Origin of the sequence: Nocardiopsis sp. CNR-923, assembly GCF_001942255.1 — a bacterium.
Classification (GTDB): domain Bacteria; phylum Actinomycetota; class Actinomycetes; order Streptosporangiales; family Streptosporangiaceae; genus Nocardiopsis.
The window spans coordinates 57,055-114,269 of record NZ_MKKC01000060.1; the positions used below are offsets into that span (position 1 = coordinate 57,055).

Sequence of the window (57,215 nt, forward strand, 5' to 3'; positions counted from 1 at the left end):
TCTAACCGGTGATGGCACCGGAAAAACCTACTATAAAGGTAGGCAATTGCGCTCACCGCCCCGAGGGGCGCTGGGCGCGCGGGCGGGGCCGCGTCCGCGGCATCCCGGGCGGGAGCCGGGCCGACGGCCCCCGCGACGTGCCCCGCAGAGGTTCCTCACCGGGGGCCAACGCCCGGTCAAGGGCGGATCAGCCCGCGGTGGAGTGTGGGGAAAGTCACCGTCCGACGCTGGGGTGCCAGGTCGGACGGCGGTGTCCGGGGTCAGCCGCTCCGCGGCGGTTGCGCCTTGACCGACGCGGCGAACCGGGGCACCTGCTCCTGGCCGGACAGCTTGGCGATCGCGGCCATGATGGCGTCCGTGGCCGAGCGGCGCGACCTGGCCCGGTGCGCCTGGCCCTTCCACACGGACAGGTCCACCGCCTCCCCGAACCGTACCCCGACGCGGTTGAGCGAGGGAATCCGCCGCCCACCGGGCAGGATGCGCTCCGTCCCGGCCAGCGCCACCGGCACGACGGGGGCGCCCGTGGTCAGCGCCAGCCAGGCCAGTCCGGTCTGGCCCCGGTAGAGGCGGCCGTCGGGGGAACGCGTGCCCTCGGGGAAGATTCCGAAGACCTCGCCGCTCCGTAGCACCTCCAGGCTGTTGTCCATGGCCTCCTGGGCGCTCTGGCCCGGGTGGCGGTCGACCGAGAGCTGCCCGATGGCGCGCAGCGCGCGGGCGAACGCCCGCTTGGGCAGCGTCGCCTCCTCGAAGAGCTCCTGCTTGGCGATGAACCGCACCGGGCGCGGGCAGACCACCCCGATGAAGAGCGGGTCGATCAGGGCGAGATGGTTGGCGGCCAGGATCACCGGTCCCGCGCGGGGACGTGGTGGACGCCCTCCACGAGCTGCGGCCAGGCCAGGCGTGTCGCCGGCACGAGGACGGCCTTCGCGGCTCCGTACAGTGACACGATGAGGTCGCCCCTTCTCCATGGTTGCCGGGTGGTGCGGGGAGGGGTGCCGAAGGCGCCACGGTCCACCGCCGTGTCGCCTCCGAGCCTATCGGGGTCCGGAGGCAAGCGGTGTGTCCCGGGTCGGCGCGGGCTCCGGCCGATTCCTCGTTCGCCCCTCTGCCGTGACGTGCGCCACACGCGCTAGGCTCTTGGTCTAGACCTCTGGCGAGGGCCCGGGGGTCGCGCCGACGCTGAGCGAGGAAGACAGCCATGCGGAAACTGGTCGACGTCAGCCACCAGATCACCCATCGGATGACCACCTGTCGCGGACTGCCTGAGCCGGTCGTGGAGGAGGGGAGCGCGTCCTGGGGCGCCGAGACCGGCCACGAGGCCAGCAGCGGCCGGGTCACCATGATCGGAGCCACCGGGACGTACGTGGAGATGCCCTCCCACCGGTACCGGGACGGGGCCGACCTGGCCGATCTCGACCTGGAACGGGTCGCCGACCTGCCGGGCGTGGTCGTCACCCCCGCCTCCGCGCGCGCGGTCGGCCCGGACGCCTTCTCCGAGGTCGACGTGCGCGGCAGGGCGGTGCTCGTGCGCACCGGCTGGGACCGGCACTGGCGCACCGACGCCTACGCGGGACCCGACCACCCGTACCTGACCGAGGACGCCGCCAAGGTCCTCGTCGACGGCGGCGCGGCCCTGGTCGGAATCGACGGTCTCGGCGTGGACGACACCTCGCCCGCGGCGGAGGGCGCCCGCCCAGCGCTCGCGGTCCTGCTGGCCGCGGGCATCCCGGTCGTGTCCCATCTGTGCCTGCTCGACCAGCTGCCCGAGGAAGGGTTCGCCTTCCACGCCGTGCCCGCCAAGGTGCGTGGAATGGCCGCCTTCCCGGTGCGCGCCTTCGCCGTGATCCACTGACCGCTGCCCGGGCGGCTCGCGGAGCGACCCCCGGACGCCGGTCTCTCCACGGGATCGGGGATCCCTCAGAGGTCGGCGTCCACGTCCCTCTGGGCGCGTCGCCTCTCCCTCAGGGCGCGCCGTTCGGCCTCCTGTTGGGCCGCGCGCTCGTCCTGGGCGACCGCGTTGGTCATCGAGTTGGACAGCGCCCGCAGTTCCATGTTGATCCGGGGGTAGGCGGGCAGCCTCGGCAGCGCGCCCAGGCGTGGTGTGCGTCGCTCCCGCATCGACGCGACCAACTCCCTGAAGGCCAGGTCCACCCGTTGCAGCGTGATGATGCCCACCGGTGTGGGGTGCTCCAGGGCCAGGGCCGACAGCGCCAGGTACCCGGTCCGCTGCGTGGCCACCACCACCGGCCACAGGGGGCGGGTGGCGGCGGCGCGCGGCACGTCGCCGATCGCGCTCTCGTAGACGCCGCGCAGGTTGACCAGGGTGGCGCGCATGTCGCGGCGCAGTTGGTAACGGCGTTCAGGACCGAGCGGCAGGTCCTGGTCGAGCACCGCCACCACGCACTGGCGGGCGGTGTCCAGGACGTCGCCGATCGCCTGCGGCAGCCGGGTCGCCGACGCTCCGCGCCACAGCAGCAGCGCTCCGGCCAGCCCGAACACCGAACCGATCAGGGTGTCGATGATGCGCGACCCCGCCAGATCCGTGATCGGGTGCGGGGAGGCGGTGTAGGACAGCAGCAGGGCCATCGGGGTGAGCGCCACCGACGCGTAGAAGAAGCTGCGCCCCACGACCAGCTGGGTCAGGCCCTGGAAGATCCCGGCGAGAATCACGACCGCGGGGAGCGGCAGGTCGAGGGTGAGCAGGAACGCACCGATGACCACGCCGACCAGGGTGCCCAGCGAGCGCTGGACGGACCGGTTGGTGGTCAGGACGACGTTGCCGCCCTGGAGGACGGAGGCCGCGGTGATCGCCACCCAGTAGTAGTGGTCGAGGCCGACCCACAGCCCGAACACGCCGCCGAGGGTCACCGTGATCCACATGCGCAGCGCGGTCGGGCGGATCAGGGACTCAGCACTCAGGCTGGAGCGCAGCGCGCCCCACAGCGCCGGGTAGCGCTGGTCGTCCAGGACGCGGGCGCGTTCGTCCTCCTCGTCGTGGCCGGGCCGGTGAGCGGACTGGGCCGTGCGGGCCAGCAGCCCGTACAGCCGGGCCTCCAGGGAGCGCGGACGCATGCCGCGCCGCAGGTCGTCCAGGTCGGCGGGGTCGGGAGCCAGTTCCGCGTCGGCGACCGCGGGAACCAGCAGGTCGGCGAACGCGGCGGCTCCCTCGGGCAGCGGCGCGGTCCGGGCCATGGACACCTGGGTGGCGGTGAGGTGGATGTCGGACACCCAGCGCAGGAGCGAACGCAGCCGCGCCGCCTCGGGGGTGGCGCGATAGCCGCGGGTCTGCGCGAGCAGGACGATCCGCCAGGCCTCGGCGACCGCGACCGACGCGCGGTGCTGGGCGTGGTCGAGTTCGGGGGTTCCGACCGCGCGCAGCAGTTCGGCGAGCTGCCGGTAGGCCTCGGCGACCGCGCGGTACTCGGGGTGCCGGGCACGGACTGGCGCGCCCGACATCGACACCGCCCAACCGATCGCCGCGCCCATCGCCGCCACACCGGCGTGCAGCGGAACGTCGGACAGCCCGCCGGGGGCGACCGTGGAGATCGCGCAGACCAGGACGAAGAAGAGCGGTCCGGGCTTGTCCACCCGCCAGGCGGCGCAGACCCAGGTGGCGAGCCCGGCGATGAGTCCGATCACCGCGACCGACGCCCACACCGACAGCGCCGAGGCCAGTGAACCGAGGGTCACGCTGGCGACGAACCCCAGTCCGACCAGGGCCAGTGCGGCCGATCGGTAGACGTAGGGGGTCTTCTTCTCGTAGAGGACCGTCATCGATCCCAGGGCCGCCAGGGTGCCGATCTCCGGGCCCAGCAGCCACGCGGCCAGCCCGAAGGACGTGGCCATCGCGACCGTCGCCTGCACGGCGGTGGTCCAGGCCCATGTGCCCGACTCCAGGCCGAACAACGCCTTGAGGTCGACCCTGGGCCGGGGCCGCTCCGCCACGCGGGCGCGCTCGGGCCCCTGACCGGATGGCCCGCCCAGGTGCATCGGGCCGGTGTCACCGGTCGTTCCCAGATCTCGCACGACATCCATCCTAGAACGGGACAAAGGGGAAAATTGTGGCTACGGGTGGAGGTCGCCGGCGCGTGGGCCCGCACCGGCCGGATTCTCCTCGTCGCGTCCCGGAGCGCGGCCTCGGCGCGCTCGGCGCGCACCTCGGCGCGGGCGCGTGCCTCCTCGGCGACGGCCAGACGGGCGGCCGCGGCCGTGCGGGACTCGCCGAGCGTGATCTCGGCGTTGCGGCGCTGGGTCTCCAGTTCGGCGGCCAGGCGGGCGCGTTCGGTGTCGGCGCGCTCCAGTTCGGCGGTCAGCCGCGCGCGCTCGGCGTCGGCCACGCGGCGGTCGGCCTCGCGCCGCTCGTGGGCGCGCTCCGCCTCGGCGTCGAAGCGGGCGCGTTCGGCGGTCAGCGTCTCGGCGGCCTCCCGGGCCCGCGCCTCGGCGCCTTCGGCACGGGCCGCGGCCCGCTCGGCGGCCACGGCGGCCTCGTCGCGCGACCTGACGTGCCCGACCGCCTCGGCCCTGAGCTGCTCGGCCTCGGCGTGCGCCTGCCGAAGCGACGCGCGGCCTCGGCGCGGTCTCGCTCGAACTCGGCCCGGGTCCGCTGCACGTCCGCACGCGCCCGTTCGGCGGTCTCGGCCATTCGGCGCTCCGCGGCGGCCAGACCGGCGTTGGCCTCGGCGGTGGCGGCCTCGCGTTCGGCCTCCGCCCGCGCGGTCCGGTCCCGGAGGAGGTCACGCTCGTCCTCGGCCGCGTCCCTGCGCTCCAGTGCCTCCTGCGCGATGCGCTCGGCGGCCTGCGTGGCGGCCACCGCCGAGGCGGCCGCGTCCTCGGCCGCGCGCCGGGCCGCCTCCGCCTCGCGGCGCCGGTTCTCGGCCTCCAGCCGGGCGGCGTCGGCCTCGGCCGCGCGCCGGGCGCCGCGAGCCGGGCCGCCTCGACCTGGGCCTCCGCCTCGGCGGGGTCGGTCATGGTGCGAAAAGCCTCGGCCGCCGAGCTCAGGGTCTGGGCCATCTGCTCGCTCTGCACGGAGAAACGGGTGAGGAGGTCGTCCGCCCGCAGCCGCGCGGCGGTGACCGGTTCGGCGACGGCGGGGACGTCGTCCGCGGCGGCGGCCACGGCCTCCTCCTCGCGACGTTGGGCCTCCAGCGCCAGCCGCTGCCGCTCGCGCCAGGCACGCCACCGGGTGTGCTCGGGCAGATCGCAGTACTCGGGCGGGCGGCCGGGGGAGGAGCCGCGGGGCACGGGCCGGTCACAGCCAGGGAAGTTGCACGTGTTGGAGTCGGAGGTGGCCACGGGGGTGAGCGTAGCGCCTCGCGGCCTCGCGCGCCGGGGCGTGTCGGGCCGGGCGAGGGACCGCCCCCGTGCCGGGGGACCGCACGGGGACGGGGCGCGGTCTCGCGTCCGTGCCTCAGTCGTGCGCGCCGAACCCGTCGACGCGGCAGACCATGGTGGTCACGAACGGCCGGAAACCCTCCTGCTCAAGGAAGCGGATGTCCTCGGAGCTGGTCGCCAGCGCGGAGAACTCGATGTCGCGCACGCCCATCGACGAGAGCTGGCGGCGCATCTCCTCCAGGAGCTTGGACCCGACGCCGCTGCCGGCGTACTCCGGGTCGATGGCGAAGGTCTGGACCACCGCGACGCGTTCGCCGCGGTCCCAGCTGCCCTGGGCGTTCTCGCGGATGGTCACCATCGCGTACCCGGCCGGGTCGTCGCCGCTCTCGGCGAGGATCGCCATGGTGTCGGGGTCGGCGAGCCAGGAGACGTACTGGGCGCGGCGGCGGCGCCACGACTCGTCCAGGCTCACCGCGCTGATGATGTCCGCGAGATGGGGGGCGGTCACCGTGTGCTGCTGGTGGAGGGCGCCCCACAGGTCCACGAGCTCGTCCACCTCGTGGGCGCCCAGGTAGCGGAAGCGGAGAACGCCGACGTCAGACGGCCGAGGTTTGGTCATCAGCGAAGTTTGCATATTCTTTCCACCCGTTCCGCCAGCATTGGGTGCTGATCCCCTGGGGGCACGTGTCCCACGGCCCCGTGGTTGAACTGTGCGTCTGACTGTACGTGCCGGTACCGACCGGGGCATCGCCGACACGAGGAAAGACGGTCACGAGATCACCATATGAAAAGAAGTGAGGAATTTCTTTGATCGATCATGAAGTGCTCCGCGTGGTCGCCTCTGGACGGTGTGCAACGAATCACGCGACGATCTCGGCTGAGATGTCGGAAACCTCCGCGAAACATGGCCGCCCTGCCATAAATTGGGGCACATGATCGACGTTCGGCGGTTGCAGCTTCTCCAGGCCCTCGACCGCCACCGCACGGTGGCGGCCACGGCGGAGGCGCTCAACGTCACACCCTCGGCGGTCTCACAGCAGCTCGCCGCCCTGACCCGCGAGGCCGGGGTTCCCCTCATCGAACGCTCGGGCCGCCGGTTCCTCCTCACCGGCGCCGCGCGGGTCCTGCTGGAGCGTGCCCCGGCCATCTTCGCCGAGATGGAGCGCGCCTCCTCCGACCTCGCCGAGTTCGTCGCGGGCGACCGCGGCGTCGTGCGGGTGGGGTCCTTCGCGACCGGTATCAGCGACCTCGTCGCCCCGGCCCTGGCCCGGCTGCGGGTCAGCCACCCCGGCTGGTCCTTCGAGGTGCTCCAGGCCGAGCCCGAGCAGTGCACCGAGATGGTGCGATCGGGCCGCCTCGACCTCGCCGTCACCATGTCCTCGGAGGACCTGCCCTCCGCCGGCGACCCGGAGTTTCGCACCGACCCCGTCATGGTCGAGCTCTTCGACGCGATCCTGCCCTACCAGCACCCGCTGGCCACCCGCACGGGCCTCCACCTGGCCGAGGACCTCGCTGACCAGGACTGGATCATGTCCGCGCCTGGCAGCGCCTGGCACTCGTGCGTGGCGGCGGCCTGCAACCGGGTGGGCTTCCAGCCCCGTGTGGTGCACACCGTCGACGACTTCAGCGCCGTGTTCGGCATGGTGCAGGCCGGACTGGGCGTGACCCTGATGCCGCGCCTGGCCTGGACCGGGCTGAGCACCCCGCACATCGTCGTCCGCGGGGTACGCGAGACCGCCCGGCGCCACGTCATCGCCCTGTCCAGGGCCGGGACCAACCCCGAACCCCTCCTCACCGCCGTCCGCGAGGCCGCCAGCAAGGTGCCAGTGCCCTCGGTGGGACCGTTCGCCGTCGCCGGATAGGTTGTGTTTGCTTTGGTCCTCCGCTTCGCTTCGGACCGTGTTCGGGCGCCCAAGAGGCAGGGGCGCTTCATCCTCGTCCTCGCCTGTCGCTCGTTCCTCGCTACGCGGCTCGACTCGTCTTGCAGCACCCTGCCGGCGCCCGAACGGTGACTCCGTGGGTCCTCCGCTTCGCTTCGGACCGCCCCGACGATCACGCATGCGGGGTCGGCGGAACCTCGTCGAGCACGTCCTGGGCGGCCTCGTGCAGGTACCGCGCCACCACGCGGATGGGCCGCCAGGCCCATCCGCCGGTGCGCCCGGCCAGGAAGATCCGCCGCACGCCCCCCAACTCCCCCAGGGGAGCGTGGGTCACACCGCGCCGGGTCGACACCGACAGCCGTGACATCACCCCCACCGCCACCCCGGAGGCCACCAGCTCCTCGCACAGCTCCAGGTTCTCGATCCGGTGCGTGATCCGCGGTGTGAATCCGGCGTCGGCGCACATCCGCTGCACCAGGGCCTCCTCGTCACCCCGGTAGGGGCTGGCGAACCACGACGCGCCGGCGAACTCGCGCAGCCGCCGCCGCGTCAGCGCCCGGCTGTCGCCCCGGGCCGAGGGCTGGGACAGCAGTAGCCCCTCCGTCCCGATCGGCCGCACCGCCAGTGTCCCCGGGAATTCCCGGGGCAGCAGGCTGTACTGGTAGACGACCCCCAGATCCGCCAGGCCGTCCTGGAGGAGGGCCAGCGCCTGCTCCGACTCGTACTCGGTCAGCCGGACCTCGATGCCCGGATGCTCGTCGCGCAGGCGGCGCAGCGCGGGCAGCACCACGGGCGCGGCGCTGGTGTACATGACCAGGTGAACGCGGCCCGCTGGCGCACCCTCGCCCTCGAACTCCGCCTGGGCGGTCTCCACCCGGGCCAGGATCCCCACGGCGTGCTCCGCCAGTCTCCGGCCGGCCGGGGTCAGCCGCACCCGGCGTCCGTCCGGGACGAGCAGCGCGACGCGGGTCTCCCGTTCCAGGACGGCGAGGTGCTTGGAGACCGCTGAGGTGCTCATGCCCGTGACCTCGGACACAGCCGCCATGGTGCCCAGACGCTCCAGTTCGACCAGGAGGCGCAGCCGGGTGAAGTCCATCTACCAAAACTACATGGTTCGTCAACCACTGGTTCGTGGACAGAAACAGAGGAGGTCGATCCAATGGTCGGGTGATCCCCTCATCCATCTCCTCGCTTCGCCGTGCCGACGTCCGGGTCCCGGCCCCGTTCCTGCTGCTCATCGGCATGTTCACCCTGCACACTGGCAGCGCCCTGGCCGTCACCGCCTTCGACCAGGCCTCTCCCGCGACCGTCACCTGGCTCCGGCTCACCTGGGCGGCACTGCTGCTGCTCGCCCTGGGTGGTCGCTCGCTGTGGCGGGCAGTGCGCGAAGCCACGTGGCGCGAGCGCGGTTCCGTGGTGATCCTGGGCACAGCGAGCGCGGGGATGATGCTGTTCTACTCCGAGGCCACCGCTCGGATCGAACTCGGCACCGCCACCTCCATCGAGTTCCTCGGCGCCCTCGTGGTGGCCGTGGCCGCCATGCGCCGCCGCCGCGAACTCGTGTGGATCGCCGCCGCCGGAGCCGGCGTGGTCTGCCTCACCCGTCCCTGGCAGAGCGACCTGGACGTGGTCGGCCTCGCCCTGGCCCTGGCGGGCGCGGTCTGCGTCGCCCTCTACATCGTGCTCACCCAGCGGGTCGGCGCGGGCTTCGCAGCCGTCCACGGCCTGGCCCTGGCCATGACCGTCGCCGCCCTGGTCAGCGCCCCCCTGGGCGCCCCCGCCGCGATCGCCTCCCCCGACCTCGACCTGATCATGCTCACCCTGGGCATCGCGCTCCTGTTCCCCCTCGTGCCGTTCCTGCTGGAGATGGTGTCCCTCCAGCGGATGAGTCGCACCGCCTACAGCACCTTCGCCAGCCTCGAACCCGCGGTCAGCCTCGTCATGGGACTGCTCATCATCGGTCAGGCCCCCGCGGCGGTGCAGGTCGCGGGTATGGTCCTGGTGGTGGTGGCCGGTGCGGGCGCCTCCCGGGGCGACGGTGGACGACGTCCGGCCCCATCCACGGAACCTGACACACGTCGCTCGTGTCAGGCGGTTCCGCGGCACGAAACGACGCCACGATGAACTAATTTGGTCCGATCATGGCCGCGACATCTGATCTCGAACTCCTGCGTGCCCACGAACCGGTGCTCATGTGCACCAAAGGGGAGCTCTTCTTCCCCACCCGCGTGGACAGCTACGTACGCAACTGCAGCCTCTGGATCGAGGAGCCGGGTGGACGCGAACGCGTCCTGGTCCCGGCCGGGGAGCTGACGCTCGAACGCCTCGGTCGGGCGGAGGAGGAGTGGCCCGGCCGCCACAAGCACCTGCGGTTCGTCCAGGAGGAGTCGATCCGCGAGGAGGCGCGCCGCTTCCGCGGCATCGCCCGCACCGTCATCCCCAAGAGCGGGCGTCTGGCCGCCGTCGGCGTCCTCGGCCGCATTCTCGACATCCTCATGAAGTTCTCCCTGCTCATCCGAGGAGCCGTCCCCGGAGGGGTGACCTTCGCGGCCGTGACCCGTTACCGCGAGCGCGTCGACGACGGCGGCGCCACCTACTACGGGCGCGTCACCCGCGAGGGCGGCTACGTCATCCTCCAGTACTGGTTCTTCTACGCCATGAACGACTGGCGGACCATCTACGGCGGCGTCAACGACCACGAGGCCGACTGGGAGCGCGTCACCGTCTACCTGGCGGAGAACCCCGACGGCACCCATGGCCCGGTCTGGGTGGGCGCGTCCTCGCACGAGTACCAGGGCGACGACCTGCGCCGCAGCTGGAACGACCCCGACCTGCACCGGGTCGGAGACCACCCCGTGATCTACGTCGGCGCCGGATCGCACTCGCACCAGATGCTGCCCGGCGACTACCTCATCCAGGTCGACCCGGCCGTCCTGCGCGGGGCCGTACGCGCCTACCGGAACCTCACCCGCCTCCTCTTCCGCGCCGACAGCGCGATCAACCGGCACGGCATCGGCGTGCCCTTCGTCGACTACGCCCGGGGCGACGGCATGCGCCTGGGCCCCGAAGGCGACCGCGAGTGGAACCCCGTCCTCATCGACGACGACACCCCCTGGGTCCGGGGCTTTCGCGGTCTGTGGGGACGCGACACCGGCGACTTCTTTGACGGCGAACGGGCCCCCAGCGGCCCCCGGTACGAACGCGACGGCACCATCCGTCGCTCCTGGGCCGACACGCTGTCCTGGGTCGGCCTGCACAAGGTCGCCCCCACCGAGGCCGCCGCCCGCGCCGAACTGCGCAGCCACGTGGAAACCCTGGACGAACGCCTGCGCGAACTCGACGCCGACATCGTCGCCCGCCGTGACCGCCTGCGCCGCCTCGACGCCGCGCGCATGGTCCTGCAGCGCCGGGCCGGCTCCCGCCCGCTCGCCCGCGAGCACGCCGAACGCATGGAGACCCTGGAGAAGGAGCTCGCGCAGTGCTACGAGGAGCGCGTCCTGACCGCCGACGAGCGCGACACCCACCTGCGAGCCCTGGCCGACGACACTCCGCTCGTGCCCGAACCCACCGGCCACCTCAAGGCCCCGCACGTGCCCTACTCCTCGGGCAAACAGCGCAGCACCCGCTTCCTCCACCTGTGGGTCGCCCTGAGCACACCCTTGCTGCTGATCTCCCTCGGGCTGACCCTGTTCCTGCTCACCGGGCAGATCACCCTGTACGCCATGCTCGGCGTCGTGGTGGGATTCGCCGCCGTCGACGCCCTGGCCCGCCGCAGGTTCCTCCAATTCCTCACCGGGCTGGCGATCCTCGCGGTCGTGGTGGGGGTCGTCGTGGGCGTGGTGGCGGCCTTCATCGCGGACTGGCGGATCGCCCTCGCCGTCCCCATGGCCGTGGTCGTCGTGGTCCTGCTCGTGGTCAACGTGCGCGACCTGCTCCGGCGCTGAACTCCGGGAGGGGCATCGGGGACAATGGAGCCATGACCGACCCGCTCTTCGGCGCCCCGCCGGTGACCGTCGCCCCCGGGGCCGTGCACCTGTCCGGCTGGCTGTCGCCCGAGGACCAGGCGGACCTCGTCGGGCGCTGCCGCCGCTGGGCGCGCGCCGGGATGGTCCGCCACGCCATGCCGCGCGGCGGGGTCATGAGTGTGCGCATGCTGAGTCTGGGCTGGTTCTGGCAGCCGTACCGCTATTCCCGCACCCTGCCCGACGGGACCCCCGTCCAGCCCTTCCCCCCTTTCCTGGGAGCGCTCGCCGAGCGCGCGGTGGCGGACGCCCTCGGCGCGCCGCTTCCACCCGACACGGACCCCTACGACGTCGCCCTCGTCAACTTCTACGCGCCCGCGCCCACATGGGCATGCACCAGGATCGCGACGAGCGCTCCGACGCACCCGTCGTCTCCGTCAGCCTCGGCGACGCGTGCGTCTTCCGGTTTGGCAACACCGAGACGCGGGCCAGGCCCTACACTGACCTGGAACTGGGCAGCGGCGACCTGTTCGTGTTCGGCGGCCCGTCCCGCATGGCCTACCACGGCGTCCCGCGCACCCGCCCCGGCACCGCGCCGCCCGCGTTGGGCCTGCGGGGGCGGGTCAACATCACTATCCGAGCCTCCGGTCTGGCCCCCTGAGCCCCCGGACACCGTGAGGAGAGGCCGACCGGTGCACGACGACGAGACCGCCTCACGCGAGCTGATCCGGCTCATGACCGGCCCCTGGGTGGCCAGATCCATCGCGGCGGCCGTGCGGCTGGGGGTCATCGACCACCTCGACGGCCGAGCCCGGCGCACTCCGGACCTGGCTTCGCGCTCGGACTGGACCCCGTCCGCCTGGGCCGCCTCCTGCGGCTGCTCGCCGCCGTGGGGGTCGTGCGGCGCTGCCCGGACGGCCATACCCTCGGTGCCACGGGCGAACGGTTGCGCCGCGACCACCCCTCCGGCCTGCGCGACCTCACCCTGCTCTACGACAGCGACCTGTTCGCCCGTGCCTGGGAGCACCTGCCCGATGCCATGCGCACCGGGCGGACCGGGGTCGACCTCGCCCACGGCACCGACGTGTTCTCCCTCCTGGAGGCCGACGCCCACGAGGCGGCGCGGTACGCGGCGGGCATGGCGGCCGGGGCGCGCTTCGTCCGGGACCTGCCCTCGGTCTACGACTTCACCGGCGCGCGTACGGTCGTCGACCTCGGTGGAGGCAGCGGGGAGCTGCTCGCCGCCGTGCTCGACCACGCATCCGGCGCGCGCGGCGTACTCGTCGAGCGGCCCCCCGCCCTGGCGGCCGCCCGCCACCGCCTCGCCGCCCACGTCGACGCGGGCCGCTGCGACCTCGTCGAGGGGGACTTCCTGACGGCGGTGCCCCGGGGCGGCGACGTCTACGTGCTCTGCCGGGTCCTGCACAACTGGTCCGACGCCGAGGCCGGGAGGATCGTGCGGCACTGCCGCCAGGCCATGGCCCCCGACGGGCGCGTCCTGGTGGTCGAGCGCGTGCTCCCCGACTCCCACGACCCGTGGCTCTCCCTGGTCTTCGACGTGCACATGATGGTCATGACCACCGGGGCCGAGCGCACTGAGCGCCAGTACGAGGAGCTGCTGCGAGCGCCGGCCTGACCACCGATCGGATCCTCGACCTGCCCCTGGAGATGCGCGTACTGGTCGCCCGGACCGCCGCACCGTAGCGGGATCGGTCACCTGCCGAGCACGCTCCTCCGGTCGGAGCGGTGCTCAAACGCCCTGGCGTGCGACGCCGCCGAAGGCGCCCACCACCGCGCCGAGCGCGAACATGGACGCCTCGTCCTCGTCCATGTGCACGATTCCGGCGGGGACCCGTACCCGGTAGGGCTTGCCCTCGGCGCGGAGGATCTCCAGACCGTCGATGATTCTCTGGCCCTCCAGCATCAGGAGTGCTTCCTCGACCCTGCCCGTGCGGTCGCCGCGTGACCAAATCGACATGTGCTCACCCTAGCGACCCCCTTGGGGTGGGGACAACGGCGTCGTGGTCGGGGTATCGCCGGTGGTCGGGCCGCTTGCACGGTTGATCGGCTCAGGCGCGCGCGACGTGCGCGGCGGTCGGGGAGGACGCCGTCGCGGAGCGCGTGCGGTTGTCCCGGAGGGCGGCGGCGGTGCATTCTGGCCGGGCTCTCCGGACCGGTGGGGCTGGGTGCGGTACCCGTACGCCACCGCGAGTCGGAACCCGACCCGGCCACGCCAACGAGCCTCGACCGTCTCCTGCGAACCCGAACGGACCGTGGCCGACCGGGCCGCAGGCACACCGGGACACGGTCCCGCGTCTGGCCGTGTCACGCGGCCCGGGTCGTCCCGGACACGGCCCGCGGCGGACGGCATCGCCCCGGGCCTGGTCACTCGTGCCCGAACCCCGGCGGGTGTCAGTCCCGACCGGGCGGGGGAGCGAGGCGGACGCGGGCGCGGGTGCGGCGCTGTCGTTGTTCGTCTCTCCTGAGGACGGCCCGGAGACGTCGGACCGGGTGCCCCGGTGGGATTCGCCCCTCCGGTGTCCCTCTTCGCGCGCGTCAAGGATCTACGTCGTAAAGGTGGCTTTCGTGGTCCCGCAGCCCAATTCCACAAAACCCCACCAGCCTCCAGCCGACCTCCGTACAGTGGTGCCGCGCGACTTCGCGCGAGCGCCGGTGTGGGGTGGGTGGACGGTCGCCCCACACCGGTGGACGCACCCGCGCCGCTGTCAGCGGGTCCTGACGATCGTGGCGAGCAGGCCCGCGATGATCATCATCGACAGGCTCACGATCATGAGCACGACCGCGATGGTTCCGACCATGGTGTGTCCTTACGTTCGTCGTTTCCCAGCACCGGGCGCACGCGCGTCGGCGCCCCACGCGCCTGTGCCGTGAACGGGTGCGGCGCGTACTTCTTCGTCGGGTCACCCTATCCCGGTGCCACGGGGGCGGCGTCTCGGGGCGGTAGGGCTGACCAGGCAACGGGAACGCCAGTGGCCCTGGCGGGCTCGGGACGTGCCCGACCACCCGCGTGCCGGGGCTGGCCGCCGCGGGGCTTTCCGTGGTGCGATGGTGGCATGGGCACACGCGGAGTCCTCATCGACATCGACGGCGTCCTCACCGTGTCGTGGCGGCCGATCCCCGGCGCGGCGCGGGCGCTGGAGCTGTTGCGGGGCGCGGGCCTGCGCACCGCCCTGCTCACCAACACCACCTCGCGCACGCGCGCGGACATCGCCGCGACGTTGCGCGGGGCGGGGTTCGACGTGACCGAGGACGACGTGCTCACCGCCCCGACCGCGCTGTCCGCGTATCTGGCGGGGCACCACCCCGGAGCGCGGTGCCGTCTGATCAACGACGGTGACATCCGGGCCGATCTGGAGGGCGTGGAACTGGTCGAGGAGAACCCGGACCTGGTGGTCACCGGAGGGGGCGGACCCGAGTTCGACTACGCGACGATGGACGCGGCCTTCAACGACCTGCGCTCGGGGGCACGGCTGGTGGCCATGCACCGGAACATGTACTGGCGGACGGAGGAGGGCATGCGGCTCGACGCCGGTGCCTTCGTGGTGGCCCTGGAGCGGGCCGCCGGGGTGTCGGCCGAGGTGGTGGGCAAGCCGGCGGAGGCGTTCTTCACCGCGGCGCTGGAGCGGTTGGGCCTGTCGGCGAGGGAGACTGCCATGGTGGGCGACGACGTCGTCAGTGACGTGCTCGCCGCCCAGCGGCTGGGGATCAGGGGCGTGCTGGTGCGCACGGGCAAGTTCGAGGAGGGGGCGCTGGACAGGGTCGAGGGTGTGCCCGATCACGTGGTGGGGTCGTTCGCGGACGTGCCCGCCCTGCTGGGGGCGGACGAGGCGCCGTCCGACTCCGAGGTCCAGGACCCCTGACGGGCCTCACCGAGCCGCCGGTCGGCTCCAGGTCCCCGGCGCCGGGGCGGGCGTGGTCGGGGCGCCTCACGGGCCTCGTCGGCGGATCCGGCGGAGAACGGGGGCGCGCACGGTAGCGTGACCGTGTGGCCCGGCGCGACGGGATATCGGCGGTGCGGCATGCGGCTTTTGTGCCGATATCGGACACCGAGGGCCCTTGCCGCGTAGGGGATCGGGGCCGTTTACTGGTCGGGCGCCGCCGGCCTGGCGGCGCCGCCGATCGACCGCAGAAAGCAGGACCGTGTCCGCCGAGACCCCCAAGATCGACACCTCCGTCCCCCACACGCCCGCATCTGGAACTACTGGTTGGGCGGCAAGGACAACTACCCGGTGGACCGGGAGATGGGCGAACAGATCCGCGCGTTCTTCCCCGAGATCGTGGACAACGCGGTGGCCGACCGCGCCTTCCTCGTCCGCGCGGTGACCCATCTCGCCGAGCAGGGGGTTCGCCAGTTCCTCGACATCGGCACCGGGTTGCCCACCCACAACAACACGCACGAGGTCGCCCAGTCGGTGGCGCCGGAGTCGCGTGTGGTGTACGTGGACAACGATCCGCTGGTGCTCGCGCACGCCCGCGCCCTGCTGACCGGCAGTGAGAAAGGCGCCACCGACTACGTGGACGCCGACCTGCGCGATCCCGGGGCCATCCTGTCGCAGGCGGCGCGGACCCTGGACCTCTCCCAGCCCGTGGGCCTCATGCTGCTCGGCGTGGTCAACTTCGTCGACGACGACGCCGAGGTGCGCGCCATCCTCGACCGCCTTATGGGAGCTCTGGCTCCGGGCAGCTTCCTGGTGATCTCCCACCCGACCGACGACATCGACCACGAGCGCGCGCACGAGGTGGCGACCGCGTGGAACGAGAAGGGCACGCCCAAGCTGACGATCCGGACGGCGGAGGGGATCCGGGAGCTGTTCCACGGCCTGGAACTGCTGGAGCCGGGGGTGGTCTCGTGCTCTCTGTGGCGGCCGGGGAACACCGAGGTGGGCGAGGTGCGTCCGGTGGCCGAGTACGGGGGCGTGGCCAGGAAGGCCTGACGCGGCTCCGCGCGTGTCCCCGCGCCGGTGGACGGGGTCGGGGGCACGCGCGGCGCGGGGGGGGCGGGGTCCGCCCCGGGCGCGGTCAGCGGGGGCGCTGGTCGATGATGCGGCGGAACTTGCCCACCGACCTTTCGATGCCCTCGGGGCCGACGACGTCGACGGTGACGCTGACGCCGACCCGGTCCTTGATGGCGGCCGTGAGGCTGTGGGCGAGTTCGGCGCGCTGCTGGTCGGTCCGGTCGGCGCGGGCCTCCGCGCGCACGGCCATCCGGTCCAGACGTCCCTCACGGGTGAGCACCAGTTGGAAGTGCGGGGCCAGGCCGTCCAGGCCCAGGACGATCTCCTCGATCTGGGTGGGGAAGACGTTGACGCCGCGCAGGATGATCATGTCGTCACTGCGGCCGGTGACCTTGTCCATGCGGCGCATGGGTCGGGCGGTGCCGGGGCGCAGGGTGGTCAGGTCGCGGGTGCGGTAGCGGATGACGGGCATGGCCTCCTTGGTGAGGGAGGTGAAGGCCAGTTCGCCGTACTCGCCGTCGGGCAGGACCTCGTGGGTGACGGGGTCGAGGATCTCGGGCAGGAAGTGGTCCTCCCACACGTGCAGCCCGTCCTTGGTCTCCACGCACTCGTTGGCCACACCGGGGCCCATGACCTCGGACAGGCCGTAGATGTCGACGGCGTGCAGGTCGAAGCGTTCCTCGATCTCCAGGCGCATCCGTTCGGTCCAGGGTTCGGCGCCAAAGATCCCGACCTTGAGGGAGGTCGTGCGCGGATCGAGGCCCTGGCGTTCGAACTCGTCGAGCAGGGTGAGCATGTAGCTGGGGGTGACCATGATGACGTCGGGCTGGAAGTCCTGGATGAGTTGGACCTGTTTGGCGGTCTGGCCGCCGGAGGCGGGGATGACCGTGCAGCCGAGTCGCTCGGCCCCGTAGTGGGCGCCCAGACCGCCGGTGAAGAGCCCGTACCCGTAGGCGACGTGGACCTTGTGGCCGGGGCGGCCGCCCGCGGCGCGGATGGAGCGGGCCACGACGTCGGCCCAGTGGTCGATGTCCCGGCGGGTGTAGCCGACGACGGTGGGGCGTCCGGTGGTGCCGCTGGAGGCGTGTATGCGGCTGATGCGCTCCTGGGGGACGGCGAACATGCCGAAGGGGTAGCTCTCGCGCAGGTCGGCCTTGGTGGTGTGCGGGAAGTGCCGCAGGTCGGCCAGGTCTTCCAGGTCCTCGGGGCGGACGCCGGCCTCGTCGAACTTCCTCCGGTACAGGGGCACGTTCGTGTAGGCGTGCTCCAGGGTCCGCTTCAGGCGCTCCAGCTGCAGGGCGCGCAGCTCCTCGACACTCATGCGCTCGGCCGGGTCCAGCAGGTCGGGTGCGGGCGCCTGGCCGAGGCGGGTGCTGGGGGCGGGACCGGTCGACCGCCGGATGGTGTCGTCGCTGGCCATGTTGGGACTCTCCGTGTACCGTGCGCGGCGCGCCGCCGGATCGGACGCCTGGACGGGTACGGCGGCGCGGTCGGCGCGCGAGATGGGCGGTGGCCCGCCGCGGGGGGCGAGCCGACTTGCTAACTGACCGAACGTTCAGTTACTAATGCATTAAGGCAGTCCCCGGGCAGCGGTGTCAAGGAGGGGTGCCGATGAGTTCACACGCGGCGGTGGCGCACGTCACCGCCCTCAACATGGGAGGCCCCGCGTGAGCGACGTCTACCTGGTCGACGGGGTGCGCACCCCTCAGGGCCGCTACGGCGGCGCGCTGTCGGCCGTGCGACCGGACGACCTGGCGGCCACGGTCGTGGCCGAGGCCGTACGCAGGTCCGGAGTCCCCGGTGACTCCGTGGACGAGGTGGTCCTCGGCGCCGCCAACCAGGCGGGCGAGGACAACCGCAACGTCGCCCGGATGGCGGCGCTGCTGGCGGGGCTGGACCCGAGCGTCCCCGGGTACACCGTCAACCGCCTGTGCGCCAGCGGCCTGACCGCGGTGGCCGCCGCGGCTCAGGCGATCCGGGCGGGCGAGGCGGACGTGGTCGTGGCGGGCGGCGTGGAGTCGATGACCCGCGCCCCCTGGGTCATGGCCAAGCCCGGCGCCCCCTGGGCCAAGCCCGGCGAGGTCGCCGACACCTCCCTCGGCTGGCGTTTCACCAACCCCGTGTTCGCCGCCCACGACGCACAGGCGCCGGTGGACGCCTCCCCGAACGACCTGCGCTACACCCTGTCCATGGGCGAGACCGCCGAGGAGGTCGCCGTACTGGAGGGGCTGACCCGCCAGGAGTGCGACGCGTTCGCCCTGCGCAGCCACCGGCGGGCGGTGGCCGCGGCCGAGGCCGGGCGCTTCGACCGCGAGATCGTGCCCGTCACGGTCACCGGTCGCGGGGGCGCCGCCCACGAGGTCACCGCGGACGAGGGCCCGCGCCCCGACACCGACGAGGGCTCCCTGGCCAGGCTGCGCCCGGTCTTTCGCACGGGCGGCATCGTCACGGCCGGCAACTCCTCGTCCCTGGCCGACGGCGCCTGCGCCCTCGTGCTGGCCGGCGCCGAGGCGGTTGAGAGGCACGGGCTGACCCCCCGCGCCCGCGTGGTGGCCTCGGCCTCGGCCGGAGTGCCCCCGCAGATCATGGGCCTGGGTCCGGTGCCCGCCACGGAGAAGGTGCTCGCCCGAGCCGGGTGGGCGCTCGACGAGGTCGGATCCGTGGAGCTCAACGAGGCCTTCGCCGCCCAGGCCCTGGGCGTCATGCGGCGGCTCGATCTGGACCCCGAGCGCGTCAACGTCGACGGCGGCGCGATCGCGCTGGGCCACCCCCTGGGCAGCTCCGGCGCCCGCATCCTGGTCACCCTGCTGAACCGCATGGAGCGCGAGGACACCCGGCGCGGCCTGGCCGCTCTGTGTGTGGGTGTGGGACAGGGCGCCGCACTCCTGGTCGAGCGGGTCTGAGGGGGAGCCTGATGACCGAGGATTCCGTCTCCGGCGGCCAGGACGGCGGCTTCGAGACGCTGCGCGTGGACTGGCGCGGGGACCGCGTGGTCGTGGAGCTGTTCCGCCCCCGGGCGCGCAACGCCATCAACGGGACGATGATCGCCGAACTGCACGAGGTGTGCGCCCAGGTGGAGGCGGCCCCCCGGCCGCTGCTGCTCACCGGGCACGGGGACGTGTTCGCGGGCGGCGCCGACATCGCCGAGCTGCGCGAACGCGGCCGGGAGGAGGCACTGGCCGGGGTCAACAGCCGCCTGTTCGAGCGCCTGCACCGACTGCGGGCCCCCACGGTCGCGGCCGTGGACGGCTACGCCCTGGGCGGCGGCGCCGAACTCGCCTACGCGTGCGACATCCGCCTGGCCGCGCCCAGTGCCGTGTTCGCCCAGCCCGAACCGGGCCTGGGCATCATCGCCGGTGCGGGCGCTGCTGGCGGCTTCGGGAGCTGGTCGGCCTCTCCGTGGCCAAGCAGGTCCTGCTGGGCGGGTTCCGGCTGGACGCCGAGGCGGCCCTGCGGCACGGCCTGGTCGCCGAGGTCGTGCCCGCCGAGGAGCTGCGGGACCGGGCACACGCCCTCATCGACCGCATGGCCGCCTCCTCCGCGCTGGCACTGCGCATGACCAAGATGGTTTTGGACGCCGAGGGCGCCCACCCGATCGCCGACGACCTGACCCAGGCGGTGCTGTTCGAGAGCGCCGACAAACACGACCGGATGACCCGATTCCTGGAGAGGAAGAAGCCTTGAGCAGCACCGACACGGGTGTTCCAGCGACCGTCGCCGTCATCGGCGGCGGCACCATGGGCGCGGGGATCGTCCAGCAGTTCCTCACCTCGGGCGCGCACGTGGTGCTCGTGGAGGCCGCCGACGCCGCCGCCGAGGAGGGACGGGGCCGGGTGGCCGCGGGGCTGGAGCGGGCGCGCGTGCGCGGCAGGATCGACACCGGGTCGCAGACGTTGCTGGCGCGGTTGTCCACCGTCACCGACACCGCCGCCATCCCCGCAGACACGGGCCTGGTCGTCGAGGCGGTCCCGGAGCGGCCCGACCTGAAGATCGCCGTGCTGGCCGCCGCCGAGGCGGCCGTCGGGGAGGAGACCGTCCTGGCCTCCAACACCAGTTCGCTGTCGGTCACCGACCTGGCCGCGGCGCTGCGGCGGCCCGGCCGGTTCCTGGGCATCCATTTCTTCAACCCCGTCCCCGCCTCCAAACTGGTGGAGATCGTCACCGCCCCGGACACCGACGCGTCGGTCGTGGCCGTCGTCCGCGGCTGGGTGGCCGCCCTGGGCAAGACCGAGATCGTGGTCCGAGACGCACCCGGTTTCGCCACCAGTCGTCTGGGCGTGGCGCTGGGCCTGGAGGCGATCCGGATGGTGGAGGAGGAGGTGGCCTCGCCCACGGACATCGACACCGCCATGGAGTTGGGCTACCGGCACCCGATGGGGCCGCTTCGCCTGACCGACCTGGTCGGCCTCGACGTGCGGCTGGCCATCGCCGAACACCTGGCCGAGGAACTGGGGGACCGGTTCGCGCCGCCCGATCTGTTGCGCCGTAGGGTCGCCGAGGGAAGGCTCGGGAAGAAGACCGGGCAGGGCTTCCACACCTGGGACGAGGGAGAGTCGGCGTGAGCGAGCACAGGGCGGCGGAGTTCGAGGAGAGCGGCGGGCTGGCCACGGTACGGCTGAACAGTCCCGCGCTGACGGTCGGGGTCAAGGAGGAGTTGCTGGCGGCGCTACGCGAGGCCGCGGACTCAACGACCGCGCGGGCGGTGCTGCTGCTGGGGTCGGACCGGGCGTTCTGCGTGGGCCAGGACCTTGCCGAGCACGCCCGCTTCCTGGGGGAGGCGCCCGAGCGGGCGCTGACCACCGTGCGGGAGCACTACAACCGGATCGTGCTGGCCCTGGAGGACATCAGCGTGCCGGTCGTGGTGGGCGTCGGCGGGGCCTGCGTGGGCGCCGGGATGGGCTTCGCGCTGGCCGGGGACGTGCGGATCAGCGCTCGTCGGGCGAAGTTCGGCACCGCGTTCACCGGGATCGGCCTGGCCTCGGATTCGGGGCTGGCCTACCGGCTGGTGCGCGCGCTTGGCCAGGCGCGGGCGATGGAGCTGATGCTGCTGGGCGAGACGGTCGGCGCCGACCGCGCTCTGGAGCTGGGTCTGGTCACGGAGGTCGTGGACGACGACGCGTGGGACACGCGCGCCCGCGAGGTGGCCGCGCGGTTGGCGTCGGGGCCCACGCTCGCGTTCACGGCTGCCAAGCGCGAGGTGCGCGCGGCGGCCGCCGGCGCGCGTGAGCTGCCCTCCCTGTTGGAGGAGGAGGCCGAGCTGCAGAACCGGTTGGGTATGACCGCCGACCACGTCGGCGCGGTGAACTCCTTCCTCGCGAAGGAGGCGCCGACCTTCACCGGTCGCTGACCTGCCCGATCCGGCCGCCGGGGGTACTTGCCCGGGAGGTCGGATCGGTGGATACTAATTACTGACGAACGTTCGGTTATGAATGGGGAGCGAGCAATGTCCACCGTGACGGCCCAGGCGCCGCCCGAGGGAGCCGACGTCCGCCAGGCGGAGTTCGACGGCAGGATCGCCGCCGACCAGCGCATCGAGCCGCGCGACTGGATGCCCGACGGGTACCGCAGGACGCTGGTGCGCCAGGTGTCCCAGCACGCCCACTCGGAGATCATCGGCATGCAGCCCGAGGGCGACTGGATCGCCTCGGCGCCCAGCCTGCGTCGCAAGGCGATCCTGCTGGCCAAGGTGCAGGACGAGGCCGGGCACGGGCTGTACCTGTACGCGGCCGCCGAGACGCTCGGCGTGGACCGCGCCGACCTGACGCAGCGGCTCATCGAGGGCCGCCAGAAGTACTCCTCGATCTTCAACTACCCGTCGCTGACCTTCGCCGACGTCGCGTGATCGGCTGGCTGGTGGACGGCGCGGCGATCTGCAACCAGGTTCCGCTGTGCCGCAGCTCCTTCGGGCCCTACGCCCGCGCCATGGTCCGCATCTGCAAGGAGGAGTCCTTCCACCAGCGCCAGGGCTACGAGCTGCTCATGCGCATGATGGAGGGCACGAAGGCCCAGCGCGCGATGGTGCAGGACGCGGTCGACCGCTGGTGGTGGCCCTCGCTGATGATGTTCGGTCCGCCCGACGCCGACTCGCCCAACACCGCCCAGTCCATGGCCTGGCGGATCAAGCGCGACACCAACGACGACCTGCGTCAGAAGTTCGTCGACATGACCGTCCCCCAGGCCGAGCGGCTCGGTGTGACCCTGCCCGACCCGGAGTTGGTCTGGAACGAGGAGCGCGGCCACCACGACTTCGGCGAACCCGACTGGGTGGAGTTCGAACAGGTCGTCTCCGGGAGCGGACCCAAGAACGCCGAGCGGATCGAACGGCGCCGCGCCGCGCACGAGAAGGGCGCGTGGGTCCGCGAGGCCGCCGCCGCCTACGCCCGCAAGCACGCCCAGGAGGCCACGTCATGAGCAGCGACACGACCCCCGCGCGCCCGGAGTGGCCGCTCTACGAGGTCTTTGTCCGGGGCAAGCGCGGACTCAACCACGTCCACGTCGGCTCCCTGCACGCACCAGACGACCGCATGGCCCTGCACAACGCGCGCAACCTCTACACGCGCCGCAACGAGGGCGTGAGCATCTGGGTCGTGCGCGCCGAGCACATCACCGCCTCCAGCCCTGACGAGAAGGATCCCTTCTTCGACCCCAGCGGCGACAAGGTGTACCGGCACCCCACCTTCTACCCCATTCCCGACGATGTCCCGCACATCTGAGCGGACCCCCGGGCGGGGGCCCGCCGAGGCCGAGGGTGACGGGACGAGACCGAGGAAAGCATGAGTGGCGACAAGATCTACACGGCCCTGAGCGAGGAGCACGGCGGCGACGCCCGCTGGGCCTTCGGGACCGGGTTCACCGACGCCCTCGCGGGCGTGGACACCACCCTGCCCGAGGGGGTGGACGGCGCCGATCTGGCGCTGTACTGCCAGATGCTCGGCGACGACGCGCTCGTCCAGGCGCAACGGCTCGTCCACTGGGTGACCGACGCCCCCGAACTGGAGGAGGAGGTCGCCCTGGCCAACATCGCGCTCGACCTGCTCGGCCAGGCGCGGCTGCTGCTCGCGCGGGCCGGACAGGCCGACGGCACCGGACGCGACGAGGACGCCTTCGCCTACCGCCGGTCCGTCGGCGAGTTCCGCAACGTGCACCTGGCCGAGGCTCCCCGGGGCGACTTCGCGCGCGCGGTCGTCACCCTCCTGGTGCTCTCCAGCGTCCGGCTGGCCGTGTTCACCCGTCTGGTCGACAGCCGCGACCCAGTCCTGGCCGCGATCGCCGCCAAGGCGGTGCACGAACTCGCCTACCACCGCGAGTACGCGGTCTCCTGGGTTCTGCGCCTGGGCGACGGAACCCCCTACTCCCGCGAACGCGTGGCCCAAGCCGTGGCCGACGTGTGGCCGATGACCGGCGAGCCGTTCGCCGCCCACCCCGCCGAGGCCGGGCTGGCCGACCAGGGAGTGGCCGTGGACCCGGCGACCGTGCGCGCAGAGGTGCACGACGTCCTGACCCATGTCCTGACGTCCGCCACGCTCGACGCGCCGCCCGCCTTCCCCGAGCCCGCCGTGGCCGGGCGCGACGGCGTCCACACCCCCGACCTGGCCCCCCTCCTGGACGAGCTCCAGAAGGTGGCCCGCGAGCACCCGGAGGCGACATGGTGACCGTGACCAGGGAGCAGGCGCGCGCTCGCGCCAGGTCGGCGGCGGCGGCGGTCACCGACCCCGAACTGCCCATGCTCACCCTCGCCGACCTGGGCATCCTGCGGGACGTGGCGGTGGAGGACGACGGCACCGTCGCGGTGTGGATCACGCCCACCTACACGGGCTGTCCGGCCATCGCCGAGATGCGCGCCGACGTCGACCGCGCCGTGCGCGCGGCGGGGTTCGACCGGGTCGAGGTGCGCACCGCCCTCGCCCCGGCCTGGACCACCGACTGGATCACCGACGAGGGCCGGCGCAAGCTCGCCGAGCACGGCATCTCGCCGCCCGGGGGCGCGCCGCGCCGCGCATCCGGTCCGGTTCCGCTGACCCTGTCACCCACCCGGACCGTCCCGCGCTGTCCCCGTTGCGGGACCGCCGACACCGAGGAGCTGTCCCGGTTCGGTGCGACCGCCTGCCGGTCGCTGCACCGCTGCCGTTCCTGCCTCGAACCCTTCGAGCACGTCAAGGAGGTCTGATGACCACGACCGCCACCGAGACCGCGCCGCCGCGCCGGGGCGCCGCGTTCCACCGGCTGCGGGTGGCCGGCGTCGAGCGGCTGTGCGACGACGCCGTCGCCGTCACCTTCGACGTGCCCGACCATCTGGCCGAGGAGTACGCCTTCGCCGCCGGGCAGTCGCTGACCCTGCGCCGCGTCGTGGACGGGGTGGAGGAGCGCCGCAGCTACTCCATCTGCTCGGCCGTGGGCCAGGCCCCCCGGGTGGGTGTGCGCCTGGTGCCCGGGGGACTGTTCTCGTCATGGCTCGTCGACGAGGTGCGGCCGGGCCAGGAGATCGAGGTGGGCGCTCCCACGGGGCGGTTCTGCCCCGACCTGACCGCCTCCGGGCGGCACGTGATGGTCGCCGCCGGGTCGGGCATCACGCCCATGCTGTCGATGGCGGCGTCCCTGCTGCGCGGCACCGACTCCCACGTGGTGCTGTTGTACGGCAACCGCCGCAGCGACACCGTGATGTTCGCCGATGATCTGGCCGACCTCAAGGACGCGTTCGGCCCGCGCTTCGAGCTCGTCCACGTGCTCTCCCGGGAGCCGCGCGAGGCCGAGTTGTTCACCGGGCGGCTGGACGCCGCCAAGCTGGAGGAACTACTCGACACGGTGGTGGCCGCCGACGCCGCCGACCACTGGTGGCTGTGCGGGCCCTACGAGATGGTGACCGACGCCCGGACGGTGCTGCGACAGCGCGGCGTGCCCGATGGGCGCGTCCACCAGGAGCTGTTCTTCGTCGAGGGCGACGAACCCCCGCCGCAGGTGCGCCACGAGGAGCCCGGTGTGGACGGCCCGGCCAGCGAGGTCACGGTCGTCCTGGACGGACGGACCACCACGCTGACCCTGCCGCGGGGTGTGCCGGTCCTGGACGCGGCACAGCGCTACCGCCCGGACCTGCCCTTCGCCTGCAAGGGCGGGGTGTGCGGAACGTGCCGGGTGAGGGTGTGCGACGGAAGCGTGCGCATGCGGCGCAACTACGCCCTGTCCGAGGAGGAGGTCGAGGCCGGATACGCGCTGTCGTGCCAGGCGCTGCCCGAGACCGACGCCGTGACCGTGGACTTCGACTCATGAGCCGGATCGGGGAGGCCCTCGGCGGTAACGAGACCGCGTGGCGGATGTTCGAGGCCGACCAGGCGTCCAGGAACCTGGGGATGCGGCTGGTGGAGGCCGGGCCGGGCACCGCGACGGTGGAGATGTCCGTGGGGCCGCTGATGGTCAACGGGCACGGCATCGCGCACGGAGGGTTCGTGTTCACGCTGGCCGACACCGCGTTCGCGTGCGCCTGCAACCGGGACGGGCGCGGGGTGACGGTGGCGGCGGGGGCCGACATCACCTTCGTGGCCCCGGTCCATGAGGGCGACGTGCTGGTGGCCACGGCCGTGGAGCGGGTCGCCTACGGGCGCAACGGGGTGGTCGACGTGACCGTCCGCCGGGGCGGGGAGGTCGTCGCAGAGTTCCGCGGGCGCAGCCGTACGCGGGGCGGCGGCTGACCGCCTCCGGAACATAGCTGTGGCCCGCGTCCCCCAACGCGGGCCACAGCGTGCGCGGCCAGTGTGCACTGAGTGCGGTCCGGCCGCTGGGAAGGCGGGTGGGCGTCTGAGTACGTGTCGGTAACCCCCATTGCCGACACGGGCACCAGCACCCGCGCGTGGATTGTGTGAGCGCCTCGTGGAGAGTAGGGCGGACGGGGTCTTCCTGGGGTCCTGTGGGGCGCTTCACCTGTGAGAACGCTTCGTACAGGTCCAGTGTTCCCCGTGCCTGGGCCGATTTTCGCCTCCGACGGTAAAAACGGGGTGCGGTGTGGTTCACGACTTCCCAAGATGCTCGTTCGGTCGATGTGAGGCGGGTGCGGTGTGCTCGACGTGCGTCCGGGTGGCGCCAGTGGCCCGCCCGGCGCCCATCACCGCCCTCGAAGGTCGCTCTCGGCGCGGCATCACCTTCTCGCGCCTGCCTGGGGGCCGATCGTCCACCCCGTCCCGAACGAGGACTACGCGGTGCGCATCGCCCGCGAGTGGGACCGGCCCGCGACGCGAGGGCCGCGACCACGTGCAGGCGCGTGACGTGGCCCTCGCCGCCCGGTTTTCGGCGCGTCAGGCCAGCGGCCGGGCGATCCTGGAGCTGTGGGCGCCCGCCGAGCAGCTGCCCGAGGTCAACGCGCGCATCGTGGGGCCGATTGAGCCGGTCCGTTCGTTCCTGCCCGACTGAGCACGTCGAGGACCTCGTCGAGGGCGTCGGCCAACACGACGGGCTCGCGGTCGGCCAGGGTGCGGCCGGTGTCGTCGTGGGTGTTCCGGTGCTGGTGTGGGACGTTCCGTCGAGGGTCGAGGGTGGTGGCCATGGGGGGTGTCGGGCGCCCGTTCGGGCGGTCGGCGCCCTCCTCCTTCTCCTGTGCTCTCCAGCCGCGCTCGGCCGCGATGACTCCCGGTGACCGTCGCGGTATCCGCCACTGTCAGGGATAGCACGTTTCGGTGACGCTCAGTGGATACCGAACGTGCCTGTGGATGAACGCGCGCCCCAGCTCCCCGGCCCCTGGGGAATGCCGTGGCGGTGGCCGTTGTTCGGCATGATTGTTTCTCTAGAAACTACTTCTCCGGAAGTTAAAATGGGAGCGGGCCATGCCGTTCGGAGTCGTCACGGCCGGCGACGTGACCACCGGGAACGGCGCCGCACCGCCTACGGTCAGAACGCCGTTCGGTAGCGTGTTCCCATGGACTCCACGAGCGTCTACACCGACTGCCAGAACAGGCTTCTCGACCTGGCCGCCGAGCTCACGCCCGACCAGGTCGCCGCCCCCGTCCCCGCCCTGCCCGCATGAACGTGCGCCAGACCTACGCCCATCTGGCGGGCGTGGCCGTCGACGTCGGCGCCCGAGGCCTGGTCCCTCCCTCCGAGGACGAGGACACCGTCCGACAGGTGGCCGAGCGCGCCGAAGCGGACCTGCCGGCGATCTGCGAGGAATGGCGAGCCGCCACGCCCGCGCTCCTGGAGGTCTTCGCCACCCAGACCAGGACCCGCTTCACGTTGCCCGCGTTCGACGTGTGGCACCACGAGAACGACCTGCGCGGCGCGCTGGGCCTGGGCGCCCAGACCGAGTGCGCCGACCAGGTCGCCGGGCTCATCCTGGGTTTCCACGCGCGCGGCTGGGACGCGGCCCTGCCCGGTGTGCGGGTGCTGGCCACCGACACCGGTCAGGAGTGGCGACTGGGCGCCGACCCCGACCTGGAGTTGCGCGCCAGCGCCTTCGAACTCGCCCGGGCGGTCTCCGGCCGCCGTACCGTCGCCCAGATCAGCGCGCTCGACTGGACCGGCGACCCGTCGGCCGTCGCGGGCCGCCTGCCCACCCTGCCGATCCCGGCGGCCGGCCTCACGGTCTGAGCGAGCACCACCCCCAGCCCACCCGGCCGCGGCGCTCGTCGGGCTCCGCGGCCCACCGCTCGGCCTCGCGCGACTCGGGGGCGGCCCGCCGGGCGCGGTGAGTGCGCGCGAGGTTCGCACGTGGTAGATCTGCTCTCAGGTCAATTACGGACAGTAGCGACAAGAATCCTCAAAGGAGTCAATCATGCGCAGACCGCTCTCCGCGCCCAGTGTCCTCGCCACCGCCGCCGTGCTCGCCCTGAGCACCGCGTCGCCCGCCGCCGCAGCCAGGGGCGAGATCGTCTTCGTCAAACTGGACGGAGCCTCCGTGCACCGGGCGAACCCCAGCGGCTGTCTGCGCATCCCCGCCGAGACGGCCGGTGTGGTGAACTCGACCAACACCCGCATCAAGGTGATGAAGGGCTCGTGCCACTCGGCGGACGGGCGGGTGGTGGAAGCCAACGACGACGGCGTCGTCTTCCCGTGGGAGAAGTACGTCGTCGTGGCCTGAGATCGGCGGCGCGCCGGGAACGAACCGGTGTGGCCGCACGGGTGCGGGGCATACCCGCGGGATGGACTTGGTCACCGCTGACGACGTGCGCGCCGCCGCCACCCGTGTGGAGGGCCGCGTCGTGCGCACGCCCCTGACGGCCGGACCCGCCGGGGCCCCGCCCTTCCTCGTCAAGCCCGAGAGTCTGCAGCCGACCGGCGCGTTCAAACTGCGCGGCGCCACCAACGCCGTCGCGCTGCTCGACCAGGACCAGCGTGCGGCGGGTGTGGTCACGCACTCGTCGGGCAACCACGGTCTGGCGCTGGCCCACGCGGCGCGTGAGGAGGGGGTGGCGTGCACGGTGGTCGTCCCCGAGGGGGCGCCGCGGGTGAAGGTCGACCGCATGCGCGCGTGCGGAGCGCGCCTGGTGATGGTGTCCCCGCAGCGGCGGTCGGCCGTCGCGCTGGAGTTGGCGGAGGGGGAGGGGTCCACCCTCGTCCCTCCCTTCGACGACCCCCGGGTGATCGCCGGACAGGGCACCGTGGGTCTGGAGATCCTGGAGCAGTCGCCCGAGGTGACCACGATCGTGGTCCCGGTGGGCGGAGGAGGGCTCGCCTCCGGCGTGGCCACCGCCGCGATGACCGTGCGGCCGCGTCCGGTCCGGGTGGTGGGCGTGGAACCCGAACTGGCCGCCGACGCGGCCGAGAGCCTGCGCGTCGGGCACAGGGTGGCCTGGCCGACCGGGCAAACCGGGCGGACCATGGCCGACGGCGTGCGGGTGTGCCTGTCGGACCTGACCTTCGCGCACCTGTCAGCACGGTTGACCGAGGTGGTGACGGTCAGCGAGGAGGAGATCGCCCGTGCCGTGGCCGCCCTGGCGTACGGCGCCCGCCTGGTGGCCGAGCCGAGCGGCGCCCTGGCCGCAGCCGCGGTCATGGCGGGACGGGTGGCCACCGAACGGGGACGGCCCGGGGCGACGGTCGCGGTGGTCTCGGGCGGCAACGTGGATCCGGACCTGTTCGCCCGCTTGGTGTGTCCGGAGCGCGGCCCGGCGGCGCCCGCGGAGTGACGCCCCCCGGGCCCGTGCGCGGTGGCGGACGTCGTCCGGGTGCGTGTGCACGGTGCGTGAGCGCGGGCGCGACGTGGGTCCGGACTCAGCGCGCGGCCGGGTGGCCGTTCCGGGCGGCGGACTCGGCGCTCTCAGCGCGGCGGCGGGTCGCCGCAGCGCGGTCCTCGCGGCGGCGCAGGGCCATGTCGGAGATGATCGCCAGACCGAGGGCCAGGACGAACGCGGCGCTGATCAGCAGGGTCCACAGGGCGGTGGCGAAGGACGAGGGGTCGGTCATGGGGACTCCGGGGTTCGAGTGCTGACACCACCAGCGTAATACCCGTTCACTTTCGCTCCCACTGTTAGCGAAAGTGAACTGGCTCATCCGGGTGACATGGATCTGTGCCCCGAAAGGTACTGGCGTCACCATGGGTCACGGGTGTACTACCAGGGTGGTGGCCCATGACGGACACGGGGTCACCACGTCCGACCCTCAGGAGACTTCATGCGGCAGAAGTGCACCGTCCTGCGCGACACCGGGACCCCCGTCACCACCGGCCCCTTCGATCTCGGCGGTTTCAGGAGCCCCGCAGCACGCGCCGCCACCCTCGAAGCGGCCGGCGAGCCCGTCGTCGAGGTCCTGGACATGGACAAGAACGACCTCGACGACGTCGTGCGCGATCCACGGGTGCGCGCGGTCGCCCCCGTCATGCCCACCCTCCTCATCGAACCAGCGCCGCACGACTCCGACACCGCCACCACCGTCGACGACACCCGTACCTGGGGTGTCGGCGCCGTGGGCGCGGACACCTCCGCGGCCACCGGCGCGGGAGTGACCGTGGCGGTCCTGGACACCGGTATCGACTCCGACCATCCGGCGTTCACCGGAGTCGACCTGGTGCAGCAGGACTTCACCGGCTCCGGGAACGGTGACCGGCAGGGCCACGGCACGCACGTGGCGGGCACCGTCTTCGGCCGCGACGTCGACGGCACCCGGATCGGCGTGGCCCGCGGTGTCGAGCGCGGCCTCGTCGGCAAGGTCCTGGACGACCACGGCCGGGGCGACTCCGACATGCTGCTCAAGGGCATTCAGTGGGCAGCCGACCAGGGCGCGCACGTGGTGTCCATGTCGCTCGGCTACGACTTCCCCGGCCTGGTCTCCAGGCTCATCGACCAGGGGTGGCCCGCCGACCTGGCCACCTCCTCCGCACTGGAGTCCTACCGGGCGAACCTGCGGATCTTCGACTCGCTGCTCGACCTGCTCCGGGCGCGCGCGGCGTTCGGCTCGGGCACCGTGGTCGTGGCGGCGGCGGGCAACGAGAGTCGGCGCGGCGTGCACCCCGACTACGAGATCGCGGTCTCCCTTCCCGCCGCCGCCGAGGGCGTGGTGTCGGTCGGCGCGCTCGCAGAAGGGGAGTCCGGACTGACCATCGCCCCGTTCTCCAACACGTTCCCGCAGATCAGTGCGCCGGGTGTGGGCGTACTCTCGGCCCGCTCGGGCGGCGGTCTGGTCGCGTTCAACGGCACCAGCATGGCGTGCCCGCACGTGGCCGGGGTGGCGGCCCTGTGGTGGGAGCGCGTGCTCGCCGACTCCTCCCCGCACGCGGCCACGACGGTCACCTCGCGCCTGCTCGCCCACGCCGACACCGGCGCGATCGACCCCGCGGTGGCCGCAGCCGACCGCGGGGTGGGCATCGTTCGCGCTCCGTAACCGGCGTCGCGGACGCGCCGGGGTCCGGGGGCCGCCGCTCGTCTCCGGCCCCTGCACCGGGCCCCGGAACGTCCTGCCCGGACGCGCGCCTCGCCCGCGCTAGAGGATGGACCCGGGCGAGTACGCGGCCGCCTCGGGGTGCTCCTGCGCGATCCGCGCGACACGCTCCACCACCGCCGCCACCTGGTCGGCCGCCGCGCCGGTGAACGTGATCCGGTCGGCCAGCAGCGCGTCCAACTCCGCCCGGCCCAGCGGGAAGCGCTCGTCCTGGGCCAGCCGGTCCAGCAGGCGGTTGCCCGAACCCTCCTGGCGCATCGCCAGGGCGGAGGCGACCGCGTGCTCCTTGATCAGCTCGTGCGCGGTCTCGCGCCCCACCCCCGCGCGCACCGCGGCCATCAGCATCTTGGTCGTGGCCAGGAACGGCAGGTAGCGGTCCAGTTCGGCGGAGATCACCGCGGGGAAGGCGCCGAACTCGTCGAGCACGGTCAGCATGGTCTCGACGAGCCCGTCGAAGGCGAAGAACGCGTCCGGCAGCGCCACGCGGCGCACGACCGAGCACGACACGTCGCCTTCGTTCCACTGGTCGCCCGCCAGCTCACCGGCCATGGAGGCGTACCCGCGAAGGATCACGGCCAGTCCGTTGACCCGCTCGCACGAGCGCGTGTTCATCTTGTGCGGCATCGCCGAGGAGCCGACCTGGCCCTCCGCGAACCCCTCGGTGACCAGCTCGTGCCCCGCCATCAGCCGCACCGTCTTGGCCAGCGACGACGGGCCCGCGGCCAGCTGAACCAGCGCGGTCAGCACCTCGAAGTCCAACGAGCGCGGGTAGACCTGGCCGACGCTGGTCAGGCGGTGCTCGAACCCCAGATGGCTGGCGACCTCGTCCTCCAGCGACGCCAGCGACGCGGGGTCCGCGCCGAGCAGGTCCAGCATGTCCTGGGCGGTGCCGACCGGACCCTTGATCCCGCGCAGCGGGTAGCGGGCGATCAGCTCCTCCAGGCGGCCGTGGGCGACCAGCACCTCGTCGGTGATCGACGCGAACCGCTTGCCGAGCGTGGTGGCCTGCGCGGCGACGTTGTGCGACCGGCCCGCCATCACGGTGCCGCCGTACCGGGCGGACAGGTCGGCCAACCGGGCCAGCAGCGCCACCGCGCGGTCGCGCACCAGCAGCAGGCTGTCGCGGATCTGGAGCTGCTCGACGTTCTCGGTCAGGTCGCGTGAAGTCATGCCCTTGTGGACGTGTTCGTGGCCCGCCAGGGCGTTGAACTCCTCGATCCGGGCCTTGACGTCGTGCCGGGTGACCCGCTCGCGTTCGGCGATGGAGGCCAGGTCGACCTGGTCGAGCACCTTCTCGTAGTCGGCCACGACGCCGTCGGGCACGTCGACGCCCAGACGCGCCTGCGCGCGCAGGACCGCCAGCCACAGCCGCCGCTCGGCGACCACCTTGTACTCGGGGGACCACAGTCGGGCCAGCTCCGCGGACGCGTACCGGGCAGCCAGGACATCGGGGATCAGAGGTTTCGCGCTCACGTCGCCCCACCCTACCGTCCTGAGCTGGGACGGCCGCGCCGGGACCACGGGCCCGGGAGGTAGGGGTGGACCCACCACGCGGACGGGGGCGGGACCGATTCCGGCCCCGACGTCCGGCTCCTACCGTTGAGGGCATGACAACGCTCGACACCGCGTCGCGGCGGCGGGGCTCCCTCGCCCAGGCCATGGCCCGCCCGCGCTTCCTCCTCACCGTGTGGCCCTGGCGGGCCCTGCTTCACTCGGTGACCACCGTGGTCGTCGGCATCGCCGTGGCCGTGGTGGCGTTGCCCCTGTACCTGCCCTGGGCCATGGTCCTGGGCACGATGGCAAGCCGTCCCTGGGACACCGTGCGGATCGGTGAGCCCGCCCTCATCGGTTTCCTCGTGGGGCTGGTGATGATCGCGGTCTTCTCCCCGCTGATCGCCCTTCCGCTGGGCGCGTTGGAGCGCCGACGCCTGCGGATCGTCTTCGCCGGGCCGGTCGACAGCGGCCACCGTTCGCCGCCGCCGGGCCTGTGGGGGTGGGTCCGCACGCGGTACACAGAGGGCGCGACCTGGCGCGAGGCCGCCTACATGTGCCTGCTGCTGCCGGCGAGCGGACTCGTCCTGCTGGTCCTGGTCGCCCTGGGTGGCGCGGGCGCGGTGATGGCGCTCGCCCCGTTCCTGCTGTACGCGGAACCCGACACGGCGATCTCCCTGGGCGCCCACGCCATCACCGCGCCGGAGCAGGCGATCCCCCTCGCCCTCGTCAGCCCGGTGCTCCTGGTCCTGCTGCTCTACACCTGCGGCACGCTCGCCCAGGGGCACGCGGTCCTCGCCCGGGCCCTGCTGGTCGGGCCGCCCCGGGAGGAGCTGCGCGCCGAACTCACCGAGGTCACCGAGTCCCGGGCCCGCCTGGTCAGCGCCTTCGAGTACGAACGCCGACGCATCGAACGCGACCTGCACGACGGCGCCCAGCAGCGGCTCGTCGCCCTGTCCGTGGACCTCGGCCTGGCCCGGCTCGACCTGGAGAAGTCCTCCGAGGCCGACCACAGGGTCGCCGCCGCCCAGGCCAAGGCCAACGACCTCATCGACGAGCTGCGCGGACTCGTGCGCGGCATCCACCCCAGATTGCTGACCGACCGGGGACTGCCCGCCGCGCTGGCCGAACTCGCCGACCACGCCCGCGTCCCGACCCGCGTGGACACCGAGATCCCCGGCCGCCTGCCCACGCACGTGGAGGGCACCGCCTACTTCGTCGTCGCCGAGGCGCTCACCAACGTCCACAAGCACGCCGAGGCCACCGCCGCCGCCGTCCGCGCGCACGTGGCGCCCGATGACGGCCCGGTACCGGACACGCTGGTCGTCGAGGTCGCCGACGACGGCGTGGGCGGCGCGGACCCGGCCGGGGGCAGCGGTCTGACCGGGCTGCGGGACCGGGTCGCGGTCATGGGCGGCACAATGGACCTGTCCAGTCCAGTCGGGGGACCGACGCGTATCAGAGTGGAGCTGCCGTGCGGCCCGATCCCGCCGACGCCGGGGCTGTGACCCCCGTGCCGACCGTCCTGGCCGAGGACGGCGTACTGCTCCGGGAGGGGCTGGTGGGGGTCCTTGAGCGGTTCGGGTTCCCGGTCGTCGCCGCGGTGGGCGACGGGGAAGCGCTGGTCGAGGCGGTCGCCGAACACCGTCCCGGGCTCGTGGTCACCGACATCCGCATGCCGCCGGACCTCACCGACGAGGGGTTGCGCGCGGCTGTGCGCCTGCGCCGCGGCGACCCCGGGCTGGCCGTGGTGGCGCTGAGCCAGTACGTCGAGCTGAGCTACGCCACCGACCTGCTGGACTCCGGGAACGGGCGGGGGGTGGGCTACCTCCTCAAGCAGAGGGTCGCGGACGTGCGGGAGTTCGCCTCGGTGCTGCGTCAGGTCGTGGACGGGGGCACCGTCGTGGACCCCGAGGTGGTCCGCCAGCTGCTCCGCCGCGGCGCCGACCCTTTGCGGCGGCTCACACCGCGGGAACGGGAGGTGCTGGGCCTGATGGCCGAGGGCCACTCCAACGGCGCGATCGCCCGCCACCTGACCGTCAGCGACGCGGCGGTCGGCAAGCACGTCGGCAACATCCTCGCCAAGCTCGACCTTCCCCCGGACGAGGGCGCTCACCGCCGCGTCCGGGCGGTCCTGGCCTACCTCAGGGGGCGCGGCGACTGAGGGCCGCCCCCGGAGCCGGGCCCGCTCCGGGGACCGCCAGACGGGCCGGGCACTTCGGGGACCCGCCCCGAAGACGGCCCGGCCCGGTCGTATGTTGGAGGCCAAGTCCGCGGTGCCAGCCCTGTGAGGAGACCGGATGCAGCCGACCGTCGCCGCCCCGGAGAGCGTCACCTGGAAGATCCACCTGGACCGCTCGATGTGGGTGGCGGGCGTGCGCGCGCTCATGCTCCAGGCGCTGCACCCGGTCGCGATGCAGGGGGTGTGGCAGCGCTCGGATTTTCGGTCCGACCCCACCGGACGGCTGCTGCGCACGGCGCACTTCGTGGCGGTCACCACCTACGGGAGCCCCGACGAGGCCGAGCGGCTGGGCGCGCGCGTCCGCAGAGTGCACCGCGCCCTGCGCTTTCGCGACCCCGTCACCGGTAGGGGCCACCGCGTCGACGAGCACGACCTGCTCGTGTGGGTGCACTGCGCCGAGGTCTCCTCCTACCTGGAGACGACCCACCGCGCCGGGCTCGCGCTGACCGCCCGCGAGATGGACCGCTACGTCGACGAACGGGCGCGCGCGGCCGTCTACGTCGGACTGGACCCCGACGACGTGCCCCGCGACGTCGCCCAGATGCGCCGTTACCTCGCCTCGGTCCGGCCCGAGCTGCGCGTCACCCCCGAGGCGCGTCGGGCGGTGCGGTTCCTGCTCTGGCCCGCCGTGCCGGACCGCCTGTCCTGGCTCGCCCCGCTCAAACCGCTGTGGTTCCCCGTGGGCGCACTCGCCTACGCCGCCCTGCCGGGGTGGGCCCGCCGCGCCTACGGTGTCCTGCCCGAGCGCCCGGGTCGGGCGCGGCGGCCACCGCCGCGCTGCGCGCCCTGCGCACGGGCCTGAACCGCGTCCCCGAGCGTTACTACAACCTGATCTTCGACGAGGCGACCGTGCGCAGCGCCGACGCCGCCCGCGAACGGCTCCTGGCCGCCGGGTACCGGGTCGAGAACGGGCTCCGGCCGCTGCGAGCGCGTACGCTCTTGTCGACCCCGCCGGTGCCGGAGCCCCGCACTCCGTCCTGACCGGTGCACGCGCACGCGAGGAGGACGACGGTGAGGCAGGCCCACGGCACGGGCGCCGGATCGGGAGCGGCGGCGACGGACGCCGCACCGGACGGGACGATCCGGATCACGCGGGTCCACCACGACGACCACCGGATGGACGGGTTGCTCGCCGGACTCCTGGAGGAGTACACCGAGCGCTACGGCGCGCGCGATGCCGCCGAGGAGCTGGCGCGCTACCCGGTCACGGAGTTCGCGGCGCCGCGCGGTCGCGTGGTCCTGGCCGAGATGGACGGCCAGGTCGTCGCGGGCGGGGCTCTGCGCCCCTACGAGGACGGGCGTACGGCCGTGCCGGACACCGCCGAGTTCAAGCGGGTCTGGACCTCGCACCGGCACCGTCGCCGCGGTCTGGCGCGCCGGATCATGGCCGCGTTGGAAGGGGCCGCGCGCGACCTGGGCTACACCCGGGTGCGGCTGTTCACCGGACCCTCCCAGCCCGAGGCGATCGCCCTGTACGACCGGCTCGGCTACCGGCGTCTGGAGCGGCACGAGGTGGCGGCGTGGCCCTATGTGGAGGCCATCGGCTTCACCCGGGACCTGGACGGCTGACCGGTCGACCGGTCAGCGTGGGCGTGGCCTCCACGCGCGCCCGCCCAGAACGTACGGTCACACCGGCGATCCAGAGCGTGATGCGAACGTTATGTGCTATGTCTGGGAGAGGTGCGCGAGTGGCCTGGGAACCTCCTGGGGCAGGCGATACGCATGCGCGTGGGTCCGTCCACCGCTCGCGTCCGACGTTATGGGGGCCGCTATGTCCGTGGAGCGGTCAGGCGGGCGGCGCCGCCGTACGATGGGTCGCACGGGCCGCCCACGAGCGGCCGACCGTCACGCGACCCAGGAGTGCCACGACGTGAGCGACCAGCAGTGCCCCGAGCAGGACGGCTTCGTGTTCACCCCACGCAAGAACGGCCAGGCGCAGTCGGTCTCCGACGAACTCGCCGCGTGGATGCGCACGGGGTGGGCCGACACGGAGCGCCGCGATCTGGAGCCCGTCGAACAGGCCGAGCACACCGCCCGCCGTCGCGCCGCGATCAGCGCCGCCTTCCCCGGCGACCGTCTCGTCGTCCCCGCCGGGAAGCTGCTGACCAGGTCCAACGACACCGAGTACCCCTTCCGTGCCGCCACCGGATACGCCTACCTGACCGGCGACACCTCCGACGGCGGCTGCCTGGTGCTGACCCCGCGGGCCGAGGGCGGCCACGACGCGCTGCTCTACCTCAAGCCGCGCTCCAACCGCGACAACGGCGAGTTCTGGCTCGGCCACTACGGTGAGCTGTGGACCGGGCGCCGCAACAGTCTGGACGAGGCAGCCGATCTGCTGGGCGCGCCCACCGCCGACGTGCGCGCGCTGCCCGAAGCCCTGCGCTCGGGTGACGTCACCACGCGCATCGTGCGTGGCCACGACGCCGAACTGGACGCGATCGTGGACGAGGCGCGCGCCGACGCCGACGACGAGGCCCGCGCCGAGTCCGCCGAACTCGACGAGGAGTTGGGCGTCACCCTGGCCGACCACCGCCTGGTCAAGGACGAGTGGGAGATCGGCCAGCTGCAGCTGGCCGTGGACGCCACCGTGCGCGGCTTCAACGACGTGGTCGCCGCCCTGCCGAACGCCAGGGACACCTCCGAGCGCTTCGTGGAGGGCACGTTCTTCCTACGCGCCCGTGTGGAGGGCAACGACGTCGGCTACGGCACGATCGCCGCCTCCGGGGCCAACGCCACCACCCTGCACTGGACCCGCAACGACGGTCCGGTGCGCGACGGCGACCTGCTGCTGCTGGACGCGGGCGTGGAGACCACCACGCTGTACACGGCCGACGTCACCCGCACCATCCCGGTGTCGGGCACCTTCACCGACCTCCAACGCGCGGTGTACGACCTCGTCCACGCCGCCCAGGAGGCCGGTGTCGCCGCCGTCGCCCCGGGGCGACGGTTCACCGACTACCACGAGGCCGCCCAGCGCGTGCTGGCCGAGGGCCTGATCGAGTGGGGCCTGCTGGAGGGGCCGGTCGACCGTGTCCTGGAGCAGGGCCTCCAACGGCGGTACACCCTGCACGGGACCGGCCACATGCTCGGCATGGACGTGCACGACTGCGCGGTCTCCCGCCAGGAGGTCCACCTGTACGGCGAGTTGAAGCCGGGCATGGTGCTCACCGTCGAGCCGGGCCTGTACTTCCAGCCCGACGACCTCACCGTGCCGGAGGAGTACCGGGGCATCGGCGTGCGGATCGAGGACGACGTCCTGGTCACCGAGGACGGGTGCCGCGTCATGTCGGCGGGGTTGCCGCGCACCTCCGCCGACGTCGAGGCCTGGCTGGCCGACCGCGTGCCGCGCTAGTCGCGCACACCCGTGCGTCCGGGCCGTCTCCCCGAGGGGGAGGCGGCCCGGAGCCGTTGGCACGCCCCGATCCGTCGGACGGGACGGCCGTCGGGACCGACCGCCCGTTCCGGGGCGGCTCCTCGACGCGGCGGCGCTCCGGGGACGGTCTTCGCCAGCACCTCGGCAGGTGCGAACGCCCGGTCCAGGCGGCGCACCCGACGCACGCGTCAGGATCCGGGCCCGCCCCACCCTGCGGTGAGCAGGTAGAACACCAGGTAGGGGACGGCGATCAGCGGCGTCCAGGCCAGCCACGGACCTGGACTCCGTCTCCTCCACATCGGGACGGCGACGTCGACGAGCAAGGTCAGGAGGATGAGCAGGCCGCCGAAGACGACGAGCCCTCCCAGCACGACGGGGTAGTGGTCGAGCGTGGTGTAGTCGCAGTTCTCGATGCCGGGGGCACCCATCTCCTCGAAGCTGCGGCAGTCCATCGGCAGCAGGTGGGTCACCAGCCAGGACACGAAGTACAGGGGGATCAGGGCGAACACGCCCAGGAACAGGTTGGCGGCTACGGGCTTCCACACGGGTGCGGGCGGTGGGACGGGCACGGGTGCTCCCTGGGCTGGTGAGACGGGTCGGTGGAGGGACGCCCGGGACGCCGGGGGTTGACTTGCGCGGATGGGGTTGCGGGTTCGCGACAGAACGCACTGGCCGGTGGTTTTTCCGGGCATCCTGTGTTCTGGTGAGGAACATGAGGGACGACCGGATCCGGCATCCGTTCTTCGCCCGCTTCTACACCTGGGCCGCGGGGGCGATGGACGACGCCGGACTGGTCGGACACCGCCGGGCGCTGCTGGTCGGGCTGCACGGCCAGGTCCTGGAGGTCGGGGCGGGCCACGGGCCCAACTTCCCCCACTACCCGCGCACCGTCGACCACCTCACCGTCGTGGAACCCGAACCGCACCTGCGCCGCACCGCCCGGGGACGGGTCGCGACCGCGCCCGTGCCGATCACCGTCGTCGACGGCCGTGCCGAGTGCCTCCCGTTCGAGGCGGGCCGGTTCGACGCCGTCGTGGTGGCGCTGGTGCTGTGCTCGGTCGCCGACCAGGGCGCCGCGCTCGGGGAGATCCACCGCGTTCTGGTCCCCGGCGGCCGGTTGCGCTTCCTCGAACACGTGCGCGCCGACACCGTCCGGATGTGCCGCACACAGCAATGGATCGACGCGACCTTCGGCCCGCGTCTGCTCGGCGGCTGCCACTGCGCCCGGGACACGCTCACCTCGATCGAACGCGCCGGGTTCACCGTGACCGCGCTGGAGAACTTCCTGTTCCCCCGTGCCCGCGCGCCGCACTCCTTCCACGTGCGCGGCGAGGCGACCCGGTCCTGATGCCGCGAGCACTCGATCGTCGAAGTGCGCCATGAGGCGCTTCGTTTCCGGACGGGGGTGAAAGACCCCCGTCGCCCGGCCGTCGCAGCGGCCGGGTAGAAGCTGAGGGCAGCCACCACGCCACAGGAAGCGCGGGTGTGGTGGTGGCAAGCGGCCCTGACACCGTCGGGACGTGCGGGAACCGCCAGACCGTGCGGGCCCGGCCAGCCACTCACGAAGGGATACACAAGGAACCGGTGCTTGACGCCTCGTTAACCAGAACCGACCTCAAACCTGGTGGATAGGGGGCGGGACAGCGGTGCGGGCCGGGCTCTTTCGATAAGCAGGCTCCCGTCCGCTGCGGCCTCCAGCCGCACCGGACAGGTCGTCCCGCGAGTCTGCGGGCGGGACGACGACCGCCGGGGTATAGCCGGATCCCTCCCGTGAGGACCGGAGCGAAGTGAACATGGGAACCGTGCGGGGTCTGCCCGCACCCACCGCCGCACCCAGCGGCGGGGAGGGGCAGGCGCGCTGTCCGCTGTCGGGCCCCGCACGGGGCGGAGCGGCCGTAGTACTCCGAGGACGGTAACGCCGTCCACCTGGGGAAGGGCCGCAGCGAGTCATCGCAGCAAGGAGAGGAAATGTCAGGAGTCACGCCGGTGAACACCGGCGTTCCGCTCGATGCCGCCACGGCGGCATCGCGGGTACTGGGGATTCAGTCCAAGCTGCACGATCGGGCGCGGCCGACCCCGGCCGCCGGTTCGATGATCTGTTCAACCTTGTGGCCGATCCGGCGTTTTTGCTCCAGGCATGGCGCCGGGTACGGGACAACGCGGGGTCACGCACCGCGGGGATCGACGGGTGGACCGGTCCGGGCATCGAGAACTCCGTCGGCGGTGTCGCCGGGTTCTTATCCCAGATCCGGGAAGATCTGAAGGCCCGCACGTTCACCCCGCTGCCCGTGGCTGAGCGGCTGATCCCCAAAGCTGGGGGGAAGCTGCGACGCCTGGGCATCCCCACGGCCCGTGACCGTGTGGTCCAGGCCTCGCTCAAGCTCGTGCTGGAACCGATCTTCGAGACCGGGTTCAGCTCGTCCAGCTATGGGTTCCGGCCCGGACGCAGGGCCCAGGACGCGATCGAGGACATCAGGCACCACGCCCGTGCGGGATACGAATGGGTGTTCGAGACCGACATCGCGAACTGCTTCGACGAGATCTCGCACACCGCCCTGATGGGCAGGGTGCGCAGGCGGATCTCCGACAAGCGGGTCCTGGCGCTGGTCAAGGCGTTCCTGCATGCGGGGATCCTGACCGGTGACGGGCTCCTGCGCGACACACCGGCGGGCACACCACAAGGCGGGATCTTGTCACCATTGCTCGCCAACATCGCCTTGAGCGTGATCGACGAGCACTTCGACGCGAAGTGGAACACGCACGTGAGCGAGTACCACCGGCGCCGTCACCGTAAGCGGGGAGGGGCGACCTACCGGTTGGTGAGGTACGCCGACGACCTGGCCGTGATGGTGTTCGGCGCTCGCGAGCACGCCGAAGCGCTCCGCGTGGAAGTCGCAGACGTGGCCGCGAAGGTCGGGCTGCGTCTGGCGCAGGACAAGACCCGGACCGTCCATATCGACGACGGATTCGACTTCCTCGGGTTCCGCGTCCAGCGGCACATCCAATGGGGGGCCGACCGTCGCCGGGTCTACTCCTACCCCTCGGCCAAGGCCGCCAAGGCGGTCCGGGCCAAGGTCAAGGAGATGACCGGACGACAGACCATGAACATGGACCCCGCGGTGGTCTTCATCCGTCTCGGACAGATCCTGCGGGGCTGGACCAACTACTACCGCCATGGTGCCTCGAAGATCGCGTTCAGCGAACTCGATCATTACCTGTGGCACCGGGTCTGGAAGTGGTTGCGCCGACGTCACCGGCGTCGGCACTGGAGATGGATCGCCCGCACCTACAGTCCGCCCCACGACCGGTGGGGTTTCACCGCTGAGGGTGTGGACCTGTTCCGCCCCGCGAGAGTGCCCATCCAGCGGTACCGCTATCGGGGCAACGCGATCCCGACCCCGTGGTCCACACGGCCGACGAACACCTGACGCCCGAGGGACTCGTGGAGAGCCCGGTGCCGGGAAACCGGCACGCCGGGTTCGGGCGAGCGGCCAGGGGAGACGACCGTGCGGAAACGCCGGAACCGCGCCCCTGGCCGACTCGCACACCATCGGCGCGAACCGGTCGACCCGCCGGATCCGGTCGCCCGCGGCGGCGAACGCACCAGTGGAACGCGCGCTCCGACGTCCACCCCGCCCAGACCCACTCCGAGCGACGACGCGCGGCCTTGCGCAACCCCTACGCCGGCCTGCCCCGAGTCCGGGCTCGCGACGGGACCCTGGCAGGCGGGGGCGGGAGGCGGCGTCGCGCGTCACGGCCTCCGGCGTCCAGGCCCGCCACGCCCACCTGGTCGTGTGGTGGGGCAGGAGACCGGTTCGTGCTGGGTGGCCTCCTCCACCGGCCTGGCCGAGGTCCCTGACGCCGAAACCCTGACCGGCCTCCTGGCCCCGGCTCCGGCACGCCGCTGACGACCCCGCGAACCAGAATGGGGCGGACGAGCGCCGGTCCGCCCCAACCCTCAGCCCTCGGGCAGCGCGTCCACGATGACCTCACCGCACCCGCGGTCCCGTCCCTGACTACGGCGCTGACTCCTTCGGGTCAGAGGCTGTCCGGGTGGCCGCGCGCCGCGTGGTCAGTTCGTAGACCGTCACGGACGAGACCACCAGAACGGTGAGCGGAATGACGAACCACACCATCGCGGCGCCGAAGGGCCGCAGGGCCGCGTGCCCGGTGGCCTCCATGACCAGGTAGGCGATGTAGGCGATGTAGAAGCCGAGGAGGAGACCGCCCTCCCAGCGGGACACCTCCCACCTGGTCAGGGCGATCGGCAGCATTACCAGGCCACCGCCGCCATGATCGGCAGATCGAACCGCAGAGCGGTCGGCGCGACGGCGATCCCCTCGGGAGCCACGACGGCGGTCAGGCCGAGGACCACGCCGAGGTTGAAGACGTTGCTGCCCACGACGTTGCCCACCGCCATGTCGCGCTCGCCCCGCACCACCGCGACGACACAGGTCACCAGTTCGGGCAACGACGTGCCGATCGCGACCACGGTCAGCCCGATGAGCAGGTCGCTCACCCCGAGCGCCGCCGCGATCGCGCTGGCCCCGTGCACCAGCAGCCGCGCCCCCGCCACCAGCAGGGCCGCTCCCAGGACCACGAGCACCACGTCCACCAGGATCGGCTTCGCCCGTGCGTTGGCGCGGCCCGGGGCCTGAGCGGCCAAACCGGCGCTCACGGGCGCGGAACCCGAACCGCCGGTCGCCCGCCGCCGGGAGACGAGCACCGTCACGGTGACGTAGACCAGCAGGAAGGCGAGTAGCACACAGCCCTCGAACCGGCTCAGGTTCCCGTCCAGGGCCATCAGGGGCACAGCCACGGAGAAGGCCGCCATCACCGGTATGTCCGCCCTCACGACCCGCGAGTCCGCCGCCAGGGGAAAGAACAGCGCCGACGCCCCGAGAACCAACAGGATGTTGGCGATGTTGCTGCCCACGACGTTGCCCACGGCCAGGCCCGGGTACCCGGAGAACGCGGCGTCGGTGCTGACCGCCAGTTCGGGCGCCGATGTCGTGAACGACACCACGGTCAGGCCCACGACCAGCGAGGACATCCCCAGAGTCCGTGCCAGAGAGCCGGCGCCCCGTACGAGCGTCTCACCCCCGGCCACCAACAGAACGAAACCCGCCACCAGAGCGAGAACCACCAAGACGTCCACTCGAAACCCTTCGGTCATCCCACTGTGCTGTTCCGCGCTCGGCGCGCCCTTCGCCGCCGGGGCCTGTCCGTGCGTTCCACGCCCTGCTCACCCGTGTTCGAGGAGGAGGGGGAACACCTCGCGCGCACGGGGCCGTGGGACGTGGAATCCCCGCCGCCCATGGACGGCCGTCCGACGTGGTCGCCGAGCGCGTGCGCGGCCACGTCCTCGACGCTCCGGCCCGGGAAGTCCGCGGCCGCGCTCCGGTTCTCGGGGGCAGCCGCCCCGCGAGGCCGGGGCTGGCCGTGTTCCCGCGCGCGGCGATCAGGCGCAGTCTGGCGGCGGTGCCCTCAGAAACGTGTCGAGCGCGGGGATTGCGAGGGGCCGGAATCCACTCAGTCCTCGAACGTCTGGGTGTTGTACCCGCCTGCCCGCTCCTGCCCGGACAGGCTCTGGATCGCGTCCATGATCCGGTCGGTGATCTCTCGGCGGGCCCGGGCGGGGGAGAGGTGGTCGTAACCACGGGAGAAGTCCATGGGCGCGCCGAACCGCACCGTGAACGGGTGCGGCCGGGGGACCGGGGCGCCGATCGGCTGCACGTGCTGCGTCCCGGCCACCGCCACCGGCACCACAGGAGCCTTGGACTCCAGCGCCAGGTGCGCCACGCCCGTCCGGCCCCGGTAGAGCCGCCCGTCGCGGGAACGGGTCCCCTCCGGGTAGACCACGCACGCCTCGCCGTCGCGCAGCCGGTCGAGCATGATCTCCAGTGAGAGCATCGCGTCGCGGGCGCTGCCCCGCCGCACGGGCATCGCGCCCAGCGACCCGAACAGCGCTTTGGTCGCCTGTCCCTTCACCCCGGTGCCCTCGAAGTAGTCGCTCTTGGCCAGGAACCGGACCCGGCGCGTCCGGACCGCGAGCGGGATCACCACGCTGTCGACGAAGGACAGGTGGTTGCTGGCGAGCAGAACCGCTCCCGTCCCGGGGATGTTCTCCCGGCCCTCGATGGTCGGTCGGCACAGGGTCCGGGCGAGGATCGCCGCGGTCTGCCGCAACGCACCGTAGAGCACGTGTTCTCCCTCACGAAGGTGGTCGGATGTGGACCCCAATGTAAGGGCGACCCATGGGTAACAATGGCCTGGGGCATGTGAACGGCCTCACGCAGCGGACCCGGGTGATCGATCACCCGGATGTCCATGGCGTGTGAAGACCTCACACAACGGATATCGCGCACGTTCCCGGGTTCAGTCGGCGCGCCGCCAGTCCGCGTTGGCCCCGCACACCACCAGGCACGGGTTCTCCCCCGGCACCCGGCCCGCCAGCCACGCGGCGAAGGGCACCGCGGCGGCCGGTTCGGTCGCGATCCGGAACTCCTCCCACAGCCGGTCCTGCGCCCGAGCGATCTCCGCGTCGCCGACCAGGGCGGGCGTCACCGGGTGGGCCCGCAGCACCTCGAACGGAACCCGGCCCAGGATCGCCGCACCCAGCGCCGAGGCCGCGATCGAGTCCACGGGGCCCGCCACGGGACGACCGGCGGCCAGCGCGGCGTGCAGGCTCTGGCAGCCCTCTGGCTCCACCGCGACCACGCGCCGCTCTCCCGCGCCCAGCCGCACACCCGCCGCCAAGCCTCCGCCGCCCACCGCGACGGCGACGGTGTCGCACTCGGGGGCGTCGGCGGCGATCTCCAGCCCGATCGTGCCCTGCCCGGCGACGACCAGCGGATCGTCGTAGGCGTGCAGGTAGCGCACCCCCTCGGCCTCGGCTCGGGTCCGGGCGGCGTCGGCGGCCTCGGCATACTGCCGGCCCACCCGCACGATCTCCGCGCCCGTCCTGGCCAGGGCCACCGCCTTGGCCTCGGGAACCGTCTCGGGCACGTACACGGCGGCCCGGATGCCCAGCAGCGAGGCCGCGGTGGCCACGCCCAGGCCGTGGTTGCCCCCGGAGGCGGTGATCACCCGTTCGGTGGGTTCCCCGCCGAGCAGGGCGTTGAGGGCGCCGCGCAGCTTGAACGCTCCGGTGCGCTGGAGGTACTCCAACTTCAGGGTGAGCGGACGCCCGTCGACCTCGGTGCGCATGACCGGGGTGCGGCGGGCGTAGGGGGCGATGCGTTCGGCGGCGGCACGGACGTCGGTGGCCGTGGGTGTGCGAGCGGCACGCGCGGTACTCGGGCTCATGGCCCCATGCTGCCGCTACTGACCATTAACTTAAAGTTGGGTCTGCTAAAGATTGTTAAGCAGAACTTTGTACCTGATTTTGTTGCGTTGAGGGAGGGAGCGCCCGTGCTCGACGCCAACCGACTTCGCGTCCTCGTCGAGATCGCGCACGCCGGATCGATCGCCGCCGCCGCCGAACGGCTCTCGTTCACCCCTCCGGCGCTGTCCCAACAACTCACCAAGCTCGAACGCGAGGTCGGCTGCCCGCTCGTGGACCGGGGACGCACCGGCGCCACCCTCACCGAGGCCGGACGGGTCCTGCTCGACCACGGCGAACGCGTCATGGGCGAACTGCGCGACGCCGAGGCCGCCGTCCGCGCCATCGCGGGCGAACCCCCGCGCCGCCTGTCCCTGGGCGCCTTCGCCAGCGCGGGCAAGGTGCTGCTGCCCGACACACTCGCCGCCTTCGGCCGCGCCCACCCGCACGTGCGCCTGTCGCTGTCGGACATCGAGCCGCCCAGCGGGTACGGGCTGGTCACGTCGGGCGAACTCGACCTGCTCGTCACCCACCGCTACCCGGGTGCGCCCCTGCCCAGGGTCGGCGGCCTGCACCGCGAACGCGTCCTGGTGGATCCGCTCGTGGTCGTCGCCCCGGCGGGACACCCGGTCGTCCAGCACCGGTCCCCGACCCTGGTCGACCTCGCCGACGAGGAATGGATCTGCGGCGCCCCGGGCATCCCCAACCGGGTCAGCCTGGACACCGCCGCCGCGACCGCCGGAGTCCGGCTCGGCGTGGCCTACGAGACGCGCGACTACGAAGTCGCGCTGGCGCTCATCGAGGCGGGCGTGGGGGTGGCGCTGGTCCCGCGCAGCGTCCTCGGGGCAGCCCGGAGGGGGGACTGGGTCAGCCGGCCCCTCCGTGGGACCCGCCTCGCCCGGGACATCTTCACCGTGCACCGCCGTCGGCCCTCCGAACCGGTGTCGGCGATGGTGGCCACTCTGCGTCGCACCGCCGCGGGCGTCCTCGACTGGGGCGGGCCGCCCGCGGAGGACGGCGGCGTCTAGTGCTGTCGCGCCGGCGGTCGGGGCCGTGGGATCCAGTCCAGCACGGCGGTGGCGCGTCGCCCAGGTGTTCCGCGCCGAAGCCGCACGGGCGGAGCGCTCGCGGCGGTCAGGGGAGCGCTCCGGCCCGGCGGCTCGTTCTCGTCCCAGACCCGAGGGCCGGCCCGGCATGCCCGGCTCGGGTGGACCCGCGAGCGGAGACCGGCACGCCGCGACCACCTCGGTCCCGACCCCGCGGTTCTACGAGCGGGACGAGACCGAGACGTCGCCGAACGCCGCCGGGTTCGAGGTCGACGAGGTCCTGCACGTGCCGGACCGGCCGGGCCCTGAGCAGGTCCTCGTGGCCCGTGGGCCCTGGCGCGGAGTCAGGAAATGCCGCGGAAGAAGGTGCGGAGGTCGTCCGCGAGCAGCTCCGTCTCCTCCATGGCCGGGAAGTGACCGCCCTCGGTGAACTCGCTCCAGTGGCCGATCGCCTTCCCCGGGTCGATCACGCGGCGCATGAGCGGGTGGGTGTCGAACACGGCCCATCCGGACGGCACGTCGGAGCCCATGACCAGGTCGAGTCCGGAGTGCTCGTTCTCGTAGTAGAACCGCGCGCTCGACGCGCCGCTGCGGGTGAACCAGTACAGGCTGATGTTCGCGAGGAGCTGGTCGCGGTCGACCGACTCGTCCGGCGTCCGGTCGTCGCCGTCGGCCCGAATCTTGAACTTCTCGGCGATCCACGCGAGCTGACCGACCGGCGAGTCGGTGAGCGCCGCGCCGATCGTGTCGGGACGGTGGTTCTGCATCACCAGATACCCGCGCTCGGCCGCATCCTTGGTGCGCACTGCCTCGATTTGGGCGATCTCGTCAGCGGACAGACCGTCGGGGTAGGGGAACACGTCGCCGACCAACCCGAGTCGCCCGCGGTCAAGGCCGATGTGCATGCCGATGACGCGCTCCGGGTGGAGCGCCGCGAGACGGCCGGTGGTGCCCGAACCGATGTCGGTGCCGTGGGCCCCGAACCTCGCGTAGCCGAGACGCGTCATGATCTCGGTGTAGGCGTCCGTCGTCCGCGCCAGCTCCCAGCCGGTCCCCGACAGCGGGGTGGAGAACCCGAAGCCGGGCAGCGACGGGATGACCACGTGGAACTCGTCGGTCAGCAGCGGGATGAGTCGCTGGTACTCGACGAACGAGCCCGGCCAACCGTGGTTCAGGACCAGCGGGACGGCCTCCGGGTTCGTCGACCGCGCGTGGACGAGGTGGAACGTCTGGCCGTCGACGACCGTCGTGAACTGTTCGAACTCGTTGAGCTTCTCCTCCTGCGCACGCCAGTCGAACCCGTCGCCCCAGTACTCGGCGAGCTCCTTCAGGTACACCAGCGGGATGCCGCGGCTGAAGTCGGTGCGATCGCCTCGGCCCGGCACGGGGATTGGCCAGCGCGTGTGCGCCAGCCGGTGACGCAGGTCGTCGATGTCGGCCTGCGGGATGTCGATGCGGAACGGTGTGAGCGTTTTGTTCTCGTCCATGACACCGACGTTCCCAGACAATGCGGCAGGTGAGGTTCCGCAATTGCTGGAATGATGGGGAACATGTTGGAGACCTCGGCCCGCCTGCTCGAACTGCTGTCCCTGCTCCAGCTCAAGCGCGACTGGACGGGCTCCGAGCTCGCCGACCGGCTCGATGTGAGCACGAGGACCGTGCGCGCCGACATCGGCAGGCTGCGGTCGCTCGGCTATCCCGTGGACGCGCGCCCCGGCGTCGCGGGCGGGTACCGGCTGGCCGCCGGGACGGCGATGCCCCCTCTGCTGCTCGACGACGACGAGGCCGTCGCCGTCGCGGTCGGACTGGGCGCGGTCGCGACCCAGGGGCTCGGCGTCGAGGAGACATCGCTCACCGCGCTCGCGAAGCTGGAGCAGGTGCTGCCCTCGCGCCTGCGTCGGCGCGTCGAGGCGGTACGCGAGGCGACGAGCGTCGTTCCTGGGGCCAAACCGCCGCTCGATCTCTCGGTTCTCGGCGTGATCGCCGCCGCGATCCGCGGCCACGAACGGCTCCGGTTCGGATACACCAAGCGCGGGGGCAGCGAAGGGGCCCGCCACGTCGAACCGCAGCGGCTGGTGAGCTGGGGGCCGCTCTGGTACCTGCTCGCGTGGGATCTCGACCGTGACGACTGGCGGGTCTTCCGCGTCGACCGCATGGTTGCGCACGCACCGACGGGTGCGCGGTTCCAGCCGCGCGTGATCCCGGAGGACCATGTCGTCGAGTACGTCGTCGGACGCGTCAGCAAGGCGGCCTGGAAGTACCGCGCCCGGGTGCTCGTGCATGCTCCCGCAGCCAAGGTCGCCGCGAAGATCCCCATCCCGGTCGCGTCGAGGCGGTCGACGAGTCCACGTGCCGTGTCGAGCTGGGTTCCGACGACCCGGACCGGCTCGCGCTGTGGATGGCGCAGCTCGACGTCGACGTCGAGGTGATCGACGGAGACGAGCTCGCGGTGGCGTTCGATCGCCTCGCGACGCGGTTCCGCCGTGCGGCGGGTGGCGCATCCACGACGTGAATCCCGGCCGTCGGATTCACCGGCCTCTCAGGTCAGTACATCTACGACGGCGCTCCGGGCGGGCGCGGAGCGTTCCACCGGTAGCGCAGCGCCAGCACGCGGACGGTGAAACACGCCGCCGCGCCCGCGCCCGCGACCCACCCCGCGGCGAACCCGGTCATGCTCATGACCACGACGAACCCCGCGCCCAGCACCGCCGGGATGGCGTACAGCCGCGAGTCGGCGCTGAGCACGGTCGGGATCCGGGTCAGCAGGACGTCGCGGAGGGTCCCCCCGCCCACCGCGGTCAGCGCCCCTAGGATCGTCGCCTGGAGGGGGCCGACCCCCAGCTCCAGCGCCTTGGTCGCCCCGATCACCGCGAACAGGCTCAGCCCGGCCGCGTCGAACAGCAGGATCGGCTTGGTCAGGTGGTGCAGCCACCAACTGAGGCAGTACGCCACCGTGGCCCCCAGCAGCGCCGTGACCAGGTAGCGCCAGTCCTGGAAGGTCGCCGGGGTGACCCCCAGCAACACGTCGCGGATGATGCCCCCTCCGATCGCGGTGACCACGCCCAGCGACATCACCCCCACGATGTCCACCCGCGCCCGGCGGATCGCGGTCAGGGCGCCGTCGAGGGCGAAGGCGAACACCCCGAGCAGGTCGAGGACGAGCAGGAAGGTCTGGGTGGACATGCGACCGCGCCGTGACGGCGCCCTTTCCGGGGTGATGTGGTGCGACAACCCGCAAGTACACCATGCCGGGCCGCTTCGGCGGCCGGAGCGTCCCCGGACCGGTGTGCGTGTCGCCCCTTCCGCCACCGGCCGAGAGGCGACACGATCGGGTGGACCGACAGACACCGGGCGGAGTTGAGGCACATGGAGCACGTCGACGTGATCGTCATCGGCATGGGCCCGGGGGGTGAGACGGTCGCCTCACGGCTCCTGGACGCGGGCCGCCGCGTCGCCGTGGCCGAGCGCGCCTCATCGGAGGGGAGTGCGCCTACTACGCCTGCATCCCCTCCAAGGTCCTGCTCCGCCCGCCCGAAGCCCGCCGGGAGGCCGTGGGCGCGGCCGGGCTGGGCACACCCGATCTCGACTGGCCCGCCCTGCGCGAGTACCGCGACACGATGATCCGCCACCTGGACGACACCGCGCAGGCCCAGGGTTACCGCGACCGGGACGCCTGGTGCTCCGGGGCGCCGCCCGGGTGACCGGGCGCGACCCGTGGCGGGTGGCGGTGGGCGAGACCGAGCTGATCGCCGACCACGTCGTCGTGGCCACCGGCTCCGCCGCCGTGCGTCCGCCCGTGGAGGGACTGGACGGGCTCGACCCCGCACGGGTCTGGACCAACCGCGAGGCCACCACGCTCACCGCCATACCCGACAGCGCCCTGGTGATCGGCGGCGGCGCGGTCGGTGTGGAGCTCGGCCAGTTCCTCAACCGGATGGGCGCCGACGTGACCCTCGTCCAGCGCGGCCCTCGCCTGCTGGCCCGTGAGGACCCGCGCCTGTGCGCGCTGCTCGGGCGACGGTTCGCCGCCGACGGTGTCGACGTGCGGGTGGGGACCCAGGTGGTCTCGACGGCCCACGACGGCCCCGGGGTGCTCTCGACCCTCGACGACGGCGCGCGCGTGCGCACCGACGTGGTCCTCCTGGCCTCCGGGCGACGCCCGTGCGCCGACGGCCTCGGACTGCAGGATTGGGGCGTGGCCCTGGAGGGCGCCGCGCTCCCCGTGGACGAGTGGTGCCGGGCCGCGCCGGGCCTGTGGGGCGTCGGGGACGTCACGGGCCGGGCGATGTTCACCCACGTGGCCAAGTACCAGGGACGCGTGGTCGCCGACAACATCCTGGGCCTGGGTCGGATCGCCGACTACACGGCCGTGCCCCGCGTGGTCTTCTCCGACCCCGAGGTCGCCGCCGTCGGCCTCACCGAGCGGCAGGCACGCGACCGGGGCATCGACGTGGTCGCCGCCGAGGTCGACGTGCCCGCGGTCCTGGCCCGCCCGTGGACCTACACCACCGACCCCGAGGGCACGCTCGGCCTGGTCGCCGACCGCGACCTCGGTGTGCTGGTGGGGGCGTGGGCCTTCGGCCCCCTGGTGTCGGAGTGGATCCACACGGCGGCACTGGCGATCCGGACCCGGGTGCCGATCCGGGTGCTGCTCGACTCGATCCCGCAGTTCCCCACGTTCAACGAGGCCTATCTCGTCGCCCTGGAGGAACTGGGGGTCTGACCGGTGGCGCGGCGCGGGGCGCCGGTGGACACCGCCAGGTCCGCCCGCGCGCTCGCCCAGCTCCCGGCGGGGTCGCCCATGCCCGACCGTGACGTCGCGGTCGGCCTCCCGGCCCGGTCGGGCGGGGCCGCCAGCAGGGCGTTCCAGCAGGCGGGAACGGCATGGGCGGCAGGAGCCGGATCCCGTCGCGCGGTCCCGCGGCGTCAGGCGGCGTCGCTGCGACCGCCGCGCCGTCCCAGCCGGGTGAACACCTCGTGCAGCGCGTGGTCGGTGTCGGACACACCCGCGTGCAGGGCCGCCAGCCAGGCTGCCCCTCCCGCGGTGCATCCGGCCATGGCGATCTGCGTCCCCGAGGCCCCCAGCGCCAGCTTGCGGGTGAGCGCGGCGCGCACCGGCTCCGAGTGCGTGAGCACCCCGCCGGACAGCACCACCGGAGTCCGTTCCCCTGGCGTGCGCACCTGGTGCACCGTGTGCGCCAGGTGCCCGGCGGCGGCCTCGACGATCACGTGTGCGGCCGGGTCGCCCGCGGTGTGCGCCTGGCTGACCAGCGGAGCCAGCGTCGCCAGCGCGATCGGCGGGCCCTCGGTCAGCGTGCGGGCGAAGTTGCGGGCGTGCTCCTCGGGCCGGTGTTCGTCCCCGCCCGCCGGACGCTGACCGGGGATGACCCGCTTGGCCACCGTGCGCGCCAGCGGACTGAGCTCCCCGCCCCGGGACAGTTGCCGCGCGGTCTCCTTGGCTGCCTGGTGCCCGATCCAGAACGCCGACCCGTCGTCGCCGATCAGCCACCCCATCCCGTCGGCCGACCGGCTGCGCAGCCGACCCTCGATCCGCGTCGCGATCGCCCCGGTGCCGGCGATGAGCACCGTTCCGTCCGGCAGCGGTGTGCCCGAGGCGAAGGCCACCTCGTCGTCCCCGGTGAACTCCGCCGTGCCGGGCGGCAGACCCGCCTCGGCCAGGGCCTCCTCCATCCGGGCGCGCACGTCCGGGTCACGCAGCGCCGACACGCCGGCCAGTCCGATCACCGTCGCCACGACCTCCTGGCGGGCCCAGCGCTCGGCCCGGTCCAGCGCACCCTCGACCGCCTCGGTCAGCTGCGCGGCTGCGCGGATCACGCCGTGGGCGTTGGGGTTGGCCCCGCCCGCCCACGACTCGCCCAACCGTTCGCCGGACAGGGTGGTCACGAGCGCGCGCGTGGTCGTGCCGCCCGCGTCCACTCCCACCACGAGACGCGCGGGACCTCCGCGCGCGGACCGGTTTCGCTGTCGCTCGGGCGCAGAAGGAGGAGTCACACCGTAGAGGTGCCCCTTCGTCGAGTCGACTACTCCTCCCCGGTCCGCGGCTCCCCGGTGCCGCGACCGGAGGAAAAACGGGTGGCGGGGTCAGGGGCGCTCCTGATAGGCAGACTGCCATGACGCACGAAACCGAACCCGGCCAGAGCCGGACCCCCGCCGCGGAGTGGACGGTCCGCGGCAGCGACCGTGACGAGTTTCCCGAGGTGGTCCGCGTGGTGGGGGAGGCGCTCCTGGCGCCGGACACGGTGGAGGAGCGGCTTGAGTCCGTCAGCCCGCTCATCGACGCCCACGGGTACGACCGCATCCTGGTGGCGACGGACGCCGACGAGGTCGTCGGGTCCGTCAACGCCTTCCCGTTCGAGATGACCATGCCCGGCGGGCCGAGGCCGGTGGCGGGCGTCACCGGGGTGGGCGTGTGGCCCACCCACCGCAGGAAGGGGGTGCTGAGCGCGCTCATGCGCCGTCAGCTCCGCGACCTGCGCGCCCGGGGGGAGAGTCTGGCGGCGCTCTGGGCCTCGGAGGGCGGCATCTACGGCCGGTTCGGGTACGGGGCCGCCTCGACGGAGTCCGCGCTGACCGTCGCCCAGCCCCACTCCGCGCTCATCCCGGACGCTCCCCGCGACCCCGCGCTCACCCTGAGACTGCTCTCCCCGGAGCAGGCGCGTGACCAGGTCGCCGAGGTGTTCCGGAGGGAGGTCCCCGCCAGGATCGGCCGGTTCCAGCGCCAGCGCGTCTGGTGGGACCGCGTGTTCGCGGACACCCCGAACGTGCGCGGCGACCGCAGCTTCCTGAAGGTGGCCCTGGTCAGCGACGTCCGAGGTCCGGTGGGGTACGCCCTGTACCGCACGCGCAGAGTGCTGGACCGCACGGGCTGGCAGAGCGAGCTGCGCGTCCAGGAGCTGGTCGCGGGCACGCCCGCCGCGCGCGTGGCCCTGTACGACCACGTGTTCAACCGGGACCTGGTCGCCAGTGTCGTCGTGGAGAACACCGCGGTCGACGATCCGCTGTGGAACCTGCTGGCCGACCGGCAGCGGATCACCGCGGTGTCGATCACCGCCCTGTGGATGCGGCTGGTGGACGTGCCCGCAGCCCTGGCCGAGCGCTCCTACGCGGCGTCGGTCGAGACCGTGGTCGAGATCGCCGACCGGTACGCGCCGTGGAACGCCGGACGGTGGCGGATCAAGGCCGACGAGGACGGCGCAGGGGTAGAGCTCACCGACGACGCCCCCGACCTGTCCCTGGACGTGTCCCATCTCGGGGCGGCCTTCCTGGGGCAGCACACGCTGGCCGCCCGGGTGGCGGCCGGGGTGGTCACCGAGCACGCGCCCGGTGCGGCGGCCCGGCTGGACGCGGCCCTGCGGGTGGCCCACGCGCCCGTGTGCGGCCTGATCTTCTAGGCGGTTGAGGCGACTGCGGACGCTCCTTGGCTCGCGGGCGGCGGAACCACGTCCGGCGCGCCCGGCTGACGGCCCGGTCGGGGTGGCGGGTGCCGTCCGCGCGGGCCGCGCGTGGTGTGGAGTCGACGCGTCCAGGGTAGGGCTCCACCGTCAGACACAACGCTGAGCCGCCAAACGGACACGCAGGGCGATGTTCGGTGCGGTGGGCTCCGGCCCGGCCCGCTCGGGCCGCGGGCCGGGACCATCGTCCGAGCCGTGGGGAGCGGGGGTCAGCGACGGGCGCAGGGGAGTTCGAAGACATGCACGCGACTGTGGGAGACCGGGTCCGGATCAGGGGCCGGGTCGTCGGGATGCGGGAACACGTCGGCGAGATCCTGGAGGTGCGTGGAGCGCGGGGGGAGCCGCCGTACCGCGTGCGGTTCGACGACGGGCACGAAGCCCTGATCTTCCCGGGCCCCGACTGCGTCATCGAGCAGCGCGGCCCGGTGGACTGATCCCGCGCCTGCGACGGCCCAGGGCGTGCCCGGCCCCCGGGCGCGCCCAGCGGCGCCGGTTCCTACGTCAGCGCCTTGACCAGGCGATCGACATCGTCCTCGTCGTTGTACAGGTGGAAGGACGCCCGCATCCGGCCGGCGCGCGCGGAGGTGGCGATCCCCGCCCGCGCCGCGCGTCGGGCCGCCTCCTCCGACACCTCCAGGGACACGATCGCCGACCCGGCCGGTTCCAGGTCCATCGCAGTCCGCAGCCGGTTCGCCAGCGCGGTGTCGTGCTCGCGGATGGTCTGCACCCCGACCTCCTCGATCAGCTCCAGCGCCGGGAGCAGCCCGTACCAGGCGGGCCACACCGGTGCGAGGTCCAGGCGGCGCGGTGCGTCGGACAGCCGCAGCGGCCCTCCGTACAGCGAGCTCCACGGGTCGGTGCCCGCGAACCAGTTCGGCGCGAGCGGCCGGAGCGCGGCGAGTGCCTCGGACGTGCCGGTCAGGAACGCGGCGCCGCGCGGCCCGAGCGCCCACTTGTAGGTGCTGCACACGGTGAGGTCGACGCGGTCGGCGGGCACGGGGAGCCAGCCGAACGACTGGGTCGTGTCCAGCATCAGCCGCGCGCCGTTGTCGGCGCACGCCGTGATCAGGTCCTGCACCGGGGCGATCGCTCCGGTGGCCGACTGGACCGCGGCCACGGCCACCAACGACGTGTTCGGGCCGACCTCGTCGGGCAGGCGGTCCAAGGGGACCTCGCGCACGCGGAGCCCGTCGGCCTCCCGGGACATGAACGGGAAGACCACGGAGGTGAACTCGTTCCGCGCGACCAGGACCTCCGAGCCGGCGGGCAGGCTCGCGGCGATCGTCCCGGTGAACTGGGACACGTGCGTGCCCACGGCGATCCGCTCGGCGGGGACGCCGACCAGACGGGCGTAGGCGGAGCGGGCGGACGCGACGACGTCGTCCGAGTCCGAGGGCTGGAAGCGGCCCGCGCTCGCGTCGTGGATGTACCGTTCCAGGGCCTGCCGCGCCAGCAGGGGTGGGAGCCCGTGTGTGGCGGTGTTGAGGTAGGTCACCTCGGGGGAGAACTGCTGTCGCGCGGCGTGCAGGCGGGCACGGCTGATGTCGTCCATGCCTCGATGCAAACAGTCGCGGAGGGGCGGCTCAAGGGCCAATCCGGGCCGAAGTGGTGTTCCCGGTCAGCTGCGGAACTTGGCCCGTGCGGTGGTGGAGCCGGCCATGAGCTTGTTGAGCAGGCGGACCAGTTCGCGGCGTTCGTCGGGTTCGAGGGCCTCGGCCCAGGCGCTCTCGCGTCGGTTGTGGGCGCGGAAGCCGCCGAGGATCGCGCCGTAGCCCGCCTCGGTGAGGCTGAGCTGGAGGGCGCGGCGGTCGTGTTCGGCGCGTTCGCGCACGATCAGCCCGTCGCGTTCGAGGGTGTTGAGCAGGGCCGAGAGTGCGGCACGGCTCATGCCGGAGATCTCGGCGGTGGTCTTGGCCTCCATCGGTCCGGCCAGCCAGAGTGCGAAGATCACTCGGAAGCCCGGCCAGGTCAGCCCCCTGGGGCGGTGGACGGAGGACTCCAGATCGTAGACGACCATGCTCGTCGCCCGGTTCAGGGTCAGGACCATGCGCATCGCCTCGGCGTCGACGGAGGGCAGCTCTCGTTCCGCCTTGCGCACCGCGTAGTCGACGAAGGACCAGAAGGTGAGATCGCTGGGGGGAGCGGTGTTATGGGTCACTCGACCAGCCTAGTGCCTGGCTTCGGGCGCGGAGCGGCCGAAGCGTGCCCGTCACGCGCGTGGCGCGTGGGACGCACGGCGGATCGGGAACCGTGGTGGGCGGCCCGCCCGGGGCGAGGTGGGTGCGCTCGTGATGTGATCCGTATCACCGAATGGTGAGTGGTGGCCCCCCTGGCCGTGTGGCGTGGGGCACGTTATGGTCAGAATCATCAAAGGTTTGATCATTTGGGCGGCCGACCGCCGTCCGTGAGCGAGTGAGGGGTCCATCGACCATGGCCAAGCCGTTCGCCTCGTCCGCCGACACCGACGCCAAACAGCAGACACTGGAGGTCCTGGACGACGGCGTCTACGCGCTCACCGCCGAGGGCGACCCCAACGTGGGCGCGATCGAGGGCGAGGACTTCGTCGTCGCGTTCGAGGCCCTGGCCACCCCCGCCGCCGCCCGGGACTGGCTCGCCCTCCTGCGCGAGCACACCGACAAACCGGTCCGCTACCTCGTGCTCTCCCACTACCACGCCGTCCGCGTCCTGGGCGCCAGCGCCTTCGACGCCGACGTCATCCTCACCCACGAGAAGACGCACGAGCTCATCCGCGAGCGCGGTGAGCAGGACTGGGCCAGCGAGTTCGGCCGCATGCCCCGCCTGGCCAAGGACCCCGACTCCGTGCCCGGCCTGACCTGGCCCACCCAGACCTTCGCCGACCGCACCACCATCGACCTGGGCGGCGACCGGGGCGAACTGGTCCTGGAGCACTTCGGGCGCGGCCACACCGAGGGGGACATCGTCGCCTGGCTGCCCAGGCGAGGGATCCTCTTCGCCGGCGACCTCGTCGAGGCCGAGGCCGCCCTGTACACGGGCGACGCCTTCCACCACGACTGGGCCGGCCCCACCCTGGACCGCGTCGCCGCCCTGGAGGCCGAGGTCCTCATCGGCGGACGCGGGGCCGTCACGCGCGGCCGCGCCGCCGTCGACGCCGCCATCGCCCAGACCCGCGGCTTCCTCACCACGATGATCCGCGAGGTCGGCGCCGTCCACGGGCGCGGCGGCACGCTCAAGGAGGCGTTCCAGGCCGCCCACACCGCCCTGGAGGGAGCCTACGGCCACT

At 72.7% G+C, this 57,215-nt stretch carries 46 protein-coding genes and 9 pseudogenes (1 of these 55 running past the window's edge); 36 read left to right on the forward strand and 19 right to left on the reverse strand.

Going from position 1 to position 57,215, the window contains the following annotated elements; translation table 11 throughout:
- Window positions 1–260: 260 nt before the first annotated feature.
- Window positions 261–946 (reverse strand): annotated as a pseudogene (locus BJF83_RS04065) (lysophospholipid acyltransferase family protein).
- Between the two features lie 252 nt (window positions 947–1,198).
- Here BJF83_RS04065 and BJF83_RS04070 point away from each other — a divergent pair.
- Window positions 1,199–1,852 carry a cyclase family protein gene (locus BJF83_RS04070; protein WP_075925223.1) on the forward strand — a complete coding sequence of 218 codons (654 nt, stop codon included), beginning with the start codon at window positions 1,199–1,201 and terminating at the stop codon, window positions 1,850–1,852.
- Between the two features lie 65 nt (window positions 1,853–1,917).
- On the opposite strand, the gene BJF83_RS04075 is transcribed toward BJF83_RS04070, so the two are convergent.
- The 3 genes and pseudogenes from BJF83_RS04075 to BJF83_RS04085 form a co-directional block, all read right to left on the reverse strand.
- Window positions 1,918–3,990, reverse strand: coding sequence for an FUSC family protein (locus tag BJF83_RS04075; protein ID WP_187347078.1), 2,073 nt, complete (start codon window positions 3,988–3,990; stop codon window positions 1,918–1,920).
- Window positions 3,991–4,118: 128 nt separating this feature from the next.
- Window positions 4,119–5,292 (reverse strand): annotated as a pseudogene (locus BJF83_RS25900) (hypothetical protein); the annotation flags it as partial.
- A 115-nt stretch (window positions 5,293–5,407) separates the two neighbouring features.
- Window positions 5,408–5,950, reverse strand: a complete 543-nt coding sequence (locus tag BJF83_RS04085) for a GNAT family N-acetyltransferase (RefSeq protein WP_075925226.1) — start codon at window positions 5,948–5,950, stop codon at window positions 5,408–5,410.
- 313 nt (window positions 5,951–6,263) lie between these two features.
- Between BJF83_RS04085 and BJF83_RS04090 the strand changes: the two genes are divergently transcribed.
- A complete protein-coding gene (locus BJF83_RS04090) occupies window positions 6,264–7,193 on the forward strand; it encodes a LysR family transcriptional regulator (protein ID WP_075925227.1) in 930 nt (309 codons plus the stop codon).
- 190 nt (window positions 7,194–7,383) lie between these two features.
- Here BJF83_RS04090 and BJF83_RS04095 read toward each other — a convergent pair whose 3' ends face one another.
- Window positions 7,384–8,307, reverse strand: coding sequence for a LysR family transcriptional regulator (locus tag BJF83_RS04095; RefSeq protein ID WP_075925228.1), 924 nt, complete (start codon window positions 8,305–8,307; stop codon window positions 7,384–7,386).
- Between the two features lie 71 nt (window positions 8,308–8,378).
- Between BJF83_RS04095 and BJF83_RS04100 the strand changes: the two genes are divergently transcribed.
- The 4 genes and pseudogenes from BJF83_RS04100 to BJF83_RS04115 all read left to right on the forward strand — a co-directional run bounded on the left by BJF83_RS04100 (window position 8,379) and on the right by BJF83_RS04115 (window position 12,809).
- Entirely contained in the window at window positions 8,379–9,335 is a 957-nt protein-coding gene (locus BJF83_RS04100) for a DMT family transporter (RefSeq protein WP_075925229.1), read from the forward strand.
- 17 nt (window positions 9,336–9,352) lie between these two features.
- Window positions 9,353–11,155: a hypothetical protein gene (locus BJF83_RS04105; protein ID WP_075925230.1), complete on the forward strand. Its 1,803-nt coding sequence runs from the start codon at window positions 9,353–9,355 to the stop codon at window positions 11,153–11,155.
- A 32-nt stretch (window positions 11,156–11,187) separates the two neighbouring features.
- A pseudogene (locus BJF83_RS04110) lies at window positions 11,188–11,834 on the forward strand (alpha-ketoglutarate-dependent dioxygenase AlkB family protein).
- A 237-nt stretch (window positions 11,835–12,071) separates the two neighbouring features.
- Window positions 12,072–12,809 (forward strand): methyltransferase, encoded by a 738-nt coding sequence (locus BJF83_RS04115; RefSeq protein WP_262391304.1) that lies wholly within the window; start codon window positions 12,072–12,074, stop codon window positions 12,807–12,809.
- Between the two features lie 114 nt (window positions 12,810–12,923).
- Here the strand turns inward: BJF83_RS04115 and BJF83_RS04120 are convergent, their stop codons facing one another.
- Window positions 12,924–13,151, reverse strand: coding sequence for a hypothetical protein (locus tag BJF83_RS04120; protein ID WP_075925231.1), 228 nt, complete (start codon window positions 13,149–13,151; stop codon window positions 12,924–12,926).
- Between the two features lie 1,096 nt (window positions 13,152–14,247).
- On the opposite strand from BJF83_RS04120, the gene BJF83_RS04125 reads away from it, so the two are divergent.
- Both BJF83_RS04125 and BJF83_RS04130 read left to right on the forward strand, forming a co-directional pair.
- Window positions 14,248–15,054, forward strand: coding sequence for a TIGR01458 family HAD-type hydrolase (locus BJF83_RS04125; RefSeq protein WP_075925232.1), 807 nt, complete (start codon window positions 14,248–14,250; stop codon window positions 15,052–15,054).
- 280 nt (window positions 15,055–15,334) lie between these two features.
- A pseudogene (locus BJF83_RS04130) lies at window positions 15,335–16,128 on the forward strand (SAM-dependent methyltransferase).
- Window positions 16,129–16,213: 85 nt separating this feature from the next.
- On the opposite strand, the gene paaK reads toward BJF83_RS04130, so the two are convergent.
- Entirely contained in the window at window positions 16,214–17,569 is a 1,356-nt protein-coding gene (paaK, locus tag BJF83_RS04135) for a phenylacetate--CoA ligase PaaK (RefSeq protein WP_075925233.1), read from the reverse strand.
- A 247-nt stretch (window positions 17,570–17,816) separates the two neighbouring features.
- On the opposite strand from paaK, the gene BJF83_RS04140 reads away from it, so the two are divergent.
- From BJF83_RS04140 to BJF83_RS04205, 14 genes and pseudogenes are all read left to right on the forward strand, one after another.
- The gene (locus BJF83_RS04140; protein ID WP_075925234.1) at window positions 17,817–19,052 is read left to right on the forward strand and encodes a thiolase family protein; all 1,236 of its coding nucleotides are present in this window, start codon (window positions 17,817–17,819) and stop codon (window positions 19,050–19,052) included.
- 11 nt (window positions 19,053–19,063) lie between these two features.
- A pseudogene (locus tag BJF83_RS04145) lies at window positions 19,064–19,833 on the forward strand (enoyl-CoA hydratase/isomerase family protein).
- On the forward strand, window positions 19,830–20,711 hold the full coding sequence (locus BJF83_RS04150; RefSeq protein ID WP_075925235.1) for a 3-hydroxyacyl-CoA dehydrogenase family protein: 882 nt from the start codon (window positions 19,830–19,832) through the stop codon (window positions 20,709–20,711). The pseudogene BJF83_RS04145 and the gene BJF83_RS04150 overlap by 4 nt, the downstream one beginning before the upstream one ends.
- The gene (locus BJF83_RS04155) at window positions 20,708–21,496 is read left to right on the forward strand and encodes an enoyl-CoA hydratase/isomerase family protein (protein WP_075925236.1); all 789 of its coding nucleotides are present in this window, start codon (window positions 20,708–20,710) and stop codon (window positions 21,494–21,496) included. Before BJF83_RS04150 ends, BJF83_RS04155 begins: the two co-directional genes overlap by 4 nt.
- 201 nt (window positions 21,497–21,697) lie before the next feature.
- Window positions 21,698–22,560 (forward strand): annotated as a pseudogene (gene paaA, locus BJF83_RS04160) (1,2-phenylacetyl-CoA epoxidase subunit PaaA).
- Window positions 22,557–22,862, forward strand: a complete 306-nt coding sequence (gene paaB, locus BJF83_RS04165; protein ID WP_075925237.1) for a 1,2-phenylacetyl-CoA epoxidase subunit PaaB — start codon at window positions 22,557–22,559, stop codon at window positions 22,860–22,862. Before paaA ends, paaB begins: the two are co-directional and overlap by 4 nt.
- A 60-nt stretch (window positions 22,863–22,922) precedes the next feature.
- Window positions 22,923–23,801: a 1,2-phenylacetyl-CoA epoxidase subunit PaaC gene (gene paaC / locus BJF83_RS04170; protein WP_075925238.1), complete on the forward strand. Its 879-nt coding sequence runs from the start codon at window positions 22,923–22,925 to the stop codon at window positions 23,799–23,801.
- Window positions 23,795–24,316 carry a 1,2-phenylacetyl-CoA epoxidase subunit PaaD gene (gene paaD / locus BJF83_RS04175; protein WP_075925239.1) on the forward strand — a complete coding sequence of 174 codons (522 nt, stop codon included), beginning with the start codon at window positions 23,795–23,797 and terminating at the stop codon, window positions 24,314–24,316. The genes paaC and paaD overlap by 7 nt, the downstream gene beginning before the upstream one ends.
- Window positions 24,316–25,413, forward strand: a complete 1,098-nt coding sequence (gene paaE / locus BJF83_RS04180) for a 1,2-phenylacetyl-CoA epoxidase subunit PaaE (RefSeq protein WP_075925240.1) — start codon at window positions 24,316–24,318, stop codon at window positions 25,411–25,413. Before paaD ends, paaE begins: the two co-directional genes overlap by 1 nt.
- Window positions 25,410–25,832 (forward strand): hydroxyphenylacetyl-CoA thioesterase PaaI, encoded by a 423-nt coding sequence (paaI, locus tag BJF83_RS04185; protein ID WP_075925241.1) that lies wholly within the window; start codon window positions 25,410–25,412, stop codon window positions 25,830–25,832. The genes paaE and paaI overlap by 4 nt, the downstream gene beginning before the upstream one ends.
- A gap of 556 nt (window positions 25,833–26,388) precedes the next feature.
- Entirely contained in the window at window positions 26,389–26,547 is a 159-nt protein-coding gene (locus BJF83_RS28455; RefSeq protein ID WP_262391305.1) for a hypothetical protein, read from the forward strand.
- 606 nt (window positions 26,548–27,153) lie between these two features.
- A complete protein-coding gene (locus BJF83_RS04195) occupies window positions 27,154–27,717 on the forward strand; it encodes a hypothetical protein (RefSeq protein WP_394329292.1) in 564 nt (187 codons plus the stop codon).
- Window positions 27,718–27,901: 184 nt separating this feature from the next.
- A complete protein-coding gene (locus BJF83_RS04200) occupies window positions 27,902–28,207 on the forward strand; it encodes a hypothetical protein (RefSeq protein WP_075925242.1) in 306 nt (101 codons plus the stop codon).
- 61 nt (window positions 28,208–28,268) lie between these two features.
- Window positions 28,269–29,255 (forward strand): threonine/serine dehydratase, encoded by a 987-nt coding sequence (locus BJF83_RS04205; RefSeq protein ID WP_075925243.1) that lies wholly within the window; start codon window positions 28,269–28,271, stop codon window positions 29,253–29,255.
- 85 nt (window positions 29,256–29,340) lie between these two features.
- On the opposite strand, the gene BJF83_RS04210 is transcribed toward BJF83_RS04205, so the two are convergent.
- Window positions 29,341–29,532, reverse strand: coding sequence for a hypothetical protein (locus BJF83_RS04210; protein ID WP_075925244.1), 192 nt, complete (start codon window positions 29,530–29,532; stop codon window positions 29,341–29,343).
- 207 nt (window positions 29,533–29,739) lie between these two features.
- Here BJF83_RS04210 and BJF83_RS04215 point away from each other — a divergent pair, with 207 nt between their 5' ends.
- The gene (locus BJF83_RS04215; protein ID WP_075925245.1) at window positions 29,740–30,945 is read left to right on the forward strand and encodes a S8 family serine peptidase; all 1,206 of its coding nucleotides are present in this window, start codon (window positions 29,740–29,742) and stop codon (window positions 30,943–30,945) included.
- A 99-nt stretch (window positions 30,946–31,044) separates the two neighbouring features.
- Here the strand turns inward: BJF83_RS04215 and purB are convergent, their stop codons facing one another.
- A complete protein-coding gene (gene purB, locus BJF83_RS04220; protein WP_075925246.1) occupies window positions 31,045–32,475 on the reverse strand; it encodes an adenylosuccinate lyase in 1,431 nt (476 codons plus the stop codon).
- A 134-nt stretch (window positions 32,476–32,609) separates the two neighbouring features.
- Between purB and BJF83_RS04225 the strand changes: the two genes are divergently transcribed.
- From BJF83_RS04225 to BJF83_RS04245, 5 genes and pseudogenes are all read left to right on the forward strand, one after another.
- Window positions 32,610–34,001, forward strand: a complete 1,392-nt coding sequence (locus BJF83_RS04225; protein WP_075925247.1) for a sensor histidine kinase — start codon at window positions 32,610–32,612, stop codon at window positions 33,999–34,001.
- Window positions 33,968–34,657 (forward strand): response regulator transcription factor, encoded by a 690-nt coding sequence (locus BJF83_RS04230; RefSeq protein ID WP_075925248.1) that lies wholly within the window; start codon window positions 33,968–33,970, stop codon window positions 34,655–34,657. Before BJF83_RS04225 ends, BJF83_RS04230 begins: the two co-directional genes overlap by 34 nt.
- A 136-nt stretch (window positions 34,658–34,793) precedes the next feature.
- Window positions 34,794–35,716 (forward strand): annotated as a pseudogene (locus BJF83_RS04235) (oxygenase MpaB family protein).
- 30 nt (window positions 35,717–35,746) lie between these two features.
- Window positions 35,747–36,304 carry a GNAT family N-acetyltransferase gene (locus BJF83_RS04240; protein ID WP_075925249.1) on the forward strand — a complete coding sequence of 186 codons (558 nt, stop codon included), beginning with the start codon at window positions 35,747–35,749 and terminating at the stop codon, window positions 36,302–36,304.
- 301 nt (window positions 36,305–36,605) lie between these two features.
- The gene (locus BJF83_RS04245; RefSeq protein ID WP_075925266.1) at window positions 36,606–38,090 is read left to right on the forward strand and encodes an aminopeptidase P family protein; all 1,485 of its coding nucleotides are present in this window, start codon (window positions 36,606–36,608) and stop codon (window positions 38,088–38,090) included.
- 209 nt (window positions 38,091–38,299) lie between these two features.
- Here BJF83_RS04245 and BJF83_RS04250 read toward each other — a convergent pair whose 3' ends face one another.
- Window positions 38,300–38,680, reverse strand: coding sequence for a hypothetical protein (locus BJF83_RS04250; protein WP_143831781.1), 381 nt, complete (start codon window positions 38,678–38,680; stop codon window positions 38,300–38,302).
- Between the two features lie 143 nt (window positions 38,681–38,823).
- On the opposite strand from BJF83_RS04250, the gene BJF83_RS04255 reads away from it, so the two are divergent.
- Both BJF83_RS04255 and ltrA read left to right on the forward strand, forming a co-directional pair.
- A complete protein-coding gene (locus tag BJF83_RS04255) occupies window positions 38,824–39,459 on the forward strand; it encodes a class I SAM-dependent methyltransferase (protein ID WP_075925251.1) in 636 nt (211 codons plus the stop codon).
- Window positions 39,460–40,219: 760 nt separating this feature from the next.
- Window positions 40,220–41,539, forward strand: a complete 1,320-nt coding sequence (gene ltrA, locus BJF83_RS04260; protein WP_262391306.1) for a group II intron reverse transcriptase/maturase — start codon at window positions 40,220–40,222, stop codon at window positions 41,537–41,539.
- A gap of 588 nt (window positions 41,540–42,127) precedes the next feature.
- Here the strand turns inward: ltrA and BJF83_RS28460 are convergent.
- The 4 genes from BJF83_RS28460 to BJF83_RS04275 form a co-directional block, all read right to left on the reverse strand.
- Complete coding sequence (locus BJF83_RS28460; protein WP_262391307.1) at window positions 42,128–42,385, reverse strand: hypothetical protein; 258 nt, start codon at window positions 42,383–42,385, stop codon at window positions 42,128–42,130.
- Entirely contained in the window at window positions 42,385–43,257 is an 873-nt protein-coding gene (locus tag BJF83_RS04265; RefSeq protein WP_262391308.1) for a calcium/sodium antiporter, read from the reverse strand. Before BJF83_RS04265 ends, BJF83_RS28460 begins: the two co-directional genes overlap by 1 nt.
- A gap of 386 nt (window positions 43,258–43,643) precedes the next feature.
- On the reverse strand, window positions 43,644–44,315 hold the full coding sequence (locus tag BJF83_RS04270) for a 1-acyl-sn-glycerol-3-phosphate acyltransferase (protein WP_075925252.1): 672 nt from the start codon (window positions 44,313–44,315) through the stop codon (window positions 43,644–43,646).
- Window positions 44,316–44,489: 174 nt separating this feature from the next.
- Window positions 44,490–45,419 (reverse strand): serine/threonine dehydratase, encoded by a 930-nt coding sequence (locus BJF83_RS04275; protein ID WP_075925253.1) that lies wholly within the window; start codon window positions 45,417–45,419, stop codon window positions 44,490–44,492.
- Window positions 45,420–45,524: 105 nt separating this feature from the next.
- Between BJF83_RS04275 and BJF83_RS04280 the strand changes: the two genes are divergently transcribed.
- Entirely contained in the window at window positions 45,525–46,463 is a 939-nt protein-coding gene (locus BJF83_RS04280) for a LysR family transcriptional regulator (protein ID WP_075925254.1), read from the forward strand.
- Between the two features lie 362 nt (window positions 46,464–46,825).
- Here BJF83_RS04280 and BJF83_RS04285 read toward each other — a convergent pair whose 3' ends face one another.
- A complete protein-coding gene (locus tag BJF83_RS04285; RefSeq protein ID WP_075925255.1) occupies window positions 46,826–47,968 on the reverse strand; it encodes an epoxide hydrolase family protein in 1,143 nt (380 codons plus the stop codon).
- A 63-nt stretch (window positions 47,969–48,031) separates the two neighbouring features.
- Here BJF83_RS04285 and BJF83_RS04290 point away from each other — a divergent pair.
- A pseudogene (locus BJF83_RS04290) lies at window positions 48,032–48,993 on the forward strand (helix-turn-helix transcriptional regulator).
- Window positions 48,994–49,034: 41 nt separating this feature from the next.
- Here the strand turns inward: BJF83_RS04290 and BJF83_RS04295 are convergent.
- The gene (locus BJF83_RS04295; protein WP_075925256.1) at window positions 49,035–49,664 is read right to left on the reverse strand and encodes a trimeric intracellular cation channel family protein; all 630 of its coding nucleotides are present in this window, start codon (window positions 49,662–49,664) and stop codon (window positions 49,035–49,037) included.
- A 183-nt stretch (window positions 49,665–49,847) separates the two neighbouring features.
- On the opposite strand from BJF83_RS04295, the pseudogene BJF83_RS04300 reads away from it, so the two are divergent.
- Window positions 49,848–51,204 (forward strand): annotated as a pseudogene (locus tag BJF83_RS04300) (dihydrolipoyl dehydrogenase family protein).
- 203 nt (window positions 51,205–51,407) lie between these two features.
- On the opposite strand, the gene BJF83_RS04305 reads toward BJF83_RS04300, so the two are convergent.
- The gene (locus BJF83_RS04305; RefSeq protein WP_075925267.1) at window positions 51,408–52,418 is read right to left on the reverse strand and encodes an N-acetylglucosamine kinase; all 1,011 of its coding nucleotides are present in this window, start codon (window positions 52,416–52,418) and stop codon (window positions 51,408–51,410) included.
- Window positions 52,419–52,612: 194 nt separating this feature from the next.
- Here BJF83_RS04305 and BJF83_RS04310 point away from each other — a divergent pair, with 194 nt between their 5' ends.
- Together BJF83_RS04310 and BJF83_RS04315 are read left to right on the forward strand one after the other, a co-directional pair.
- Window positions 52,613–53,893: a GNAT family N-acetyltransferase gene (locus BJF83_RS04310; protein WP_075925257.1), complete on the forward strand. Its 1,281-nt coding sequence runs from the start codon at window positions 52,613–52,615 to the stop codon at window positions 53,891–53,893.
- A 299-nt stretch (window positions 53,894–54,192) separates the two neighbouring features.
- Window positions 54,193–54,387, forward strand: coding sequence for a DUF1918 domain-containing protein (locus BJF83_RS04315; RefSeq protein ID WP_075925258.1), 195 nt, complete (start codon window positions 54,193–54,195; stop codon window positions 54,385–54,387).
- A gap of 62 nt (window positions 54,388–54,449) precedes the next feature.
- Here BJF83_RS04315 and BJF83_RS04320 read toward each other — a convergent pair whose 3' ends face one another.
- Both BJF83_RS04320 and BJF83_RS04325 read right to left on the reverse strand, forming a co-directional pair.
- Window positions 54,450–55,505 (reverse strand): aminotransferase class V-fold PLP-dependent enzyme, encoded by a 1,056-nt coding sequence (locus BJF83_RS04320; RefSeq protein ID WP_075925259.1) that lies wholly within the window; start codon window positions 55,503–55,505, stop codon window positions 54,450–54,452.
- A gap of 66 nt (window positions 55,506–55,571) precedes the next feature.
- Entirely contained in the window at window positions 55,572–56,111 is a 540-nt protein-coding gene (locus BJF83_RS04325; protein WP_075925260.1) for a MarR family winged helix-turn-helix transcriptional regulator, read from the reverse strand.
- A gap of 272 nt (window positions 56,112–56,383) precedes the next feature.
- Here BJF83_RS04325 and BJF83_RS04330 point away from each other — a divergent pair, with 272 nt between their 5' ends.
- On the forward strand, window positions 56,384–57,215 hold the 5' portion of the coding sequence (locus BJF83_RS04330) for an MBL fold metallo-hydrolase (RefSeq protein ID WP_075925261.1). Its footprint extends 128 nt past the window's final position; only the first 832 of its 960 coding nucleotides appear in the window; it begins with the start codon at window positions 56,384–56,386; its stop codon lies off the right edge, out of view.

Excerpts from the sequence above, each read along its gene's own strand:
- BJF83_RS04315 (WP_075925258.1), top strand. The coding sequence starts at position 54,193 with ATGCACGCGACTGTGGGAGACCGGGTCCGGATCAGGGGCCGGGTCGTC.
- BJF83_RS04120 (WP_075925231.1), bottom strand. The coding sequence starts at position 13,151 with ATGTCGATTTGGTCACGCGGCGACCGCACGGGCAGGGTCGAGGAAGCA.
- BJF83_RS04195 (WP_394329292.1), top strand. The coding sequence starts at position 27,154 with ATGAACGTGCGCCAGACCTACGCCCATCTGGCGGGCGTGGCCGTCGAC.
- paaB (WP_075925237.1), top strand. The coding sequence starts at position 22,557 with ATGAGCAGCGACACGACCCCCGCGCGCCCGGAGTGGCCGCTCTACGAG.
- BJF83_RS04090 (WP_075925227.1), top strand. The coding sequence starts at position 6,264 with ATGATCGACGTTCGGCGGTTGCAGCTTCTCCAGGCCCTCGACCGCCAC.
- BJF83_RS04125 (WP_075925232.1), top strand. The coding sequence starts at position 14,248 with ATGGGCACACGCGGAGTCCTCATCGACATCGACGGCGTCCTCACCGTG.
- BJF83_RS04275 (WP_075925253.1), bottom strand. The coding sequence starts at position 45,419 with ATGAGCCCGAGTACCGCGCGTGCCGCTCGCACACCCACGGCCACCGAC.
- BJF83_RS04070 (WP_075925223.1), top strand. The coding sequence starts at position 1,199 with ATGCGGAAACTGGTCGACGTCAGCCACCAGATCACCCATCGGATGACC.
- BJF83_RS04285 (WP_075925255.1), bottom strand. The coding sequence starts at position 47,968 with ATGGACGAGAACAAAACGCTCACACCGTTCCGCATCGACATCCCGCAG.
- paaK (WP_075925233.1), bottom strand. The coding sequence starts at position 17,569 with ATGGCCAGCGACGACACCATCCGGCGGTCGACCGGTCCCGCCCCCAGC.
- BJF83_RS04085 (WP_075925226.1), bottom strand. The coding sequence starts at position 5,950 with ATGACCAAACCTCGGCCGTCTGACGTCGGCGTTCTCCGCTTCCGCTAC.
- BJF83_RS28460 (WP_262391307.1), bottom strand. The coding sequence starts at position 42,385 with ATGCTGCCGATCGCCCTGACCAGGTGGGAGGTGTCCCGCTGGGAGGGC.
- BJF83_RS04225 (WP_075925247.1), top strand. The coding sequence starts at position 32,610 with ATGACAACGCTCGACACCGCGTCGCGGCGGCGGGGCTCCCTCGCCCAG.
- paaI (WP_075925241.1), top strand. The coding sequence starts at position 25,410 with ATGAGCCGGATCGGGGAGGCCCTCGGCGGTAACGAGACCGCGTGGCGG.
- paaE (WP_075925240.1), top strand. The coding sequence starts at position 24,316 with ATGACCACGACCGCCACCGAGACCGCGCCGCCGCGCCGGGGCGCCGCG.
- BJF83_RS04075 (WP_187347078.1), bottom strand. The coding sequence starts at position 3,990 with ATGCACCTGGGCGGGCCATCCGGTCAGGGGCCCGAGCGCGCCCGCGTG.
- BJF83_RS04210 (WP_075925244.1), bottom strand. The coding sequence starts at position 29,532 with ATGACCGACCCCTCGTCCTTCGCCACCGCCCTGTGGACCCTGCTGATC.
- BJF83_RS04105 (WP_075925230.1), top strand. The coding sequence starts at position 9,353 with ATGGCCGCGACATCTGATCTCGAACTCCTGCGTGCCCACGAACCGGTG.
- paaC (WP_075925238.1), top strand. The coding sequence starts at position 22,923 with ATGAGTGGCGACAAGATCTACACGGCCCTGAGCGAGGAGCACGGCGGC.
- BJF83_RS04255 (WP_075925251.1), top strand. The coding sequence starts at position 38,824 with ATGAGGGACGACCGGATCCGGCATCCGTTCTTCGCCCGCTTCTACACC.
- BJF83_RS04200 (WP_075925242.1), top strand. The coding sequence starts at position 27,902 with ATGCGCAGACCGCTCTCCGCGCCCAGTGTCCTCGCCACCGCCGCCGTG.
- BJF83_RS04310 (WP_075925257.1), top strand. The coding sequence starts at position 52,613 with ATGACGCACGAAACCGAACCCGGCCAGAGCCGGACCCCCGCCGCGGAG.
- BJF83_RS04320 (WP_075925259.1), bottom strand. The coding sequence starts at position 55,505 with ATGGACGACATCAGCCGTGCCCGCCTGCACGCCGCGCGACAGCAGTTC.
- paaD (WP_075925239.1), top strand. The coding sequence starts at position 23,795 with ATGGTGACCGTGACCAGGGAGCAGGCGCGCGCTCGCGCCAGGTCGGCG.
- BJF83_RS04215 (WP_075925245.1), top strand. The coding sequence starts at position 29,740 with ATGCGGCAGAAGTGCACCGTCCTGCGCGACACCGGGACCCCCGTCACC.
- BJF83_RS04095 (WP_075925228.1), bottom strand. The coding sequence starts at position 8,307 with ATGGACTTCACCCGGCTGCGCCTCCTGGTCGAACTGGAGCGTCTGGGC.
- BJF83_RS04295 (WP_075925256.1), bottom strand. The coding sequence starts at position 49,664 with ATGTCCACCCAGACCTTCCTGCTCGTCCTCGACCTGCTCGGGGTGTTC.
- BJF83_RS04205 (WP_075925243.1), top strand. The coding sequence starts at position 28,269 with ATGGACTTGGTCACCGCTGACGACGTGCGCGCCGCCGCCACCCGTGTG.